The organism is Henriciella barbarensis, assembly GCF_003576345.1.
In the GTDB taxonomy this organism is placed as follows: domain Bacteria; phylum Pseudomonadota; class Alphaproteobacteria; order Caulobacterales; family Hyphomonadaceae; genus Henriciella; species Henriciella barbarensis.
Genome location: NZ_QWGB01000007.1, coordinates 56,692 through 112,077, shown reverse-complemented (window position 1 = coordinate 112,077; position 55,386 = coordinate 56,692). Strand labels below are relative to the sequence as shown.

Genomic DNA, 55,386 nt, shown 5'->3' with positions numbered 1-55,386 from the left:
TTTCAGCAACGGTACGGCAGTTGTCCAAGGTCGCCTTCGCTTCCTGGACGTTCTCGAACTTGTAGGCCGGCTCGCTATGTTCCTTGTGGTTATCCGCGAGGGCTGGAGCACCTGCGAGCAGCGCGGTTGCGCCTGCGGCAAGCGTCGAATTTCGAAGAAGTTTCTTGGATAGGGTCATGGCGTTCTGCCTCCTGAACTTGCGTTCGCCCCGGGCCTCATTGCCCAAAGCTTGGTATGGCAGAACAAACCCTCACAGGCGGGGCGTGTTCCAAAAAATGTAGGTGCTGGCCGTGCCCGGGCTCAAAGTCCCTCAGAGGGAGAAGCTTGTCCCGCAGCCACAGGCCGCTGTTGCGTTCGGATTGTTGATCTTGAACGCTGCGCCGATCAATTCGTTGGAGAAGTCGATCTCTGAGCCGCGCATGAATTCCATGCTCATCTCATCGACCAGGACGCGCGCGCCATCGCGCTCGACGATGACGTCATCATCGTTTTTCGTGTCCTCAAGATCGAACTTGTAGGAAAAGCCCGAACAGCCACCACCTTCGACTGACACGCGAAGGTAGTCCTTGTCGGACTGTTTTGCCAGAATCGCATTAATGCGCCGGGCAGCATTCTCTGAAAGGGTGACGTCGCTCATGACTCACAAGATAGGTAAACCAGCGCTTCCAGAAAAGAGAGCTGTGTTTGCAACACTGTGGGAAAGCTCCCGCGGGCGTTTCCACGAAGAGGCTGAATCGGCCACACGCACGCCGTTTCAGCGCGACCGGGACCGTATTATCCACTCGTCCGGTTTTCGCCGCCTGAAGCAGAAAACGCAGGTTTTCGTGGCTCATGAGGGCGATCATTATCGCACGCGGCTGACCCATTCGCTGGAGGTTGCACAAATTGCGCGGTCCGTTGCGCGCAGGCTTGGCGTCGATGAAGACCTGGCTGAGGCGATGGCGCTGGCCCATGATCTCGGCCATCCGCCATTCGGTCATGCAGGCGAAGACCAGTTGGACGCCTGTATGGAGGCCTTTGAAGGCTTCGACCATAATGCGCAGACCCTGCGCGTCGTGACCCGTCTGGAACAGCGCTATCCCAATTTCGATGGCCTGAACCTGACCTGGGAGATGCTTGAAGGCCTCGTCAAGCATAACGGCCCGCTAATTACCGATGGCACACCTGTTTCAGCGCTGCCGGCTGCATTCCGCGACTTCCCGCAACTGGAGCGGCTGGAGCTGGACCAGTTCGCGGGGCCAGAAGCCCAGATCGCCGCACTGGCCGATGATATTGCCTACAATAATCACGACATCGACGACGGCATCGCTGCAGGCCTTTTCACTATTGATGACATGTTGCACCTGCCGCTGGTCGGAGATGTGTTCCGCTCAGTCCGTATCGAGCATCCTGTGCTCGACACACAGCGCACGGTCTATGAGTCTGTGCGCCGCCTGATTGGCCTCTGGATCGGAGACCTTGTCGCCGAGACGGAGAGACGTGTGGCGCACCATAATCCGCAGTCAGCTGCTGAAGTGCGCGCGATGCCGGAGCCGCTGGTCGCGTTCTCCGATGATTTCGATGCACAGCAGCGGGCGCTGCGGGCCTTCCTGTTTGAACGGATGTACAAGCATTACAAGGTCAACCGGATGCGCAGCCAGGCAAAACGCGTCCTGAAAGAGCTGTTCGAGCTTTTCCTCGCCGAGCCTGACATCCTGCCGCCGCCGCTGAGGCAGGACGCAGAGCAGGCGCCAGAGGCGCGGCGTGCAAGGCTGGTCTGTGACTATATCGCCGGGATGACGGACAATTACGCCATCGACCTGCACCGCAAGGTTTTCAGCATTGAGGGCATTGTCTGAGCCGCTTGCAGGGCAAAGGGCACGCCGATTCAAGGATCGTTAACAAAGCACTGGCAATTTCTTAACCAATAATCAAAGGCGACGAAGGGGCAGGCGTGCGATGAGCCACGGCAGCAACAGATACGACTACGCGTCCTATGAGGATGAATATCGTGGGTTTGAGATACGCGATGACGAGTCCGCGCGCGGACCGCTGATCCTCGCTCTGGCTATCGGTGTCCTGATCGTCTTTGCCGCTGTTGTCTGGAACACCTATCGTCAGGGCGTGCGTGAAGACGACGGTGAGCTGCCAATGGTTGCGGCAGAGGCTGAGCCCTTCAAGACCGTGCCCGAAGACCGCGGCGGCATCCAGATCGAGGATCTGGATCGCAGGCTCTATGACAATATTGACGGATCGACCCGGCCTCCAGAGACGCAGCCGGTTGCAGGCGAACGCGAGCTTGCCATGCTAGCCGGGCCACCAATGGACCTGCGCGGCGGGTCCGGTTCGAGCTCGTCTCAGAGTGCAGCGCCAGCCGAAGTGCAGGCTGATGATCTGCCGCCGCTGGAACAGCCTGCGCCAGCCGCGACGGAAGAACGTCATGACGACCCAGCCATAGACACGGCCCCGCCTGTTGAGCCGGCGCGCGGCGGACGGTTTGCTTTCACCGCGAACGGCCCATTTCTGGTTCAGATCTCAGCCGTTCGTAGCCAGGCGGCCGCTGATGAGGCGTGGAGCCGCGTGCAGAGCCGTTATCCAGACGTGTTTACCGGCGCCGAGAAAGTGGTTGAACGGGCTGACCTCGGCGCGAACGGTATTTTCTTCCGGGTGAGAGCAGGGCGCTTTGATACAAGAAGCGATGCAAGCGAATTCTGCGAATCCTATAAACGGGTTGGTGGAGACTGTATCATCACTCGCGAGACGCCATGACCAACAAGGCTTGTATATTGAGCATTTCGGGGCCGGTTCTTCAAAAGGAAGAATCGGCCCTTTTCGCAGATCAGAAGCCCTGGGGCGTGATCCTCATGGGCCGGTCGTGCCAGACGCGCGACCAGGTGCGCCGCTGCGTTGACGGCATCTGGGAAGCGGTTGGCCGTGAGATCCTCATCTTCATTGATCAGGAGGGCGGGCGCGTGGCGCGCCTCAAATCTCCTGAGTGGCCGCTTTTCCCGCGCGGGGAGCTCTATGGAGAGCTTTATGGCCGCGACAAGGAACTAGGCCTTGAGGCGACATGGCTTGGCCATCGTCTGATGGCCGCCGAACTCACATCAATCGGCATCCACGCAGATTGCGCGCCGGTCTGCGATCTGCCTCAGCCGGGCGCGCATGACGTCATCGGTGACCGCGCTTTTGGCACTGATCCGGATATTGTCGGGGCGATTGCGACAGCCGCGCTGAAAGGCCTTGAGGATGGCGGCGTTGCAGGCGTTATCAAACATATCCCCGGTCATGGTCGGTCCACCGCAGACAGCCATCTTGAGCTGCCGCGCGTCACGGCGGGCGACAATGAGCTTTCGTCAGATTTCGCCGTCTTTACCCATGTCACCCATGCGCCGATGGCCATGACGGCTCATATTTCCTATGATCATTTCGATGAAGGACGTGCTGCAACGGTCTCTCCGATCATGATAAATGAGGTCATCCGGCAGCGAATCGGGTTTGATGGGCTGCTTATGACAGACGATCTTGGCATGCAGGCTCTTGGCGGGACGCTCACCGAGCGCGCCGACGCGTCGATTGCGGCAGGCTGTGACATGCTCCTGCACTGCTCAGGCTTCCTGCATGATGCGGACGCAATCTTTGCCGAAATGCGTGAGGTGGCCGAGGCCGCGCCAGATCTTTCTGGCAAGACGCTTACGCGCGCAGAAGGGGCTGAAGCGGCCGCCCAGCACGAGAAGCCTTTTGATACCGAGGCAGGCTGGGCGCGCTTCAAATCACTTATTCCGAATGTCGGAACGATTAGCGTATGAGTTCGCAGCTCGTCTCCAGCGACCTGATCGACCGCGATGACCTCGAAAACGGGGATTATTTCGCAGTCGATATCGATGGATATGAGGGGCCGCTTCATCTGCTGCTGGATCTGGCGCGTCGCCAGAAAGTAGACCTGCTGAAGGTCTCCATGCTGGAGCTTGCCAACCAGTATATCGGCTTCATTGAGGACGCCCGCGAGAAGCGGATCGACCTTGCGGCTGACTATCTGCTGATGGCCGCATGGCTTGCTTTCATGAAGTCGCGCTTGCTGCTGCCCAAGCCAGAAAAGGCCGCCAATGATGAGATTGACGGCGAGGAGATGGCGGCCCGCCTCGCTTTCCGCCTGAAGCGTCTGGAAGCCATGCGTGAGGCTGGCGAGGAGCTGATGGATCTCGCGCAGCTTGGCCAGGAAGTCTTCCTGCGCGGGGCGCCCGAACAGCCGCGCGTCATCAAACATACGGAATACGACACGTCACTCTGGCACCTCATGCAAGCCTTCGGCGGCATCCGTCAGCGACGCGAAGAAGCTGCCCCGCACAAGGTTGTGCATCAATATGTTCTACCTCTGGAGCATGCGCGCGACTCGCTCAAAAGCTTGAGCAAGCTGATCGATAACTGGGCGAGCCTGGATGAGCTGCGCCAGCGCATGAAGGATGTCGCTGGCGATATTCCACCGCGTTCGGTCACGGCCAGCGTCTTCGCCGCTGCGCTGGAACTGGCGCGCGATGGCGACATTGAAATCAGGCAGGGAGCTCACTTCCAGCCGCTTTACCTGCGCAGCAGCCAGGACAGACAGGAAGGGATGGGCGGATGACCGCGATACCCCGTTTTGAAAATGAGAAGCTGGAAGATGCCCCGGAAGAAATCCGCGATGCGGTGCGCCAGCTTTCCTTTGCCTACAAACGCTCTGAAGAGTTGCTTCAGCGTGAGGCCGACGGCGGCGCAGATGTCATCGCAGATGCGCTGCGCCGGGCCGAGGCAATCCTGTTTGCTGCGGGTGAGCCGCTGAGCGCTGAACAGGTCGCCGAAGTGCTGCCGCAGGGCATCGATGCGGCGACCGTGCTGATGTCGCTGAAGGCGGCCTATGCGCACCGGGGTGTCACCTTGGTTGAGGTTGCGGGCAAATGGCGTTTCCAGACAGCCGAAGACCTCGCGTACCTCTTCGTGGAGGAGCGCCAGGAGCAGAAAAAGCTCTCGCAGGCCGCGCTCGAGACGCTTGCGATCATCTCTTATGGCCAGCCCGTCACGCGCGCCGAGATTGAAGCTGTACGCGGTGTGGCCGTGTCGAAAGGCACGATCGACCAGTTGATGGAGGCTGGCTGGGTCAAGATCAAAGGCCGCCGCCAGACGCCGGGTCGCCCGGTGACCTATGGCACCACCAATGGTTTCCTCGAACACTTCGGGCTCGAGAGCCTGGATATGCTGCCGGGCCGCGCCGAACTTCAGGCGGGCGGCCTGCTATCTGATGTGGTGCCGCCGGACTTTAATCCGGGCGATATCGACATGCCCGCGATTGAGGGCGAAGCCGAAGACCATGGAATTGAGCAGGACGGCGCCTTCGTGACCGACTTCATGGGCAGCGAAGACGACTGATTGCACGTTATTGTGTGATCGTTACCCATTGAGAGTTCTATTGATGGGCGCTACTTGTTCAGAAGAACTTCTGGAGACCTTCAATGGCCCCTAGCTGGATGCAGCTTCTCATCGTGCTGATCGTTGCCCTTCTGCTGTTCGGCGGACGTGGGCGTATTTCATCCATCATGGGTGATATGGCCAAAGGCGTCCGCAGTTTCCGCAAGGGGCTGAATGACGACGAGGAGGCAGACAGCGAGGACAAGGAAAAGTCCGAGTCCAAACAGTCGCGCCACCTCAGTGACGACAAGATGGTGAACGTCACGCCTGAGAAGGATAAGTCGAAAACCTCCAGCTGACAGGCAAGTGAGGCCGGCTAAGCATGCTTCCACAATTTGGTCTCACCGAGTTCATGCTCGTGGCGATTGTTGCATTGATCATCGTCGGTCCGAAGGACCTGCCGCTGATGATGCGCAAGCTTGGCCAGTTTGTCGCCAAGGGCCGCGCCATGGCGCGCGAGTTTCAGTCCGCCTTTGACGATATTGCTCGCCAGGCCGAGCTCGATGAGCTGCGCAAGGAGATCGAGGATCTGCGCCGTGACAATGCGCTGACCGACGCGGTCAACGACATGAAGAAGGCCGAAAGCGACATCAATCGCCGGGTGATGATGGAAAACCCCTGGCCTGAAGCTGGCAAGGAAGGCGGACCGGGCGTCATCTCAGATAACAAGGATGCGTCGACCAAAACGGATGAAAGCGCTGCAGGTGAGAAACCCGCTGGAAACAGCGCCGAGGCCGATATCGAGCCGGACACTCCGGCGACGCCGGACGATGACAAGAAGGCAGCGTCCTCATGAGCAAGGGCATGCGCGCCGACGAGCAGCCGAACTTTACCGATGAGGACGGCGAGATGGAATCCTCCCGCGCGCCGCTTCTCGACCATCTTATAGAGCTTCGCACTCGGTTGATCTGGTCGATCGCGGCGCTGGCCGGGGCCGCGCTTCTCTGCTTCTTCTTCGCGAGGCCGCTTTATAACATTCTGCTCGACCCGCTGGTTAAGGTCGCAGAGCTTGAGCGCGGCGAGACGCGCTTTGAGCTGATCTATACAGCGCCTCTGGAAGTGTTCTTTGTTGAGTTGAAGCTGGCGCTCTTCGCCGGTGTCTTTGTCGCTTTTCCAGTTATGGGCTGGCAGATCTATTCCTTTGTGGCACCTGGCCTCTACAAGCGTGAGAAGGGCGCCGTCCTTCCATTCCTGATCGCCGCGCCTGTCCTGTTCCTGCTCGGTGCTTTGTTCGTCTATTGGGTCATGCTGCCACTCATCTCGAACTTTGCGCTCTCATTCGAACAGCAGGCCGCCGAGGGGCGTGCCGCCATCACGCCGCAGATCAAGGTGTCGGAATACCTCTCACTCGTCATGGCGCTGATGCTGGCTTTCGGTCTCAGCTTCCAGCTACCGGTCGTGCTCAGTCTTCTTGGACGCGCGGGCATCATTGGTAGCGATACGCTGCGCTCTGGCCGCAAATACGCGGTTGTCGGCATTCTGGTCGCCGCCGCCTTCTTCACGCCGCCTGACCTCATCTCTCAGGTCATGCTCGCTGTGCCTGTCTTCTTGCTCTATGAGATCTCAATCATCTGCGTCTCCATGATGGAGAAGAAGGCAGCTGAGGACGAAGCGATAGACACTGGCGATAATTGACGTCTGCTGGTTCAGTTCAGACGGTTCCGCTGACGCGCCAATTAGACTAGACGCTTCGGCAAGAGACAAAGAGCTGCCTGAAGGCCAATCCCATGTTCGATATTCGCGCCATTCGTGAGAACCCCGACCACTTTCGCAAGGCCTGGAACCGGCGGGCGTCCGGCCTTGGCGATAAGGTCGATGACATCCTCGCCCATGACGCTGCCCTGCGTCAGGCACTAACGGACAAGCAGGAAGCCGAAAGCGCACGCAATGCCAATTCCAAGCTGATCGGCAAAGCAAAGGCGAGCGGCGACGAGGCGGAGTTCGAACGCCTGCGCGATGAAGTTGCCGAAGCCAAGAAAACCATCGAAGTTGCCGGTGAGCAGGAAGAAGCCGCCCGCAAGGAACTGGATGAGCTGATCCTTGGCCTGCCGAACCTGCCGCTGGACGAAGTGCCGCAAGGCGCCGACGAGGCAGATAATACCGAGCAGAAAAAGGTCGGCGCGCCGACTGCGCTCGGATTTGCGCCAAAGGACCATGCGGATCTTGGTGAAGCCCTCGGAATGATGGACTTCGAGACGGCCGCAAAGATGTCCGGCGCGCGCTTTGTGGTATTGTCAGCCGGATTGGCGCGGCTTGAGCGGGCGCTCGCCAGCTATATGCTGGACGTCCAGACCGGTGAGCATGGCTATACGGAGACAAGCCCGCCATTCTTGGTTCGCTCCGACGCGCTTCAGGGCACAGGCCAACTTCCAAAATTTGAGATCGATCTTTTTAAAGCCGCACGGTTCGATTTGGAAGGCTTTCAGAAAGACATGAGACAAGCGCAAGAGGCGCAATTGGATGAGTTTCGCGAAATTGGATACCAAAACCTTTCAAGCGAGCAGATCCGTGAACGCACTCTCAACCGTCAACGCGACTGGTTCGAGAAGGCTAATAACGGTGAATACGATGATCCACACTATCTTATCCCAACAGCAGAAGTTCCACTCACCAACCTTGTGCGCGAAACTATCGTTGACGCCGACTACATGCCGCGTCGCTATACCGCCCACACCCCATGCTTCCGTTCGGAAGCTGGCAGTGCAGGGCGTGACACCAAGGGCATGATCCGCCTGCACCAGTTCAACAAGGTTGAGCTTGTCTCTATCGTGAAGGACGAAGCCGAAGGCCTTGAAGAGCTGGAGCGGATGACGCGATGCGCAGAAACCATCCTTGAGCGCCTTGAGCTGCCCTATCGGCGGATGCTGCTTTGTACGGGCGATATGGGCTTCGGCGCACGTAAGACCTACGATCTGGAAGTGTGGCTACCGAGCCAGGAGACCTATCGTGAGATCAGCTCATGCTCCTACTGCGGTGACTTTCAGGGTCGGCGGATGAATGCGCGCTGGCGTCCGGCGCCGAGCGCGGACAATCCGAAGCCGAAGCCTGAATTCGTGCACACGCTGAATGGCTCTGGCCTTGCCGTTGGCCGTACGCTCGTCGCCGTGCTGGAGAACTATCAGCGCGAGGATGGTACGATTGGCGTGCCGGCTGTGCTGCGGCCCTATATGGGTGGGTTAGAGGTGATTGGGTAAGTCACTTCCCGTCTCCCCACCGAAAGGTGGGGCCCATGGCGGCTGGAAGCTGAGATCTCAACCGCCATGGATCCCAGCTTACGCTGGGAAGGCGGAATTAGAACTAAGCGGAATGAACCTCATCCTGAGCTTGTCTAAGGATGTGAAGCGAGCAGGAACGACGAATGAGAATTCTCCTCACCAATGATGACGGGATCCACGCGCCGGGGTTATCGGTGCTGGAGTCGATTGCGAGAGAGCTCTCTGACGATATCTGGATAGCCGCGCCTGAGGTCGAACAGTCTGGCCAGTCGCGCTCTATCACGCTGACCCAGCCTGTACGTACGCGCGAAGTGCGTGAGAATTGTTGGGCTGTGATGGGCACGCCAACCGACTGTGTGCTTCTGGCAGTCCATAATCTGATGCCGGAAAAGCCTGACCTCATTCTGTCCGGCGTCAATCGCGGCCAGAATATCGCTGAGGACACGAGCCTCTCAGGGACGATCGCGGGCGCCATGTTCGGCATGCATCTTGGTGTGCCGTCCATCGCGCTCAGCCAGGCGCAGAGTTTTCGTGAGCGCGGGTCGCTGCCATGGGAAACTTCGAAGAGCTGGGGCGCCAAGGTCATCAAGCCGTTGATAGAAAAGGGCTGGCCAAATGATGTCGTGATGAACATCAACTTCCCGGACCGTGAGCCTGACGATGTCGCTGGCGTTGAGGTCACCCGTCAGGGCTTTCGCGACGAGCAGATCATCCACACGGAACGGCGCGAGGACCTTCGCGGCAATGGCTATTTCTGGATCGGCTTCAAGGGCAGGCTGTCGCGTCCGCCGGAAGGCACTGATCTGAGGGCTATCTATGAGGGCCGTATCTCTGTGACGCCGCTTCATGTGGACCTCACACACAACCGTTATCTAGAGACGCTCAAGTCTGAGTGGAAGCAGTGAGCGCCGATCCGTTCCGCGCCGCCCGCTTCATCCTGCAGCTTCGCCAACAGGGCATACGGGATGATGCTGTCCTGTCCGCGATGGAGACCGTCGACCGGCGAGACTTTGTCGACAAATCGCTGCATAAGCTTGCGGCTGAGGACGCTGTCCTGCCGCTTGGCTGCGGTCAGGTCCTGCCCAAGCCGCTGACCATTGCGCAGCTTCTTACAGCTCTGGAGGTCACTCCCGGCGGCAAGGAGAACGTTTTGCTTGTCGGCGTCGGCAGCGGCTATACGGCCGCGCTGTTGGCGAAACTCGCCGGTAAGGTCTGGGCGGTTGATCGGTACAGAACGCTGGTTGAAGCCGCGCGCAGCAATCTAGATGCGCTGGGCATCCGGAATGTCAGTCTGCGTCAGGCTGACGGATTAGCAGGCTGGCGTGAGCATGCGCCCTACGATCGTATTCTCGCGACCGGTGCGGTCACCAAGATACCCGACGATGTCGTTACGCAGCTTACAGCAGGCGGCAAAGTCGTTGCGCCAGTGGCCGGGGCGGATGGACGCCAGACCCTTCGAGCAGTCACCAAGGAAGGCGCGCGTACCCATTCGCCGCTTGCGGAGCCGTTCCTGCCGCTTGTCGAGGGGCTTGCTGAGGCGCTGTAGCGCCAATCTCAGTCTGCGGGACACTCACCCTGTGATGCGATGCTGACGCCGGCCGATGCTGCCGTGCAGGCATTGCCATATGTCTTGCCATCGCAGCCGCAGACCGGGTCGTATTGCTGCGTGCAGACTTCCGGGCGCGGGGCGCAGATGCCGGAGCCGTCAGCCGTGTTGACGCATTGGCCGGGTCTGTCGGCGCAGTAGAGCCCCTCACCACATTGGATCGCTGCGATACCGCCGCACATTTCACCTTCTGCCCGGGGCGTGTCGGCTGGGCGCGACGCGGGGTCACCATCAACAGGGATTGGCTCTGGCTGGCAGGCAGCAAGCAGGAACAGGCTGGCGGTAAGCAGGGCAAGGCGCATGTCATTTCCTCCGAAACGGTGTGGCTGGAAATGATTGGGCCACGCCTGCAGCCTGATTGCAAGCTGCGGGCGTGGCCCCGAATAATTTCGACTGTCGGGCTGAACTAGCCTTTTGCGCCCTCAGCGAGGAGGCGGAAGATGTTCTGGCCGTGCTCGCCGCCAGCGTTGAAGTGCGTCTGGGTCGACTTGTCGGTGATCTGGTCCCACTTGTCGGCAACGGCTTCGGCGGTGAGGGCATCGCCCTGACCAACGAATGCACCATTGGTTTCGACAATCTCGGCCATGGAGAAAGCGCCTGCGCCAGCGGAAAGAACCATGCCGGTCGGAGCTTCGTCCTTTACAAGGTTCATCACGCCCGGCGTGACATATTCAGGCTTCAGCTGCTTCAGGACTTCCTCAGGCATCAGGCCTTCGGTCATGCGGGTCGCGGCGACCGGGCAGACAGCGTTGATCTTGATGTTGTTCTTCGCGCCTTCGATCTTCAGCGTGTTCATCATGCCGACGAGACCGAGCTTTGCGGCGCCGTAATTGGCCTGACCGAAATTGCCGTAGAGGCCGGTCGAAGAAGTCGTCACGACGATGCGTCCGAAGTTCTGCTCTTTCATGATGTCCCAAGCCGCCTTGATCGGCTTGAAGGAGCCCATGAGGTGGACATCGACGACGAGCTGGATGTCTTCCATCGTCATCTTGGAAAAGGACTTGTCGCGAAGGATACCTGCATTGGCGATCAGGATGTCGATACGGCCCCACTTGTTCATGGCGTCGTCGATCATCTTCTTCACGCCGGCGTCGTCGGTCACGGAAGAGCCGTTCGCGATGGCTTCGCCGCCAAGCGCTTCAATTTCCTTGACGACTTCATCGGCTGCTGCCGAGCTGCCGCCCGATCCGTCCATCGACGCACCGAGATCGTTCACGACGACTTTTGCGCCGCGGCGGGCGAGTTCGAGTGCGTGACAACGGCCGAGACCGCCGCCTGCACCGGTGACGATAGCAACTTTGCCGTCAAAACGAATGTCTGCCATGGGGTATCTCCTGACTGAGGTAAAACTTGACGGTCAGCCTTGCAGCACCCGCTCACGTAAACGTCAAGCATTCGCGCTGGGGAAGTGCTTGCTGGCGCTGGGCTTACATGCTGCAAGTGGCGTCAAATCAGCAAGGAGGACTGACATGCTCGCTTATGTGACACTCGGCTCGAACAATATCGAGAAAGCCCTGGAATTTTATGATGGCTTCATGCCAACGGTTGGCGCGAAGCGCTTTTTCGACAATGGTCGCTTGTATTTTTACGGCACTGGCCCTGGCCAGCCCATGCTCGCGATCGGCGGCCCTTACGACGAGCAGGAAGCAACGTGTGGCAATGGCGTCATGCCGGCGATTGCATGCGCTGACAATGAGACGGTCGACAAGGCTTATGCGAAGGCGATCGAACTTGGCGCGACTCCGGATGGCGAACCCGGCAATCGTATGCCGACCTTTTATGGCGCCTATTTCCGCGATCCTGACGGCCACAAAATCTGCGTCTGCAAACTCGGCTAGGTGCTGGACTTAAGTCACAAACAAAAGCCGCGGGACCATACAGGCGCCCGCGGCTTCTTCATCCAGTTTTCTGGGTCGATTACGCGACCTCGACTTTCTGCTCCAGCTTGTCGTCGTGAAGAAGGCGTTTCACGGCATCATCAATATAGCGAAGCAGTGGTTTGCCATCTGTCTCTGGTTGGCGATTTGCCCAATCGCTATGGGCCTGGCGCAGCTCATTGAGTTTTTCCATCTTCTCGTCGAGCGCAGCCGAGGAATTCATTACGCCGTCGATCTGATCAGTCGTGACCGGACGAGGCTCCATATTGACCTTCTGGTCGCGTAGCGGGGTGAAAGTCTTGCGTTTCATGATCGCTCCTTCAATTGCTTGGCGTTCTACCTCTTAAGCAACGTGCTGGCAGACTCACCGTTCCGATAAAGGTTCTGAGTCCCGGGACTGGTGGATATGGGGCACGCGCGATAAGGCTTGTGAGTCTAAAGGGCATCAGGGAGTTAGCCGGATGGAATGGGGCTGGGACAATGCGCGCGCACTTCTGGGCATCGCGCTTATCTTCGCAATTGGCTGGGGCCTGTCTGAAAAGCGCAGTCAGTTTCCGGTAAGACTGGTGCTTGGCGCCGTCGTCATGCAGTTCGCATTTGCGCTTGTGCTGTTCGGTATCCCGTTCGTGCGAAATCTGCTCTTTAAGGCCAACTTCATCGTCGAAGCGCTTCAGGAAGCCACGCGTAACGGTACAAGTTTCGTCTTTGGTTATGTCGGCGACAACCAGGCGGCCAGCGAGATCATGACCGGCGATGCCCCGCCGCTTTTCTTCTTCCAGATCCTGCCCGTTGTTATCGTTGTAGCGGCACTGTCGGCCATTCTCTGGCACTGGCATATCCTGCGCTGGGTCACGAAGGGCTTTGCCTTCATCTTCCGCAAATTGATGGGCCTTGGCGGTGCAACCTCGCTCGCCGTGTCAGCAAACGTCTTCATGGGTATGACCGAGGCGCCAGTTCTCGTGAAGCCGTACATCAAGGGCATGACCCGGTCCGAAATCTTCATCCTGATGACGGCTGGTTTCGCGACAATCGCCGGCTCAGTGCTGGTCATCTACACGACTTTCCTCGACGGCGTGATGGCGAACCCTCTGGCGCAGCTTCTGACCGCGTCAATCATTGCAGCGCCTGCGGCCGTTGCCATGGCACTTGTCATGGTTCCCGAGACAGTTGATTCCTCCGCCCGCGCGCACGAGCCGGATTTCAAATACAATTCAACCATGGACGCGTTCGCAACAGGCGCTGCCGATGGTCTCCAGATCGTTCTTAACATCGCTACCATGCTGATCGCGGCGCTTGCGCTGCTCTGGCTGGTAAATGCCGGTCTCGGCGCGCTTCCAGCCGTCGGCGGGGAGCCGCTTTCAATTCAGCGCGTGCTCGGCTGGGTCTTTTCGCCGCTGATGTACATGATTGGTGTTCCGTGGAGCGAAGCGCCCCTGTCCGGCTCGCTCATGGGTATCAAGACGGTGCTTACCGAGTTTGTGGCTTTTATCGAGCTAGGCAATGTGCCCGCCGATGCGATGGACCCGCGCACGCGCATTATCACAGCGCACGCGATCTGCGGCTTTGCGAACTTCGGCTCTATTGGCATCCTGATTGGCGGCCTCAACATCATCTGCCCGGAACGCCGCTCCACCTTCCTCGAACTCTCCTGGAAGACGTTGATTGCGGGTACGCTGGCGACATGCCTTTCCGGCGCTGTCGTTGGCGCGCTACCGGTACAACTATTCATTGGTGCAGCAGGCTGACGCAGCGATTGGGGTCGTCAGCCATGGGGCAGCGACCTACACTCTGGAATTCGTATCCTTTCTGAATTCTCGGGTTCTTTCATGCCGTCACGTCTTCTGCTTGCGACAACAGCCAGCCTTGCTCTCGCGTCTTTTGCGGGGGCGCACGCGCAATCAGGCGATGACGGTGCGCGGCTTTCGCCCGTTCTTGTCTTTGGAGACCGGACCGATGAACAGCCAGGTAGTGTCGCAACGGTCGATGAGGACGTCATCGTCACGGTGAATGCCGACCACCCGGCGCAGATCCTGAATGAGTTGCCGGGCGTGAACGTCCAGATGAATTCCGGTCAGGAGCACCTGATCGCACTTCGGTCTCCTGTGCTGACAGGCGGCGCGGGGCAGGGGAGCTTCCTCATCCTGCAAAATGGCGTCCCGACCCGCTCACCCGCATTTGGCAACGTCAATTCGCTGTTCGAAATCCACCATGAAACGGCAGACACAATCGAGATCGTGCGGGGGCCGGGCTCAGCGAAATACGGATCCAACGCAGTGCATGGTCTGATCAATGTGATCCTGGGCGCGCCACAACCCGGCACGTATGCCGATGCGCGTTTCTCCGGATCGACGCTTAACCGCTACAAGGCAGACATTACTGGCAATCTCGACGACACGGCGCGGGTGTCGCTGTCGCTTCATGATGATGCGGGCTGGCGTGACTTCACGGGCGTCGAGCAGCAAAAGCTGTCTGCGCAGTATGCTTTCGACGTGGCTGGGTGGGACGGTCTCGCCTTCGTCAGCGCATCCAACCTTAATCAGGAAACAGGCGGCTTCATTCAGGGGTACAAGGCGTATCGCGATGATGACCTTGCAACGCAGAACCCGAATCCGGAAGCCTATCGCGACGCGCAATGGGCCATGGGCGCTGTTCGCCTGTCTCGTGACGTTGGTCCGGGTGAGCTGACGCTGACGCCATTTTATCGCTGGCAGGAGATGGAGTTTGCGCAGCACTTCCTGCCGAATGGCGGCGTGGAAGAGAATGGGCACGATGCGTTCGGCGTTCAGTCGAAGTATGAGTTCGCAGCCAGTGATGCAGTGACGCTGCGTATTGGCGCTGACGCCGACATTGCTTCGGGCTGGCTGAAAGAAACCCAGCTGGAGCCTTTCGGCTTTTTCCCTAGCGATAGCCGGTTCCCGGTCGGCGTACACTATGACTACACCGTGGACACGACCGTGTTCGCATTCTGGACCGAGGCCGAATGGACCGTTTCGGACGAACTCACCATTCTGGCGGGGCTGCGTGGGGAAACCCACGACTATGACTACGAGACCGATGTGCCGCCTGGGCCGAACGGCCGGTTTCTCGTGCCAGCGAACCGTGAGGACAGTTTTGACCTGCTGACGCCAAAACTTGGCGCGATCTGGTCACCGGTTAACGGTGCGGTCAGCTATTACGCGAACTATTCTCGCGGTGAGCGCGCGCCGCAAGCATCTGACCTCTATCGTCTACAGAGCCAACAAGGCATTGCTGAGGCCGGTGTCGAAACCATGGACAGTTTTGAAGTTGGCGTTCGCGGATCTGCGCTCAATGACGCCGTGATTTTTGACGTCGCAGCGTACTATGCGGAGAAAGAGAACTTCTTCTTTCGCGATTCCGATGGGCTGAACGTGACCGACGGGTCCACACGTCATACCGGCATAGAGGCTCAGGCAAACTGGATGGTGAACGAGGCGTTCACCATTTCGGGCACGGCGAGTTACTCTGAGCACACCTACACCTTTAACCGAATCGTCTCTTCCGGCTCCGAGGTCATTCGCGATGGCAATGAAGTCGATACAGCGCCAAACTGGCTCGGCGATATACGCGTGACATGGCACCCGACCGAGCGGTTCGAGGCTAGCCTCTCGGCCGAGTATATCGGGGAGTACTATGTCGACCCGGGCAATACGCAGACCTATCCGGGGCATACGTCGACGCATGCGCGCGCGTCCTATGCGTTTACCGAGACCCTCGAAGGGTTTGTGATCGTGCGGAACCTGTTCGACGTAAATTATGCTGATCGGGCCGACCTTGCCTTCGGCAACAATCGTTATTTCCCGGGGGAGCCGCTGAACGCGACGTTTGGCGTGAGGAAGCGGTTTAATTAGCCGACTAGTCCTTTTTCCGACCTCCCAGCGAAAGCTGAGACCTATGGCGGCTGGGGGTCCACGTATGTGCCCAGCCGCCATGGACCCCAGCTTTTACTGGGGAGGCGGCGTGTGTGTGCCGATTTGTTGCTCCTAAATCGTTAGATATGTTCGCCACGGAAGGCTTCGCATGCCGCCTATGGCGCGCTACATGTCTCGGTAAACCGAGGAGGAAACCGATGAAGCTTTATCATAGCCCGCAAGCGCCGAACCCCGAACGGGTCACCAATTTCCTGAAAGCCAAGGGCAAGCTCAGTGAGGTGGAGATCGAAGAGATCTCGATCATGAAGCAGGAGCACAAGACTGACGATTACCGGAAGGTGTCGCCCTTTTCTCAAGTGCCGTCGCTTGTTCTGGATGATGGTACGACGCTGACCGAAAGCCGCGCGATTTGCACATACTTCGAAGGCATTTTCCCTGAGCCGAACCTGATGGGCGCCGACCCAAAGGAGAAGGCGCTGATCGAGATGTGGGACCGCCGCGTTGAGCTGATGCTCTTCATCCAGTTCGCGACCTGGTTCCGCAATAGCCATCCGGCCATGGCACCGCTCGAAGTCCCACAATTACCAGAAGTCGGCGCAAAGGCGGAGAAGGGTGCGCGCGCGATGGCAAAGCGTATTAACGCCCACCTTGCGAATAACGACTTTCTCGCCGCCGACCGTTTCTCAATCGCCGATATCACGCTCTACTGCTTCACTGGCTTCGCCGGTGTCATGAAATGGAAGCCGCACGAAGAGTTCGAGAATATCGGCAATTGGCGCGAGCGGACGAAAGCGCAGATCGGTTAGTCCCGCTCGTAGGCAAGATAACCTGTCTCGTCGCCAACCTTGAAAGTCGATGTGAACGGTTTTCCATCGACGATGATCCGGAGGGTGTAATTGCCCTCCGGAAACCGATCGAAGTTGAGAAATGTGTATCCTGGCCAGGCTTCATCGTTGAAGCTGGACTTGCGGAGAAATTCGAGGCCTTCGCGGTACCAGATGCGCTCAAACGACATGCCGTCCGGGACGTTGACCAGATCAAACGTCACCATGAGCGTCGTGATGTTTTCGTCGAATGACTGCGACGTTTCCAGACAGGTAAAGCTCTCCGTGGAGAAGTTTTCTTTCGTGCAGAACTGAATGTTCGCAATGCTGGCCTCAGCATCCCGGTCACTGAAAACGAACATGGCGCCGATGAGCGTCAGCCCGGCAAGCGCAATTGCGGCAGCTGTGGTGACCCATTTGCTGTTGCGTGGCCTTAGAGGAGGGTCGTCAGGTGCGTGAGTGGGAGGTGACGAGGGCTTTTCTGCCGTTGCTTGCCTTTTTCGCGCATCGAGCGATTTGCGGCGTGCGTCGATCAGAGCCTTGAGCCAGAGGGTGCGCTGGTCCGCCGACCGGGTGATCAGGCCGGCAAGGGAGCGAACCTTGTCCAGACGTGGTACCGACGCCCCACTTCGCCAGCTCTGGATTGACCTTTTGTCCACGGACGTCGCCGTTTCAGCGAAGGCAGCCTCCATGGCCTCGTCGCTCCATGGTTCGAAGTGACCGCTAGGGCCGACCGGCCGCCCGATCCCATGATCGCAAATAAACTGGAGGAGCTCGCGGAAGTCGTGATCGTTCGGGGGCTCATGAAATATGTATTCTGCCATGTTGGATCACGCATAGCATGTTCATGTATGGTTGAAACCCTGCAAGAAATTAATTCCAATAAAAACAGTAGTATGTGTGTCCGAACTTCGGCTGAACTTCGGTTCTGGCAGTTGGTGTGTGCGGCAGGATGCTGTCGGTTAGCGTCCGTAGCGAACGCATTCGCCATGACCTGAACTGAACCGAGTTGGAGACACGATGATGAAATCCTCAATCAAAGTGGCGTCGACGCAAAGACCGCTAACGGCCAAGGCAGCGTTTATGCTGGCCTGCATCATGATGATGGAAAACAAGGATAGTGGTGATGACACGACCCAGATCGTTCGCGCCCTTCATGGCGCAATCAGTTGTCCCGATTGGCAGGCGGCCTCCGCTGCATGGGAGTTTCGGGAGAGCCCTGAAGACTGCCTGCAACTGCTGAAAGGCACCATGAACAGAGAACAAAGCAATTGCGCCATCGCCAATCTCACTGAGATCGCTCTGGCTGCGGGGGTTCTTTCAGACGAAAGCCGTATACTTTTGCATCAGATCAATGATGTGCTTGAGCCGATGCCGGGGATGCTTGAACAGGCGATCTTTATCATAGGCAGCAAGAATAATCGGGATGCTCTAACCTCAACCGGGAATGATAGGCTTCATCAAGGCCACTCCGGGTCGGGCGGTCCTCTGGGGGTGTATCACTGACATTTTGCAGGATGAGTCGTTCGTACTAGCCGGTAGCCACAGTCGAGCGTGTCCAGCTTTATCAGATGCCCATAGCGCGCCACCCAGGAGCCATTCTTGAGGTCGCGATCCAGCCGTTCGAGCCCTTCCGACACGTCGCCTATTTTCCAGAAGGATGACATGGCGCGGCGGATACGCGCGTCGAGATAGGCGGCAGGACGTCTCCAGTAAGCGGCGAGGAATCCGTCGGTGCAGTCATAGGGGATCGGAACGGGTTCGACCGTGACGTCGCCTAGCCAATGTGCATACCGTTGCATTGGCGGCATGGCGGCTTCATCTAGGGTAAGCAGCGCCGGGAAATAATCGAATAGTCAGAAGTCCTCATGATTGGCATCGAAGGTGAGGAAGACGACGGGCCCACGCGTTACCCTTCGCATCTCGGCGCAGCCTTTTGCCTGGTCGCTCCAGTGGTGGATCGTCAGCACTGCCATTGAAGCGTCAAAGCTTTCATCCGCGAAGGGTAGAGCCTCTGCGCTTCCTTGAATGGCAGATGCGCCGGTGTCTGGGCGTTGCGCGATCATTTTCGCTGATGGCTCAATAGCTGTCAGGTCGCGTCCTTCGGGCTCGTAGGAACCGCTTCCCGCGCCGACATTCAGGATAGTTCTGGCGTCACCAAGCGCCTCATGGATCTGACGCGCAATCCGCGCGTCGGGCTTGCGAAGCTGGGCGTAGTTGAGGCCGATTGTGTCATAGAGCGCGGTCATGGCCGCGCTCATAGCATCGCTTTACCGATCAGTCTCGCCAGATCAGATCAGCGCCCTCAACGCTCGGCGATGGGTAGGATGCGTCGTGTGCGAAGGGCAGGTCCTTGCCCGAGCGAAGCGATTTGAGGATGGTCGCAAAGTCTGTCTTGAACCGGAAGCCAAGGTCACGCTGAAAAGCAGACGCATCGTACACCCGGCCAATTGAGAGAGGCAGCTTCCAGCCGCGCGTGGCATAGAGGTCAGACGCGTCAGGGAAGTAATTGGCAATCACTTCTGGCGCTGCGGCTTTGAGGGCCGCGCAGTCCTGCTGCAAGAAGGGTGTCGGAGCAGAGACGACATAGACGCCGAAGCCGATGTCCGCGGCTTTATCGAGGGCGACCAGATGAGCGCGGGCCGCGTCTTCGACCGTTAGTCGGCGGTTCAGGAATTCGTTTGCTTTGAGGTTTTCGGGCGGCGGATCGGTCAGCGTGTCGTCGTCTTCAGGGAAGAAACGGGACGTGCGAAGGACAAGACAAGCGAGCCCGGTCTGCTGATGGACCTCGCGGCAGAGGTGTTCGGCGGTGAGCTTGGTGACGCCATAGATGTTACGCGGTGCAAGCGGAGCGTGGCTTTCATCCAGCCATGTTGCGTGATCGCTCAATTCGGAGCGGATCGCTTGCGAAATCATCAGGGAGGTGGTCGAGGTGAAGACGAACCTTTCATGGCCAGCTGCAACAGCCGCCTCAAGCAAGTTCATCGTTCCCGTCACATTAATGTTGATGAAGGCCTGTCTCGGGAAGCGGGCAATGTCCGGCTTGTGCAGGCCGCCAGCATGTATGATTGCCTCGATACCATAGTCAGCAATGACGCGGTTTACGAAAGGCCGATCGGCGATTGTGCCAATCTCGCTGGTGTGCGCTCCCGGCGCAACGTCGAGGCCGGTGACCTTGTGGCCGCTTTCCTCCAGCAGAGGGGCGAGGTGTCGACCCAGCCAGCCAGAAGAACCGGTCAGCAGGACTCGCATGGAAAGCTACTCGGCCGCGACACGCTCGCGCTGCGCCGCGAGCCAGGCGTCGATATCCTGCAGCGCCCGGATGGCCTGAACGCCCTTTTTGGCGCGGCCCTTGGCCTTGCCGCGCAGGCGTCGGCCTTCCTCATCCTTTTTCGGGATGGTCTCTGGGTCTGGATCGGGGAAAAGGCCGAAGTTGATATTCATCGGCTGAAAGCTTTGTTTGCCTTCAAGATGGCCGCCCGTGATGTGGCCGACCAGAGCGCCGAGCGCGGTGGTTGGTGGCGGCGGCTCAAGCTCTAGCCCAAGGCGTTCGGCTGCGGCGAACCGACCAGCCAGCAGGCCCATGGCGGCACTTTCGACATAGCCTTCAACGCCTGTCACCTGACCTGCGAAGCGAAGGCGTGGCATCGACTTCATGCGCAGCTGGCTGTCGAGCAGCTTTGGCGAGTTCAGGAACGTGTTGCGGTGAATGCCGCCGAGGCGTGCGAACTGCGCGTTCTCCAGCCCCGGGATCATCCGGAATATCTCAGCTTGCGCGCCGTATTTCAGCTTGGTCTGGAAGCCAACCATGTTCCAGAGCGTGCCGAGCGCATTGTCCTGGCGCAGCTGGACCACGGCATATGATTTCACGTCCGGATCGTGTGGGTTCGTGAGACCGACCGGCTTCATCGGGCCGAAACGCAGCGTTTCGCGGCCGCGCTCGGCCATGACTTCAATCGGCAGGCAGCCTTCGAAATAAGGCGTGTCTTTTTCCCAGTCCTTGAACTCGGTCTTTTCACCGGCCATCAGTGCGTCGATGAAGGCGTTGTATTGGTCTTCATCCATGGCGCAGTTGATATAGGCAGCTTTCTCGCCGTGCGGGCCGGGCTTGTCGTAACGGCTCTGGCGCCATGCCTTGTCCATGTCGATGCTCTCGAAATAGACGATGGGCGCGATAGCATCGAAGAAGGCGAGGTCTTCCTCGCCCGTATGCGCACGGATGGCTTCGGCGAGCTTGATTGAGGTCAGCGGGCCCGTCGCGATGATGACACTGTCCCAATCTTCTGGCGGAATGTCGTCGATGGCTTCGCGCACGATGGTGATGTTCGGGTGGGCTTCGAGCGTCGCGGTGACATCCTCGGAAAAGCCTTCGCGGTCTACGGCCAGCGCGCTGCCAGCCGGGACGGAGTGCTCGCCACCCTTTGTGATGATCAGGCCATTCGCCCGGCGCATTTCTTCGTGTAGGACACCGACTGCATTCGAGGTGTGATCGTCTGACCGGAACGAATTCGAGCAGACGAGCTCGGCCAGCTTGTCAGTCTGGTGCGCCTCGGTGCCGCGCACGCCTCGCATCTCATGAATGATGACGGGCACGCCCATATTTGCGGCCTGCCAGGCCGCTTCGGACCCGGCCATTCCGCCGCCTATGATGTGGATCGGTTTGATGCTCATGTCCTGCGATGTGCGGGTTCAGGGCCGGAAGGTCAAGCTGACGCGGGCACCATGGCTGGACGTGAGGTCGCGGCATCATAGCTACGGTGCGGTGCCTGCCGGTCGTGGCGGGATGACAACGTTTCCGAAAGGCCTCCCTTGCAGCTCACTGAAGGCTCCGTACGCGCGTCGTTTTCGAAGGTCTGGATCCCCATGATTTCGGGCGTTCTGGCCGTGAAAGCGATTGGCGTGTCAGATGCGTATTTCGTTGGGCAGCTTGGTGAAGAGAAGCTTGCAGCTATTTCCTATACCTTTCCTATCGTCATGACGCTGATCAGTCTTGCGATTGGTCTGAGCGCAGGGGCGTCCTCCGTTCTGTCCCGTATGATTGGCGCCGATGCTTCCATTGAGGACCAGGCGGAACTTACGACGGGCGCGATCGGTATGGCGGTTATCATTTCGGTCGCGCTCTCGCTGTTCGGGTTCGCATTCATTGGGCCGATCCTCAGCCTACTTGGTGCAGAAGGGCAAATTCACCAGGATGCCAGGGCGTTCATGATGATCTGGTTCGCTGGTGTCGTCTTCCTCGTCGTTCCAGTGGCGACAAATGGCCTGCTCCGCGCGACAGGTGATGGTGTTAGCCCCGCTATTCTGATGAGCTCCATCGCGATCCTGAATATTGCGATCAATCCCATCTTTATCTTCGGGCTCGGTCCGGTACCCGAATTCGGGATGCAGGGCGCCGCAGTTGCGACGATCACGGCACGTGCTGTTGCCACGTTCGGCGCGTTCTACCTGCTCTGGCGAAAGGACCTGCTTGCCACATCGGTGAGTGCCTTAAAGCGTGGGCTCGGCCGTTGGCAACAGGTCGCCCGTATTGGTCTGCCAGCCTCGCTCTCGACCTCCGTGAATCCGATAGCGATTTCCATCGCGACGGCTGCAGTGTCGACGCTTGGCTCAGCAGAGGTCGCAGCGTTCGGGCTGGTCACGAAAATCCAGTCTTTCTCCGTTGTTCCGCTGCTGGCGCTTTCTGCCGCCGCTGCACCATTTGTCGGCCAAAATAGCGGCGCAGGAAACACCGATCGTTCACGTGAAAGCCTCTGGTTCTCCGCGCAGGTGTCAGTTATCTGGGCGCTCGCACTCGCCGTCTTTTTCTACTTCGCCGGCGGCTGGCTGGTCTCATTTTTTACGGACTCTGAAGCCACACGCGAAGTTGCCGCGCTCTATCTCGCTATCGTACCGCTTTCCTATGCCGGTTATGGAGTGATCATATCGCTGACCGCCGCACTCAATGGTCTCGGGCGGTCGGTCAGTGGGCTTTTTGTTGGAGCAGGTCGGGCAATCGGGCTTCTGGCAACGGGAGCATGGATAGGTGTCCTGACAGGTGGCTTTCTCGGGCTCGCGATCGCGACTTTCGTAGCGAATGCCGTCTCTGGTTTGATTGGTCTTCTGATCATCCGGCGCCACGCATTAAAGGAAGTTGATGCGCGCCGAGGCACATCGCCTGATTGCTATGAAAGCGATTAGACGCGAGTGAGTGGCGACCGCTGTTGAAACCCAAGGGACCAGGCTGTGACCGATTTTTCTGAAAAGAGCGCTCTGGAACCGGATGACTGGACTGCGTTCAGGCAGCGTGCCCAACAAACGCTGGACCGAGCGCTCGACCGGCTTGAGCAGGCCGGCACGGGCAGGGTCTGGTCACCGGTGCCGGAGAATGTGGACGCGCAGCTCGATAGGGCGCTCGTCGATGCACCTCTAGCGGCAGATAGTGTCGACGCTGCACTTGCATCGCTGCTACCATACGGGGTCGGAAACACACATCCGCGCTTTCTGGGGTGGGTTCATGGCAGTGGAACGCCGTTCGGATTGCTGCCTGCGATTATCGAAGCGTCGATCAACGCAAACTGTGGCGGACGGGATCATGTTGGCCTCAGGGTTGAGCACGCCTTGACCCGATGGGTCGCCGAACAGTTTCGCTTTCCAGAATCGGCGAGTGGTCTGGTCGTCACAGGTACGTCCATGGCGACGGTAGTTGCGATGAAAGTGGCTCGAGACGCCGCGCTTGACTTTGCCTCGAGGGAGGCGGGCATCGATGGCTCGAAGCTCGTCGCCTATACCTCTGCCGAAGCGCATGCATGCAATGCCCGCGCCCTGGACATTCTGGGTCTGGGGACATCGGCGCTCCGCAAAATCCCTGTGAACGACGCGTTCCGTATGGACCTATCAGCTTTGCGGGCAGCCATCGATCAGGATCGGGCAGCAGGTCTTGTTCCGTTCGCCATCATCGGGACAGCCGGTACGGTCAATACGGGGGCCATCGATGAGTTGGACGGTGTCGCGGATGTCGCAGACGAAGAAGGCATATGGTTTCACGTTGACGGTGCGTTTGCGGCGTCGGGAATTTTGAGCGAGGTCGTGGCACCGAGGCTGCGTGGAATAGAGCGCGCGCATTCCATCGCCTTTGACTTTCACAAGTGGCTGCACGTCAATTACGACTCAGGTTTCGTTCTGGTGCGCGATGAAGTGCTTCATCGCCGCGCCTTTTCAACGCGCCCGGAGTACTTGAAGGCCACTGAAAGAGGGCTGGCGGCTGGCAACCCCTGGCCGGTCGAGTATGGACCTGAACTGTCGAGAGGCTTCCGGGCGCTCAAGGTCTGGGCGCATATTGCTGAGTTCGGGCCTGAGCGACTTGGCGCGGCGATATCCGAAAACTGCTACCTCGTCCGAACTCTAGCCGCACTTGTTGACGAAGCGGCTTCTTTCGAGCGCCTGGCGCCTGTAGAAACGTCGATCTGTTGCTTCCGCTATGTGGTGGATGGGCTATCCGAAGCGGAGCTGGACGCGCTGAACGAAGAAATTGTTGTCCGGCTACAGGAAACAGGCGTCGCGGCGCCGTCGACAACGAAGGTGAAAGGTAAGCTCGCCATCCGCGCGAACATCACCAATCACCGTACCCGCGAAGCTGATCTACACGTGCTACTTGATGCCATTAGAGACATCGCCCCTCAGGCGTTGGAACGGATCCGTCACGTATAACCCGGCTATACGCGCAGAGCTGTCTGTAAAAGCTGTCAGCTTTGGCGTTGCCGCTCTTGCAAGAGAGGGTTACCTCAACCCGCATGACATCCAGTTTCAAAACGCCCCCGCAGGAAATTCTCGCGAAACTCATCGACCAATGCCTAGCTGCCGGAGCGACGGCGGCTGATTGCTCTCTTTCCATCTCCGACGGCGTCAGCGTCGATGTTCGCGATGGCAAGCTCGAAAATGTTGAACGTAGTGAGTCGCAGGGCGTGTCTCTTCGAGCCTTGTTCGGTCAGCGGCAGGCCCATGTTTCGGGTTCGGACCTGTCAGAAGACGCGCTGAAGACCATGGCGGAGCGGTGCGTCGCCATGGCCAAGGCTGTGCCGGAAGACAAGTATGCCGGCCTGCCTGACGCGGAACTTCTGGAGACCAATCCTCCAGAGCTTGATCTTGAAGGCGACGGCGAAATTCCGCTCGACCGGCTTGAGGCGGATGCAATCGAGGCAGAGACCGCTGCGCTTGCTGTGAACGGGGTAAAGACAGTTGCAGGTTGCGGTAATGGCTGGAGCCGATCAGAGCGCTGGGTTGCTGCGAGCAACGGATTTTCTTCTTACCTCGCGGGCGGCTCTACAGGCCTCGGGCTGGCTGCCGTAGCAATGCGCGACGACGCAATGGAGCGTGACTACGACAGCTGGAGCGTGCGCAAGATAGCGCACCGCCCGGCACCAGCAGAAATCGGCCGGACGGCTGGCGAGCGCGCTGTTGCGCGGCTGGGCCCGCGCAAGGTGAAGACCCAGAAGGCCGCCGTCATCTATGACAAGCGCGTTTCTTCCAGCCTCATCGGCGCATTCCTCTCAGCCATTTCAGGCCCGTCCGTCGCACGCGGCGTGAGCTTTCTGAAAGATCGCATGGATCAGAAGGTCTTCGGCGACGGCCTCAATATTATCGACGATCCCTTTCTTGAGCTGGCGCTCGGTTGTCGCAACCATGATGGCGAAGGTCTGCCGGTCGCAAAGTCTGCACTGGTAGAGGATGGTGTCCTGACGCGCTGGCTGTTGAATACATCCTCAGCGCGCCAGCTTGGTCTTGCGCCAAACGGCTTTGCAGCTGGCGGCTTTGGCAACCCGCCGGGCGTTGGCACGTCTAACACGCATATCGAGGCGGGGCCAAAAACGCCGGAAACACTGATGGCAGAGGCGGGTAAGGGGTTGCTCGTCACTGACATGTTTGGGCCGTCCATCAATCCAAACACCGGCGACTATTCGGTCGGTGTGGCTGGCTTCTGGTTCGAAGGTGGAGAGATCCAGCATCCGGTTTCCGAAGTAACGATAGCCGGAGATCTGCCAGCCATTTTTGCGCGCCTGGTTCCGGCATCAGACCTTGAGTTCCGTGGCCGCATCAATGCGCCAAGTCTACTGGTCGAGGGTATGTCGATTGCAGGCAACTGAGACGCCTTTCAGCGATGATTTCATGCTTCTGCAGGAAGCCGTGATCGAGGCTGGAAACATGGCGCTGGCGCGGTTTGAGCGCGGTGATACAAAAGCCTGGGAAAAAACGCCGGGCCACCCCGTCACGAATGCAGACCTGGAAGCCGACCGTATAATAAAGCGCCACCTGCTGGGCAGCAGGCCCGATTATGGATGGTTGTCAGAAGAGACGGCGCTTTCTCGGGACACCCATCTTACCGATGTTGTGTGGTGCGTTGATCCGATCGATGGAACGCGTGCTTTCATGGGCGGTGAGCCTTACTGGGCAATTGCTGGCGCCTTGGTGAAGGATGGCCATGCCGTCTGCGGTGTGGTGCATGCACCTGCGCTCGGCGAAACCTATGTGGCCGAGCGCGGCAAAGGGGCCTGGCTCAACGGGCAGCGATTGCTGACCAGCAGTTGTGATGAAGAAACCGGGTGCAAGATGATCGCATCCGAATCGATGCTGACCCATCCGGCATGGCGCGTGCCCTGGCCAGAGATGAGGCTTGCCCGACCAAAGCCTAACGCAACACTGTTGCGTATGTGCTGGGTGGCAACGGGAAAGTGGGATGCAACGCTTGCGCTCTGGCGCAAATCTGACTGGGATCTTGCCGCAGGGGCAGTCATTGTCGAAGAGGCTGGCGGCGTTGCGTCAACCCATCTGGGCGAGCGCTTCAGTTTCAATCGCAGTGAACCGGCCCAACGTAGTCTTATTGCGGCTGGAAAGCGCCTGCATCCTCTGTTAGTGGAGCGCGTCAAAGGCGTCCGATTACCTGACCCGAACTGGACGGTCAGACCATATGACAGGGCGAGCGAAACGGAGCAGACGAAAATGGCTGACATGCCGGATACCAAGCAACTACTTCACCTCGTCATTGGTGGCGAGCTGAAAGACGTTCGCGGCATCGAGTTCGAGGACCTTTCCAAGCTGGACTTTGTCGGGGCCTTCCCGAGTTACAAAGCCGCCTACGACGCGTGGAAGAACGCAGCGCAGCGAACCGTGGATAATGCGGAAATGCGCTACTTTATCCTGCACGCCCACAGGCTGCTCGATCCTGAAACGGGCTCCCACCATCACGTCTGATATGGCGAGCGGCCCAGAACGCACTCACAGCCTGTTCAGGCTGATCAAGGAGCGGTTCAGGCCTCACCTGAAGTGGTTCGTTATCGGTACGGTCTGCGCGGCGGTAACAGCGATTGCGGCTGCGTCATATGGCTATCTTCTGAAGCTTGTCGTCGAGGGCCTAGAAGACCTCGTCGGACCGCAGAGCGCATCAGTGCCGCCCAGTTTGTGGTGGCTGATTGGTATCATCGGGTTTGCGGCGGCCGTTCGCTCCCTGTCGCTTTACGGTATGACGCTGGCCAATAACACTGGCGTGCAACGCGCTATTGTCGACATTCAGGCAGATCAGTTCGCATCACTGACCGAAGGCGACTTTGCGCGTCTGTCAGCAGACAGATCGGGCGGGTTTGTCTCGCGTTTCATCAATGATGTGAATGCAATCAGGGATGCGGGTCTTCGGCTGGCAAACAATCTGACTAAAGGCGTGCTCACAGTCATCGGCGTGCTGATCACCATGTTCATCATGGACTGGAAGCTGACGCTGATCCTGATCCTCGTCTATCCTATCGCCTTCGGGCCTGTGATCAGCCTGGGCAACCGTGTTCGCAAACGATCGAAGCAGGCGCAGAAGCAGATTGGCGAAGTAGCGTCGCTCCTCTCAGAGAGCTTTCAGTCGGCGCGCGTGGTCAAAGCCTATGGTCTGGAAGAGTATCAAAAGGGCAGGGCGAAGCGAGGCTTCGTCGAGCGGTCGCGGCTTTTCCTGAAAGTCCTGACTGACAGGGCCGCCGTGGACCCGATTCTGGAGATCACGGGTGGTCTTGCGCTCGTGGGTATACTGGCGCTGACCGCATGGCGCATTGCGGACGGCGACACCTCATTAGGCAACTTCGTCGGCGTCATTGGTGCAGTCGCCGTTGCGGCGCCAGAAGTGCGCGCGCTCGGCACGCTGAATGCCGTTGCCCAGGAAGGCGGCGCGGCCGCTGACCGTGTTTTTGAAATCATCGACGCCGAACCACAGATCAAGGACCGTGCAGGTGCGCGCATGCTTGAGACTGCCCGCGGCAGCGTTGAGTTTCAGGATGTTCACTTCGCCTATCCTGATGGGTCGCAGGCGTTGAAAGGCCTCAGCTTTTCGGCCAGCCCGGGTGAAACCGTCGCCCTGGTGGGGCCATCTGGCGCTGGAAAATCTACAGTTTTCAACTTGTTGTTGCGACTTTATGAGCCGGTTTCTGGCTCGGTCATGGTCGACGGATCCGACGTGCGCGCCTACACGGGTGCGAGCCTGCGCAGATCCACGGCGCTCGTCGCCCAGGAAGCATTGCTGTTCGACGATACCGTGGCCGCCAACATCGCGCTTGGCCGCATGGGCGCAAGCCGAGAAGAGATCAAGAATGCCGCCCGTGCGGCCAGCGCCCATGATTTCATCCTCGGGCTTCCAAGCGGTTATGAAGCGCCTTGCGGTGAGATGGGGCGCAACCTTTCTGGCGGTCAGCGTCAACGTATCTCTCTCGCCCGTGCAATCATCCGTCAGGCGCCGATCCTGCTGCTGGATGAAGCAACTTCCGCGCTTGATGCCGAGAGCGAGGCAAAAGTGCAGGCGGCACTCGCAGAGTATGCAAAGGACCGTACGACGCTCGTCATCGCTCACAGGCTATCGACCGTTCGTTCGGCCGACCGCATCATTGTGCTCGACGATGGCAAGGTGGCGGAAGAAGGCACCCATCAGGATCTGATCCGCCAGGGTGGTCTCTACAAGCAGCTCGTCGAGCTGCAGCTCAGCTAGCCATAGCTGCGCTGCTGGGGCATCTGCTTGGCGGATGCACTCAGGAATTTCGCTAGCTTTTCGGAACTTTCAGCGCCTTGTACAGCGATGCGGCGCATTGCGATGTAGGTTGGCACGCCGCCGATCCCCATCTCACGAAAAAGGGTTTCTTCTTCGCGGACGGCTTCGGCGTCAGCTCCGGAATCCAGAAGCCCAGCGACGATATCGCGCTCAAGTCCGATGAACTCTCCAATGTCTGCAAGCACGTTATAATCCCCGATATCCCGCGCATGCTCAAAATAGGCAGAAAATAGCGCCTCTTTGGCCTCTACGCCCTTGCCCTGTCCTTGGGCCCAGCGAACAAGGCGATGAGCATCAAAGCTGTTGGGCCGGTGGCGCAACTCGCCGAAATTGAAAGGTATGCCTTCTTCCTCGCCATACTGAACAAGGGCTTCCCGCATGGAAGCCCAGCGATTGTCCTCGGTTTCAGGGCCAAACTTGCTGGCCATATAATCGCGATAATTGACTCCGCCCTGAGGAATGGTCGGGTCCAGTTCGAAAGGACGAAAGACAAGCTCGACATCGACATCTTCAACGAGATTGATGGCGCTACGGATCCGCCGGAGGCCGAGCCAGCACCAGGGGCAAACGAGATCGGAAACCATTTCGATGGTAAGTTTGGTCATCTTTTCCTCCTTGCTGGGTGCGACTGACCCTAGACGATAGCCGACAGCGTATAGCCAGCCACAAGTATCAGCGCTGCCCAGGCGTTCGACTTGAATACCATCAGCGCGTGGTCATCATCCTTGTTCATCTTGTAGACCTGCCAGATGGCGTGGCCAAAGAAGGAGATAACCGCAAGCACGCCAAGCGGCATGCCGCCATTTGCGGCAACCGCGCCGCCAAAGAAAGCGGTGGCTGCGAGGTAGAAGCAGAAGGCCCCCAGTATCGTTTGTTCACCCAGAAGCCGCGCGGTCGATCTCACGCCAATCAACGCATCGTCGTCCCGGTCCTGCATGGCGTAAATGGTATCATAGCCAACGGTCCAGGCCGCAAAGCCCAGGTAGAGAAGGATGCTACCGAAGGAAACATGGGTCGCCATCGCGGCAGCGACGAGCACGCCCCAATTAATGGTGAAACCCAGCCAGACCTGCGGCCACCAGGTCACACGCTTCATGAAAGGGTAAGCAGCAATCAGGGGCAGGGCGAGCAGGGAGACAATCTTCGCATCGGTCGGGATGCATATCCAGGCAATAAAGGCGATAGCGACCTGAATGCCAAGAAATACATAGGCCTGTGTGACCGTAACGTCGCCGGCTGGCAGGGGTCGGTTCGCGGTTCGTGCAACAGCGCTGTCAAAATCCCGGTCGGTGATGTCATTCCAGGTGCAGGCCGCTCCGCGCATGGTGACCGCGCCAACGATAATGAGAACGTCCCACCAGATGTCGATCCAGGCAAAGCCGGTCTCCATCCGCGTATAGGCGAGAGAGGCCAGGGCTGGGAGCATAACGAGCCAGGTCCCGATCGGACGGTCGAGGCGGGCCAACGCCGCGTAAGGGCGTAGCGTATCAGGCAAGGAGGTGAGCCATCCGGGCAGCGCGCTGTCGGCCGGGGCCTTGGCGCCCGTGCTCTCAGCATTCTGGGCTGCTTCCGGGCGCGGAGCTGCTTCCTGCGTTTCAGGTGACGTGCTTGGTGTGGTCGGTTCGTTCATGGGCACGGTATAACCGCAATCGCGCCTCAGGCGATAGACACGGTCTTGCGATTAATGAAGGCCTTGATGCCGTCTGCGGCAAGTTCGCGCCCATAACCCGACGACTTCACACCACCAAAGGGAAGGCGCGGGTCACTCGCCACCTTCGAGTTCACGAATGTGGAGCCGGCATCAAGGTCGCGAATGGCGGTTTCGATCTCTCTTTTCTCTGTCGTGCAAATAGACGAGCCCAAGCCAAAGGGACTGTTATTTGCGCGCTCGATTGCCTGCGACAGGCTGGAGACTTTCCAAAGCGAGGCAACCGGGCCGAACATTTCTTCATGGGCGGCAGGCGCAGCGTCCGGAGCGTCTTCGAGGATTTGCGGGCCGTACCACCAGCCCTTGTCCGGTAGGGGCGATGCCTCAAGTAGCGGCCTTGCGCCAGCAGCGACCGACCTGGCCACCTGTTCGGCGAGGTCGTCGCGAAGTGACTTCATGGCCAGAGGGCCGATATTGGTTTCATCTGCCAAAGGATCGCCAATCTTGAGGGCTTTCATGCCTTCCACGAAGCGGTCTCGAAATTCGTTATAGATGTCTTCATGTGCAAAGAAGCGTTTGGCAGCGATACAGGACTGTCCATTATTCTGTACGCGGGCGTCGATGGCCGTCTCGACCGCGCTTTCAATATCAGCCGAGGGCATGATTATGAAGGCGTCGGTCCCGCCAAGCTCCAGCACGGTTGGCTTGATCTCGTCACCGGAGATCGAGGCGACCGAAGCGCCTGCCGGGCCCGACCCGGTAAGGGTTGCCGCGCGCACGCGCCGATCGCGCAAGACATTCTCGACGCCATCTGATCCGATCAGCAGGGTCTGAAAACAACCGTCCGGGAAGCCGGCCTCGCGAAATACATCTTCTATATTGAGAGCGCAGCGCCAGACGTTCGACGCATGCTTCAGAAGGCCGACATTGCCCGCCATGAGCGCCGGCGCTGCAAAACGAAAGACCTGCCAATACGGAAAATTCCAGGGCATGACGGCGAGCACCGGTCCAACGGGGAGATGCCGTACAAATGATTGGCTCGCATCCGTCTTGATCGTCTCATCTTTGAGATAGCTTTCTGCATTCGCTGCATAGTGGCGGCAAACCCAGGCACACTTCTTCAGTTCGCCTTCAGCCTGCGCGAGTGGTTTGCCCATCTCGCGGCTCATGGCTGGGGCCCAGTCCTCGACGCGGCTCTCAAGCACCTGGGCCGCCTTCTCCATCAGCTTGGCGCGGTCGTTAAAACTCGTCAGCCGCCAGTCGGCATACCGTTCATCGGCCTTGGCCAGCGCGGCGTCCACGTCGACCTGACTGTGAGTTTCGAAAGTTTCAATGACTTCTTCGGTGGCGGGATTGATGGAGCTGACACTCATCGCGCGGCCTCGCTGGTTTTGGCTTAACTCTCTGGCAACAGAAGGCTATATGGGCCTCATGAGTTCCGTTCCCAGACTGTTCATCGATGCGGCCTTGTCTTCAGGAGAAAAGGTGGCGCTCAACGACAACCAGGCAAACTATATCCTGCGTGTTATGCGGCTGGGTGAGGGTGCGCCAGTGCGAGTCTTCAATGGGCAGGATGGTGAGTGGATTGCCGCTGTGGTTCGAGAGAGCGGCAAGCGCGCGTCCATTCTGCCAGAAAGACAGTCGCGGCCACAGGTGGAAACGCCGGATCTGACTTTGTTCTTCGCTCCGCTTAAAAAGGCCCGCACCGATTTTGTCGTCGAGAAAGCGTGCGAGCTTGGTGTAAGGCGCATCCAGCCTGTGATGACAGAACGTACTCAGTCCAGCCGGGTGCGCCGTGACAGGTTGCAATCAGTGGTGATCGAGGCGGCTGAGCAGACCGAGCGAATGGACGTGCCCGAAGTGTTTGATGACGTGCCGCTGATCAGCGCTCTGGAAGACTGGCCGGCAGGTAAGCCGCTTTATTATTGTGATGAGGCGGGCGATGCGAGGCCCATGCGCGAGGTGCTGTCAGAGGCAAGCGACACGCCAGCAGGAATTCTCATCGGTCCGGAGGGCGGCTTCTCTACAAAAGAACGCGACTGGCTCCGAAAAATCCTGCATATTCAACCGGTAACACTGGGTCCGCGGATTCTTCGTGCTGAGACAGCGGTGGTTGCTGCGCTCACACTATGGCAATCTTGTGTTGGCGACTGGCAGGAACATCCCTATCTGCCAGAAACCGAAAACGGCTAGAGGGGCCGGTATGACAACGCCTACATCCGACATCGACGAGAACGCTCCGCGTATCGAGTCAAAAACCGAGCTCGTCGAATGGATAGAGCAGGGCAGCGTGCCTAAAGCCGACTGGCGAATCGGCACTGAGCACGAGAAGTTCGGATTCATCCGCGAAGGTCTGAAACCGCTTCCCTATGATGGCGACGTATCGATCCGCGCCATGCTCGAAGGTCTTTCTGACAAGTTCGGCTGGGAACCGATTTCCGAATCGGGACTGCTCATCGGCCTCAAGAAAGATGGCGCGAGCGTCAGCCTTGAGCCGGGTGGGCAATTCGAGCTTTCCGGCGCGCCATTAGAGCACATTCATCAAACCTGCAATGAAGTCGGCGACCACCTCAAGGAAGTTCGCGAAATTGCTGACCCGCTTGGCGTCGGCTTTCTTGGGATGGGGTCGTCGCCGCTGTGGACGATGGCGGATACTCCCATGATGCCGAAGGGCCGCTACGCGATTATGCGGGACTATATGCTGAAGGTCGGGCGTCTTGGGCGGGAGATGATGTTCCGAACCTGTACGGTGCAGGTGAACCTCGATTTCGCGTCTGAGGCCGACATGGTGAAGAAGATGCGCGTATCGCTGGCGCTTCAGCCGCTCGGTACGGCTCTTTTCGCAAACTCACCTTTTACAGAAGGCCGCCCGAACGGGTTCCTATCTTACCGCTCACATATCTGGACCGACACGGATCCGGACCGGTCCGGCATGCTGCCTTTCATGTTCGAAGATGGTGCTGGTTTTGAAAGGTATGTGGAGTACGCGCTTGACGTGCCGATGTATTTTGTGCGCCGCGGCGGCAAGTATCTCGACGCGTCCGGCAAAAGCTTCCGCGATTTCATGAACGGGGAGCTGGACCTGCTACCCGGTGAAAAGCCAGCCATCGACGACTTCGTCGATCATCTTTCGACGATTTTTCCGGAAGTGCGTTTGAAGCGCTTTCTTGAGATGCGCGGATCCGATTCTGGGCCGTGGAGCCGTCTATGTGCATTCTCAGGTTTCTGGACCGGCATTCTGTACGAGCAGAGCTCGCTGGATGCGGCTTGGGATCTCGTTAAGGATTGGACTGCGGCAGAGCGTGAAGCCATGCGTCAGTCAGTCCGTGTGCTCGGTCTTCGCACACCGATCCCCGGCGGCGGCACGCTTCAGGACCTTGCGAAGCAAGTGCTGGCGATCAGCCGGAACGGTCTCAAGGCGCGGGCGAGATACAATAGCTCCGGTGACGACGAGACTGGTTTCATTGCGGAGTTGGATGAAATTGCCGAAAGCGGGCTGACACCAGCAGATAGGCTTCTCGAACTCTATCGTGGTGAATGGGGCAGGCGGGTCGAACCAGCCTTCGAAACGCTGGCTTACTAGCGGGCCTTTGCGTCTTTCTGATTACAAATGGCACATCTTTGCTTGAGCCCGACAAAGCAGCGTGATCAAAGTGTGCGCTGATGAAGCGTGATATCACGCGCAGAGAGGTTGAGGGTCTAGCTGATGTTTTCTGTTCTGTTATCGCTTTTGGCGGTGCCGCCGCTCGGTTTCACGATGTGGCAGCTCAGGAAACATCCCAAGGGCCTCTACATCTTGTTCTTCGCAGAGATGTGGGAGCGTTTTTCCTATTACGGGATGCGCGCGCTTCTCATCTTTTATCTCACCTGGCACTTTCTGTTCGAGAGCAGCTTTTCGCTGACCCTCTATGGTGCCTATGTGGCGCTGGTCTATCTCGGGCCGCTTTTAGGTGGCTGGCTTGCCGACAAATATATTGGCTTCAGGAAAGCCGTGACGTTTGGCGCGATCCTGCTTGTGGCGGGTCATGGCCTGATGGGGCTTCATGGCCCTGCAGCGACCGAAACGCTAAACGTGGACGGCACTGTCTACGAGCTGGAGCGTCCGGAATACAGCGAAGCGCGCGACCGTTTCATCGTCATTGACGGCGAAGAGATCGCGATCGACAGCTTCGTTCAGCCTGAAGAAGGCTCCACCACACGCACCGTCACATTCACGCAAGGCGGCGAAGAAACAGTTCTTGTGGGGACCCTCGAACAGGAGCGCAATCCGCTCTTCGCGACCATCCTGTTTGCTGCGCTTGCCCTTATCGTCGCGGGCGTCGGCTTCCTGAAGCCCAACATCTCCACATGTGTCGGCGCGCTTTATGACCAAGGCGATCGCCGGCGCGATTCTGGCTTCACGCTCTATTATATGGGCATCAATCTCGGCTCCTTCCTTGCCGGCATCTTCTGTGCGCTTGCGGCGGCAACGCTTGGTTGGTGGGCAGGCTTCGGACTTGCGGCCCTCGGCATGCTCGCCGGTCTCCTCGTATTTGTATGGGGGCAGGGCTGGCTGGAAGGCCGCGCAGATCCGCCAGAAGGTGTCGATCTGAAAACGCCGGTCTTTGCAGGCCTGAACCGCGAATGGCTGGTTTATGCGGCAGGCCTCGGCTTTGCGCTGGCAGCCTTCTTCCTTCTGCAAATCGCGAGTATCATGACGCTCGCCATGCACGGCGTTTTTGCGGTCGTGACGCTTGGCATCATCGTATACATGCTGACGAAGCTCGAAGCCGACACGCGTAATGCAATGATCGGACTTCTCATCCTCACCGTGTCGTCAGTGCTGTTCTGGGCGCTCTTCGACCAGGGACCGACATCACTGAACCTCTTCGCAGCAGCGCACGTCGACAATCAGGTCGGAGGCGAGCCTTTCCCGGCACCGGTCCTTCAGTCGGCCAACCCGCTCTACATCATGTATTTCGCACCGCTGATCGCGGTCCTCTGGACCTGGCTCGGCAATCGCGGAATTGAGCCGAACAGTTTCATCAAGTTCGGCCTCGCCATGGTCCAGATCGGTGCAGGTTTCTTCGTGCTCAATCTGGGTATCCAGACCGCTGTGCCGGACGCCGACGGCGCGCTCCGGATCTCGGTCCTGTTCATCATGTTGATGTACCTGCTTCACACGACGGGTGAGATCTTCCTGTCGCCAGTGGGCCTCTCGGCTGTGACCAAGCTATCGGCCAAGCAGATTGTCGGCTTCATGATGGGCTACTGGTTCCTCGCTTCGTCCTACGCGAACGTGATCGCAGCGGGGATCGCTCAAGCAACGCAAGTGCCTGAAGGCGCACCAGCTGAAGAAAGCCTGGCGGCATATAACGCGGTCTACCTTCAGCTCGGCGGTGCGGCCGTCGGTCTAGGTGTTGTCCTGATCGTGCTCAGCCCATGGCTTCGCAATCTCACCAAACATGCAGAGCGCAGTCACGGCCCCGGCGATAAGGAACGCCGCGCCGAAGTGGACCCGTCCGGTGTCTCAATGGACCGGACGCAAAGCTAGGCGACAAAACAAACCAATTTCTTAGATTTCCCCGCGAGACCCAGTCTTGCGGGGAAATTTTTTTTATTTCGATCTTCCTGCATCTTGCTAGCTCAACCCCAGGGTCATAACCTTTAAGGGGAGTTGGAGGGCGTTGGGATGATAAGAGGTGCTTTGTTAGCAATGACCGTCGTTGCTAATGCCCAAAGTGACGCTGATAGGGACGCGCAGCCTATATCGCCACCAGTGCCAAGCTATCCACCTATGGCTCAGATGCTCGGGATGGAAGGCTATTGCGAGGTCAGGTTCTCCGTCGACGAAAACGGCTACACATTCAGCCTCACAACTTCTTGCACGCAGCCGATCTTTTGCTACCAGTCCAAAAGGGCAGTTTCACTTTCTCGGTTCGAACCCAAGCGGGTTGGCGGGCGTTCCGTGCTACGGTTCGACGTAGTTTATCCACTGGTGTACATGCTGGGAGACGAGCACGATGGAGTTGATACGAGCGGTCTCAGCCCTTGCGACGAGCGCGCTGTTTCCTAACCCGCGCCGCCGACGGTAAGCGCATCGACCTTCAGTGTCGGCTGACCGACGCCAACCGGGACGGTCTGTCCAGCCTTTCCGCAAGTGCCGACACCGTCATCCATCGCGAAGTCATTGCCGATCATCGACACTTTGTTGAGCGCCGTCGGACCGTGACCGATCAGGGTCGCGTTCTTCACGGGTGCGATAACCTCGCCATTCTCGACGAGATAGGCCTCGGTACACTGGAACACGAAATTGCCTGACGTGATGTCGACCTGGCCGCCGCCAAAGTCGACGGCCCATATCCCGCGCTTGATTGATTTTACGATCTCTTCGGGATCATCCTTGCCGCCGAGCATAACCGTATTGGTCATGCGCGGCATGATGCCAGCGTCATAGCTTTCGCGCCGTCCATTGCCTGTCGGTGCCATGCCCATCAGACGAGCATTCTGGCGGTCTTGCATGTATCCTTTCAGGATGCCGTCCTCAATGAGAACGTTGCGCTGGGTGGGCGTGCCTTCATCATCGAAGGATAGTGACCCGCGCCGGGCGTCGAGCGTGCCGTCATCGACGACGGTGACGCCCTTGGCGGCGACCTGCTGGCCGATCTTGCCGGAATAGACGCTGGTCTGCTTGCGATTGAAGTCGCCTTCAAGCCCGTGGCCAACTGCCTCGTGAAGAAGGACGGCAGGCCAGCCTGGTCCAAGCACCACTTCCATCTCGCCAGCTGGGGCCGGGATGGAATCGAGATTGATCTCAGCCTTGCGAAGCGCCCGCTCAGCCATGGCCTGCCAGCGCTCTGGTTTGATCCATTCTTCGTATTCGGCGCGGCCGCCTGCACCGGATGTGGCCGATTCGCGCCGGCCATTCTTTTCCAGCGTGACAGCGATGTTCAGCCGGACGAGAGGGCGGACGTCGTGGAAAGTTTCGCCTGCCGGGCGCAGGATATCGATCTCTTCATGGCTTCCAGCCAGTGACACCGACACCTGGACGACGCGCGGATCCTTGGCGCGGACCCATGCATCGATTTCGGCCAATAGTCCGGTTTTGATGGTGAAGCCCGGTGCTTCGGTCGGATCAATCGGCGCGTAGAGCTTTCTGTTCGTCGGGACGGGGCCCGCCGCAAGTGAGCCTGAATAGCCGCGCTTCGCGGCAGAAGCTGTCTGCGCTGCCCGGCGGATCGCGTCCAGAGTGAGTTCGCCAGCGTGCGCATTGCCGCTTGCCTCGCCGGCAACGACCCGAAGGCCAAAGCCTTGCGACGTATCGAAAGCGGCCGACTTCAGCCGGCCATCATCGAACATGAAGCTTTCAGAGCGCGCGCGCTGAACGTAGATGTCGCCATCGTCAGCCCCCTCGCAGGCTTCGGCCAGGATACGGGTCGCTTCGGAGCGGTCGAACGGGAGATCTGTTTCTAGCATGAGATGACAATGGCCATTCGTCGCTTCACCCGCAAGCGGGCAGACAGCACTTACTGCTCCTGAACTTCAAAACGGCTCAATTGGCGTTCTGCGAGGTCCCAACCCGGTTTGAGCTCCAGTGATCGCTGGAAGTCATAATAGGCTCCGGGCACATCACCCGTGTTCTCACGCGCGATACCGCGGTTGTAATAAGCCGCGAACAAGTCGTTCGTATTAAGTTCGATTGCCCGGTTCAGCGAGACAAGAGCGTCGGAAAAGTTCCGCTGGTAGATATGGGCCGCACCCTCATTCAGGTAGGCGGCGCCGAGATCGGGCAGGATCGAGGTTGCATTAGTGTAGTCGCTCAGTGCTTGCTCGTATTCACCCTCGCGCATGCGCAGAACGCCGCGGTTCACGTAAGTTGCCGCGCGATTTTCCCGCGTCAGCGTCTCTTCGCGCAAGGCGCGTGAACAGGTCTGCTCAGCGAGCCGAAAGACGTAGTTGCCGCTCTGGGCCTCATCGTAGCAATCTCGCGCTAGTCCGCCGCCAACGACAAAGACTTGCGCGCTTGCGCTCGCTGCCGCGAACATTGCAACCGTGCCAGTCAGAAAGATACGTAACATGCCGGATACCTCCCTATGGATCACACACAATATAGACCTGCGCGCAAACAAAGCGAAGCTGCTGCGACATATTTGAATTTGCTGAAGGGGCGGGTGGACGCGGCTTCTACCGACGGCTATTGCAAGGCTCAAATAATTACCAAGGAGTCGGGTTGTGCGTTTTCTCGTCGCTCTTCTTTCGATCCTTCCTTTCAGCGCTGCAGCATACGCCGCTGTGCCTGAGGAAGGCGGATTAAATCTTCAAGCTTCCGCAACGCGAATCATGGAGCGTCTGCACTGGTTTCACAATTACCTGCTGGTGATCATCACGCTGATCACCCTGTTTGTGCTGGCGCTGATCGTGTGGGTTGCCATAAAGTACAACAAGCGTGCGAACCCGGTTGCCCGGAAGTTTAGCCACAACACACCGATCGAGATCGTCTGGACGGTTGTTCCTGTGCTGATCCTCGTTGCGATTGCGGGGCCTTCCTTCTCGAACCTGTTCTATCAGGAAAATCAGCCTGACCTCGAAGTCATTGCTACCGCTGAGGACGATAATCCCAATATCTATCCAGATGCCGCGGCTCAAGGCTGGATCACGGTCAAGGCGCAGGGCAACCAGTGGAACTGGACATACTCGTTCCCGGATGAACTGGACGATGGTGGCTATCCGGTCGAGTTCGTTTCGAACCCGCTTCAGCGTGGCCTGTCTTCGGATCAAGACACTGAGGCTGCTCGCGGACCGCGCAATCTCTCGACCGATTATCCACTCGTGCTGCCCGTCAATCGCTACATCCGCTATCAGACAGCCGCTTCGGACGTTATCCACTCCTGGACCGTCCCGGCGTTTGGCGTGAAGACTGACGCAGTGCCAGGGCGCCTCAATGAGGGCTGGTTCCTGGTTGAGGAAGAAGGCACCTATTACGGCCAGTGTTCCGAGCTCTGTGGCAAGGATCACGCCTACATGCCGATCGAGGTTCGTGTTGTTGATCAGGAGACATACGACACTTGGATCTCGACCCTTCGCTCTGGTGATTTTGATGGCGCATTCGGTGCGCTCGACCAGGCTCAAGTTGCAAGCAATTCCGACCGGACAGGTGCTGAGACGCGCCTTGCCCGCGCCGAGTAGAACCCAAGAGGATTTCTGACATGGCAATGGATCAAGTTTCGACCGTCCATGACGATCATGCCCACGACCACAAGCCGGGCTTCTTTACCCGCTGGTTCCTGTCCACGAACCACAAGGACATTGGCACCCTGTACCTCGTCTTTGCGATCATCGCGGGCATTGTAGGGTATACCCTGTCTGGCATTATCCGTCTGGAGCTGGCTCAGCCGGGCATTGGTCCGCTCACCAGCCTGATGGAGTTCTTCGGCTACTCTGGCGACCAGGCCATTGAGCACGCCAAGCATTTCTACAACGTCGTGATTACCTATCACGGTCTCATCATGATCTTCTTCATGGTGATGCCAGCGCTCATCGGCGGCTTTGGTAACTGGTTTGTTCCTCTCATGATTGGTGCGCCTGATATGGCGTTCCCACGCATGAATAATATCTCGTTCTGGCTCACCGTGGCAGCTTTCATCATGGCGTGTATTTCCATGCTGATTCCAGGCACCGGCCAGTTCCTCGGCTTTGGTGGTGGCTGGGTGCTTTATCCGCCGCTGTCCAGCGCAACCGGCCACCCTGGTCCTTCGATGGATCTCCTGATCCTGTCGCTGCACACTGCCGGTATCGCGTCCATTCTGGGTGCCATCAATTTTATCGTGACCATCCTGAACATGCGCGCGCCGGGTATGACCCTGCACAAAATGCCATTGTTTGCCTGGTCCATGCTTGTCACGGCGGTCCTGCTGCTGCTTGCTCTGCCTGTTCTGGCTGGCGCGCTGACCATGCTTCTGACCGACCGTAACTTCGGTTCGCAGTTCTTCGACCCGTCCGGGGGCGGCGACCCTATCATGTTCCAGCACCTGTTCTGGTTCTTCGGTCACCCGGAAGTGTACATCATGATCCTGCCGGCCTTCGGCATCATCAGTCACATCGTGTCGACCTTCTCGAACAAACCCGTCTTTGGCTATCTCGGCATGGCGTACGCCATGGTGTCGATTGGCGCGATCGGCTTCATCGTGTGGGCTCACCACATGTATACCGTCGGTATGCCTGCTGACATGAAGGCCTACTTCGTGGCGGCAACCATGGTCATCGCGGTGCCGACCGGCATCAAGATCTTCTCGTGGATCGCGACCATGTGGGGCGGTTCGATCGACTTCGCTGTGCCTATGGTGTGGGCTATTGGCTTCATCTTCTTGTTCACCGTTGGTGGTGTGACGGGTGTGGTGCTCGCAAATGCCGGCATCGACCACATCCTTCACGACACCTATTATGTGGTGGCACACTTCCACTATGTGCTTTCGCTCGGCGCGGTGTTCGGTCTCTTCGCTGGCTGGTACTACTGGTTCGAAAAGATGTTTGGCGTGAAGTACAACAAGACGATTGGTTACGCGCACTTCTGGACAATGTTCGTGGGATCGAACCTTCTCTTCTTCCCGCAGCACTTCCTCGGTCTGAACGGTATGCCGCGTCGCTACATCGACTACGCCGATGCCTTCTCTACCTGGCACTTCTGGTCTTCCATGGGCTACGCGGTGACGTTGGTTGCAACGCTGATCTTCTTTGTCGGCGTAATCGAAGCCGCCGTCCGTCGCCGCAAGGGTGTTGGCAATCCGTGGGGCGAGGGTGCTACAACCCTGGAATGGACGCTTCCTTCGCCGCCACCATTCCACCAGTTCAACGAGCTGCCCGAAGTGAAGCCGCAAGAGCACCACTAAAGGGCCGTCGAACAACTGAAACAAAGCGGCCCTTCGCGTTCAGTGTCGCGAGGGGCCGTTTCCATCTTTATGGAGCAGGCAAATCCGATGTCGCATGTCGAAACAGCTGATATGACCTCTGAGGCGCCTCGTTACGCGACTGCGGGTGACTATGTGCAGCTCATGAAGCCGCGCATCATGATGCTTGTTGTGTTTACAGGACTTGCGGGCCTCGTCAGCGCAGTGGGCGTGACCGGTGTTTCGATCAATCCGCTCATGGCGGCGATCGCCACGCTAGCGATCGCGCTCGGCTCGGGCGCTGCTGGCGCCATCAATATGTGGTACGACGCTGACATCGATGCGATCATGAAGCGGACATCCACCCGCCCGATCCCGTCGGGCGCCGTGCCGCGCGAAGAGGCAATTGCACTCGGCCTCGTCATGAGCGGTGTCTCAGTTTTGCTGATGTGGCTCGCTTCAAATGCAGTCGCGGCGGCGCTTCTCGCGATCTCCATCGCTTATTACGGCTGGTTTTACACGATGCTGCTCAAGCGTCGTACGCCGCAAAACATCGTCATCGGCGGCGCCGCCGGTGCGTTTCCACCTGTTATCGGCTGGGCTGTTGTAACAGGTAGCGCGCCGCTTGACGCGTGGCTTCTCTTTGCGATCATTTTCTTCTGGACGCCGCCTCACTTCTGGGCGCTTAGCTTGCTTGCCCATGGCGAGTACAAGAAAGCTAACGTTCCGATGCTGCCGGTAACCCATGGTGCGGGAACGACCCGCAATCAGATCCTGGTTTATACGCTCCTACTGGCTCCGCTAGCCCTCGCGCCGGTTCTGACAGGACTAGGTGGAGTGATCTATGCGGCCGCGGCAGCGGTCCTTGGTCTCGTTTTCGTCAAACTGGCCGTAGATGTGTGGCGGAGCGATGCTGGTGCAGTGCCGGTGCAGACAGAGGGCGCAAAGGCGGCCAAGCGGCTTTTCGCCTTCTCCATTCTCTATCTTTTCCTGTTGTTTGCAGCACTGATTGTCGAGCATGGATTCGGGGCTTACTTCGTGATGCCGGGGCTTTGATGACCGAAACTCCACGCACCCCACCTCAGCCCGATGAGAGAGCCCGGCAGGCACAGAAGAAACGCAATCTTTGGCTTGCGCTCGCGCTTTTCGGATTCGTTATTCTCGTCGGCGTGACGACGATTGTACGCCTTGCCGATTCAGAGCTCGGCCCCGATGTGGGCTTCTACTGGAGTAATCCTCCTCAAGACAACAGCCGCTCCATGCCGGACCTGCCCGCGGGTGATGAAAGCCAGTCAGAAGAGGGACGTAATAAATGAATAATCGGACACTCGCTCTTGGATTTGGCGCAGCGGCACTTGGAATGCTCGGCCTAGCCTTCGCCTCGAAGCCTCTCTACGACACCTTCTGCCGCGTTACAGGGTTTGGCGGCACCACCCAGGTTGCTGAGGCTGCTCCAGAGGAAGTTCTCGATCGCACCGTCAATGTCCGTTTTGATTCCAATGTGATGAATGCGCCTGTGCAATTCAGAGCGCTGCAGACCAGCATGGATGTTCACCTCGGCGAACACGGTCTTGCCTTCTTCGAAGTGACGAACACGTCCGACCGGGACGTGAGCCTGATGGCTTCGTACAATGTCACGCCGCACCGGGCTGGTATCTACTATAACAAGCTGGAATGCTTCTGTTTCGAGGAGCGTATCGTCGAAGCCGGCGAAACCAAGAAGCTGCCAGTCGTGTATTTCGTCTCTCCGGAGATGGATGCAGACTCCAATCTTGCAGATGTGCGGACAATTACATTGTCCTATACCTTCTATGAGACAGACAATTTTCGAGGTGCGGCGAAATCGGCGGCACTTAACTAGACGGTTGCGACTCCGATAGCCTGCGGGCTAAAAGGCGCGAATAAATTGATGGACGATAGGGATTCCGGGCAATGGCACATGATGAAGTGAAACATGACTATCACCTCGTGAACCCATCTCCCTGGCCGCTGCTGGGGTCGATGGCTATGGTTGTGCTGGCGATCGGCGCTGTCACCTACATGAAGGGCATGTTTGGCATCCCTGAAGGTTCGCCATGGCTCATGCTGATTGGCCTCGGTTTTGTTGGCTATGTGATGTTCGGGTGGTGGCGTGAAGTTATCAAAGAGAGCCGGGCTGGCGACCATACGCCCGTCGTCTCCATTGGTCTGAAATATGGCATGGTGCTTTTCATTGCGTCGGAGATCATGTTCTTCGTCGCGTGGTTCTGGAGTTTTTTCGAGTTTGCCATTTTCCATGGGGCCCGCGTTGGTGATTCTTTCGACGCCGCGAACCCGCTTTACGCTGAAGCGCTACAAGCCGTTGGCGGTCAGTGGCCACCAGCAGGCGTAGAGCTGTTTGATCCCTTCCACCTGCCGCTCATGAACACGCTGGTCCTGCTTCTATCGGGCACGACTGTCACCGCAGCGCACCACGCTCTTCAGCATGGCAACCGCAAGACAGCGATCAATATGCTCGCAATTACGGTTCTGCTTGGTATCTTCTTTACGGGTCTCCAAATCCTCGAATACTCCCATGCCGGCTTTAGTTTCGACGGCACGATCTATGGGTCCGCCTTCTTCATGGCGACCGGCTTCCATGGTGCGCACGTCGTTATCGGCACAATCTTCTTGGCAGTGTGTCTCATTCGTCTGATGACGGGCGGCATGTCTGAGAAGAAGCATCTCGGCTTTGAATTTGCGGCCTGGTATTGGCACTTCGTTGACGTGGTGTGGCTGTTCCTCTTCGCATTCGTCTACGTCATTCCTTACCTGGTGCTCGGCCATTAGGAGGCTGACTTGGTTGAAAGCGTATCACCGATAAGAGCCGGGCTCGCCTGTCGACGCCCGGCTTACGGTGAGGCGATGGCCTGGACGGCGAACTCGTTTGCTCAGCAGTCGAAACGCGCCATTGGAAACTTCAGTTGGTCTGCTTTCGACGGGCCCTGCCTATGACCTTCAGACCGATGCCGCTTCTGACCGTGCTTACCATCGCTAGCCTGGTCATTCTCGTCCTCCTCGGCAACTGGCAGTACGCACGCTACAGCGAGAAGAAAGCGCAGGGCCAGGTCGAAAACGACCCCTTCGAGACGATAAGTGTCGAGGTTGACACGTCGAATACCGGTTTTGCGCAGCAGGTGTATGGGATTGTTGACGGCGAAGCGATCTGGCGGCGCTATGTACCCGGGCGTATTGATGGTGACGGAGCGGTTATCCTGCTTCTGTGGGACGCCGTTGCGGGAACAGATCCTGTGCCGCTCAAGATTTCCGGTCTTGGCGACTTCGTAGGTCGGGCCAATGCGTTTGAACGACCGGCTCAGACAAACGGCCTTGCGGGTTCGAGCAATCCCCAGCGAGATCTCTGGTATGGCTTTAACGCCGCTGCGATGCTGAACAATCTTGGCTATTCGCAGGAGGATGGCAACGTCGTCGAGCCGGACAGGATGCGCGTTGTGCTTGGCGTTGACATTTCACGTTCGCGGACAACTGAAAATCCCTATGCGACGCTTACCGGGCGGGACCCATTGCCGCCTGAACGTCACTTCGGTTATGCGCTCACCTGGTGGGGAATGGCGATTGGCCTCATCGGTGTCTACATCGCCTTCCATCGCTCGCAGGGGCGGCTGAAGTTCGGAGGCAGTTCGTGAAATTCACATCCACTCGTGGTCAGGCAGAACCGGTCGGCTTTGTGGACGCCTGTCTGTCCGGACTGGCGCCCGATGGCGGTCTCTACGTACCAGAAAGCTGGCCTTCTATTGAGCGGGCAACCGCCAATGAGAGCTACGTTTCTGTGGCTTGCCGGGTGATCGCGGCATTCGCCGGCGACGAACTTCCAAAGAAAACTATCGAAGGCATTTGTGAGCGGGCTTATTCAAGCTTTTCTCACAAGAGCGTTGCGCCTCTCGTCCAGTGGGGCGCGAACCGCTTCATCATGGAGCTACATCACGGCCCTACATTGGCGTTCAAGGATGTCGCCATGCAGTTGATCGCCCAGCTGTTTGATGAAGTTCTCTCTGCGCGTGGCCAACGAATGAGTGTCACCTGCGCGACATCGGGCGATACGGGCGGAGCAGCGGCTGCAGCCTTTGCAGGTGCCTCACAGGTCGACCTCTTCATTCTGCACCCATACGAGCGCGTCTCTCCGGTTCAGCGCCTCTTCATGACAACGACCGGCGCCGACAATGTGCACAACATCGCGATCGACGACGACTTTGATGTCTGCCAGGCTTTTGTGAAATCCTTGTTCGCAGACCGTGATTTCGTGAACGAAACGTACCTCTCGGGCGTAAACTCAATCAACTGGGCGCGGATTGCCGCGCAAGCTGTATATTATGCGACAACGCAGGCAGCGCTAGGGGATGACCGCTCGCTTCGGTTCATCGTGCCCAGCGGCAATATGGGGGACGCCCTTGCAGGCTATGTCGCGGCCCGCTGCGGCCTGCTAGCTGGTTTCGAAGCGGTATGCGCCGTCAATGAAAACGACACGCTGCGCGTTCTATTCGAAGAAGGACGGATGCTTCGCCGACCCGCGCTGGCAACGCCAAGCCCAGCTATGGATATTTCGGTGCCGAGCAATTTCGAACGCCTCGTCTATGAAGTAAGTGGGCGCGACCCCGAGCTCGTTCGTGGACTCTATGAAAGCTTTGCCCAGTCGGGATCGGTCGATTTGCCGAATCGTATCTCCGGGCCACTTGGCTGCAGTGGCCTCTCGGCGGCAGCTGTTTCCGATAGCGAGACCCTGGAAGAAATGAACCGGGTTCATGACGAGACAGGTTGGTTGATCTGTCCGCACACCGCGGTTGGCACCAGTGTTGCGCGACGCGAGCCCGTCGGCGGTGATATCGCGGATGTAGTTCTAGCAACCGCGCACCCGGCCAAGTTTCCTGAAACCGTCAAGGAAGCCGTTGGCAGGTCATGCCCATTACCTGATCGCGTTGCCGGTCTTGCGGACCGCGCAGAGCAATTTGAACGTCTCCCATCCGAAGTCTCGGACGTACGCAAGTACATCCTGGAAAATCGCCGGAACTGACGCTCGCCAGCGTACGCGAATGAGGCTAGGTTTCGTTCGATGTTGTCGGCCGATCCTCTCACCTTAGGCGAATGGTCTTGGGATGCGCAGTCCTCGCGCCTCGCAATTCATGTCGATGCGTCTGCCGGATATCAGGAGATAGACGGGGTTTGGACGCTCCAGTCTGTTTCAAAAGTGCTCGCAGGCCTCAGTCACCAAAGGCTACATCAGCTTTTTTCGGGTCAGCCAACAGCGTATGGACCGATTTCCTGTCGCCTGAAGCTATCAACTGGAAAGTCGCTCACATTGACTGGTGATTTCGCGGCTGATGGCTCGGCGTCGGGAGTATTGATGCGCCGCAGCGATGCAGAAGAATGGCTGGCCGACCCCTCCGGCGCTGAGCTCGAAGCCGCTTTCCAGCCGATCGTGTCGCTTCAAACGGGAGAGATAGGGGGCTTCGAAGCGCTCGCGCGGTGGCCACGCGCGGGTATTGGACACCCCTACAGTCCTGAAGATCGAGGCCTTGCAACCTCGATGTTGATGCGGGCCAGCGAAGCGCTGTCGTCATGGATAAGACATAGCGGCCGATGTGACCTCTTTGTGAACGTCAACGTCACAGCTCCCGATCTCGCCGAAGAATCCCTGGTCGCTTTGGTGGGCGACCTGATCGCGGGTCATGACTTCTCTCCTGGACAGTTGAGAATTGAATTGACTGAACAGGCAGCCCTTCGTGATCCGGAAACGGTGCTGCAAACGGTCGAGGCGTTAAAAGAGGCTGGGGCAGGCGTGGTCCTCGACGATTTCGGGACCGGGCACTCATCGTTTGAGTGGCTGGAAGCGCTGCCTGCCGATGGCCTCAAGGTTGATGCCGACTTGATAAAGAAGCTTGAGCGGCAGCGTATGCAGATAATCCTGAAGTCTGTCACTGGTCTCGCGCATGAGCTTGGTCTGGGCACTACGGCAGAAGGTGTCGAGGACCTGGGAACGGTCAGTCTATTGAGATCACTTGGATTCGATTTCGTTCAGGGGTTTGCCTTCTCACGGCCGCTTCCAGCGCTGCAAGCTGGAAAACTCTTGAAAGCCTAGCGGATCAGGCGTTGCCGCCAGCACTGTGCAGCCGAGCCACGTCGATGCCGATGAGCTGTAGCGCCGTTGTCCACTTAGAATCGTGCCCCGGGCCAAAGACGAGGTCCGGAATCGGTTCGCTGACGATCCATGCGTTTTCCGCGATTTCGTTCTCAAGCTGGCCTGCGCCCCAGCCGGAATAACCGAGTGCCATGACGGATTCTCGCGGTGCCTCATCCGACGCGATTGCCACAAGTGCATCGCGCGTCGCGGTCAGGCAGAAATCATGATTGATGGCGAGCGTTGCGCCCTCACAGTGGAAGTCATCTGTGTGAACGACGAAACCACGATCAGTACCAACGGGACCACCATTCAGCACGGCGCTGTCAGGGATTTTGATATCCTGCTCAATGCCGAGCTGCGATAGCAGCTGGGGCAGGGTGAGATCATCAATTGGCTTGTTAAGGACGATGCCCATCGCATATTCAGGTTCGTGCGCGCAGACGAGCACGACTGACCGTGAAAATCGCGAGTCGCCGATAGAGGGCATGGCAATAAGTAGCTTGCCAGTCAGATCGCTCATCATGAACTGGTCACCTTTTCTTGTAAGAAAGCTGGCGCAAGGCTGATGATTTATCAAGGCTCGATTGAAAGCTTGCCCGCACCTGCGTAAGAAGCGGGCAGTTTCGCAAGGAGAAATTCAATGACGATCAAGCAAGGCGACAAACTTCCGGACGCGGTCCTCATGGAAATGACGGGCAATGGTCCAGAACCCCGCAAGACTGATGACATCTTCAAGGGAAAGACCGTCGCACTCTTCGCAGTACCAGGTGCTTTCACGCCAACCTGCTCCGCCAAACATCTACCGGGCTTTGTTGAAAAGTCCGAAGAACTCCACGGCAAAGGCGTCGATGATATTGTCTGCACGTCAGTCAACGACGTCTTCGTGATGAATGCTTGGGGCGACTCAGCGAAAGCAGGTGCTAAAGTCCGTATGCTGGCTGACGGCAACGGTGCCTTCGCGAAAGCCATGGGCCTCGAGATGGACGCCAGCGGCTTCGGCATGGGTGAGCGGTCGAAGCGCTATTCCATGCTGGTCAAGGATGGTGTCGTTGAGCAGCTTAATGTCGAAGATGGCGGCGAGTTCAAGGTATCGTCGGCGGACTACCTTCTCGGCCAGCTCTAGGCAGACTTTTCGGTCAGCAAGTTTGCTGACTCGACCTATAAACGGCGCATGCCCGGGCGGTGTGCGCCGTTTTTCAATTGAGTATTATTGAAAAACGATGAATTCTCCCCGATATTAGTCCTAGGTTAAGGAGGAGAACCTGGATGGAACCATCTGTCATCGTTGTCATCGTTATTGCCGCCGTTGCACTCATTGTGCTGGTTTCGGCCATCAAGGTCGTGCCGCAGGGCTACAATTACACAGTGGAGAATTTCGGGCGGTATACGACCACCTTGTCGCCGGGGCTTCACTTCATCGTGCCATTCTATCAACGCGTCGGCCGCAAGATGAATATGATGGAGAGCGTGCTCGACATTCCAACGCAGGAAGTGATTACCAAGGACAATGCGATGGTGTCCTGCGACGCCGTCGTATTCATTCAGGTGATCAATCCGGTATCTGCGGCTTATGAAGTGAACAACCTGCAGAACGCCATTCAGAATCTGTCGCTGACAAACATTCGCACCGTGGTTGGCTCCATGGATCTCGATCAGGTCCTGTCGAACCGCGACGAGATCAATGCGCGCCTTCTTTCCGTGGTCGATGCTGCGACTAATCCCTGGGGGGTCAAGGTGACGCGAATTGAGATCGCTGACCTGACGCCGCCGGCTGATATTACTGAGGCCATGGCCCGCCAGATGAAGGCGGAGCGTCTGAAGCGCGCGGAAATTCTTACGGCTGAGGGCGACAAGCAGTCGGCTATTCTGAAGGCCGAAGGTGCGAAACAGTCCCAGATTCTGGAAGCTGAGGGCCGCCGCGAGGCTGCGTTCCGCGATGCTGAGGCGCGCGAACGTGAAGCTGAAGCGGAGGCGAAAGCAACTGCCATGGTATCGGAAGCGATTGCCAAGGGCGATGTGAACGCAATCAACTACTTCCTTGGCCAGCAATATGTCATGGCGTTTGAGAAGCTTGCTACGTCACAGAGCAATAAGACCGTCATCATCCCCGCAGAGTTCAGCTCCATACTGGGTACGATTGAAGGCATACGCGGCCTCACCGAAAGCGCAGGAAAGTCGATCGCGTCGAATTCGGGCGGTGCCGTGCCCACTACGCGCCGGCGGGAGGAGTAGTCGTGGCCTCACTCATCGACCTTCTCTGGCCGCTTACCGCATGGCACTGGCTAACCCTCGCGCTTGTTCTGCTCGCCATCGAGACGATGCTCGGCACGTTCGATCTTCTGTGGGTTTCCATAGCTGCCGGCGCGACGGCTTTATTTTCGGCATTCGCCATCATTGGCAGCCATAGCTGGCAGGGGCAGTTTCTGTTCTTTGCGGTCGCCGCTAATGGGCTAGTCGTTCTCGGCAGGACCGTTTTCGCGGACATGCGCTCAAAGATTGCAGAGCATCCAACGTTGAACCGGCTCATGAGCCGTACGATTGGTCAGCGCGCCGCCGTGATTTCAACCTTCGCAAATGGTCAGGGCAGGGTGCGCCTCGGCGACACCGAATGGCCCGCCGAAACGACTGACGGTAGCAATCCTGAAACGGGCGCATCCGTCGTCGTCGATGGTACAGAAGGCAACGGGCTTAAAGTGACGCCTGCCAGTTCCTAGGCACTAAAAAAGATCGCCTTGCGGTGGCTCCTTAGCGGGCTTCGCAGGTGCGGTAGACGGCGCTTTCGGTTTTGGTGCGGCGACCTCGGTCCTTCTGGCCGGCCCGGCATCGCTTTCAGCCACGTTGGCGCCAACAGTGCCGTCATGCAGCGTAATGCTAAGGTGGTCGCCTGCCGATATCGCTTTTGAGGATCGCAAGATTGTGTCTTTGGCGTCTCGAACAACGGCGAAGCCTCTCGCAAGCGTTGCTTGATAAGAGAGTGCTTCCAGCAAATTCGCCCCAGCCGAGAGCCGTTGCTTGCGCGTATCGATCAGACGTTCAAGCGCTGGCCGCGCGCGTTTGGCTGTGTCCAGAAGGCGGCGACGCGCATCACGGGCATCCTTGCTGAGCGGATCGGTGCGAAGACGGCTACCCGTCCGAGCGAGCTCGATATGCTTCGACTTGATCGCACCGGAGAGCCCCCCGCGCAGGCCAGCGTCGAGATAGTCCAGGCTCTGGCGTTTCTGAGCGATGAGGGTTTCGAGCCTGGGAAGGCGCGACGCACGAAGCCGGTCGGCGTCGTGGCGTACCCGACGTGAAAGCGCGCGTGTCAGGCTTTGCGCTCTCTCATCAATCGCCATCATCAAATCGGCGCGAACGGGCACGGCGATCTCGGCCGCGCCAGTAGGTGTCGGTGCGCGCGCATCCGACACGAAATCGATCAGCGTGGTGTCAGTCTCGTGACCCACAGCCGAGATGAGCGGTATCGCGCTTTCGAAAGCTGAACGCACGACATTTTCTTCATTGAAAGGCCAAAGATCCTCGATAGATCCACCGCCGCGCCCGACGATGAGTACATCTGGGCGGTCGCTCTCGGGCATCGCATTAAAGCCGCGAATGCCTGCTTCAATCTGAGCTGCGGCACGGTCGCCCTGCACCAGAGCTGGCCACAAAATGACGCGGACGGGAAAGCGTTCGCGGATGCGGTGAAGAATGTCGCGAATAACGGCGCCAGTCGGGCTGGTTACCACGCCAACTGTTCTCGGCAGGAAGGGCAGGGGCTTCTTGTGCCGGTCGTCGAACAGGCCTGCTGCCGCGAGCTTCTTCTTGCGCTCTTCCAGTAATGCCATGAGTGCACCAGCACCTGCTGGTCGCATGAAATCGGCTATGAGCTGGTAGTTGGACCGGCCCGCATAGATCGACAGCCGTCCCTCTGCGACGACTTCAAGGCCTTCTTCCGGTTTAAATGGAAGGCGCTGGACCGAGCCTTTCCACATCACCGAATTGAGGACGGCTTTGTCATCCTTAATATCAGCGTACATGTGACCAGACCGGGCAATCGTGACGCGTCCGAGTTCGCCTCTGACGCGAACGTGGTCGTAAGTCGTCTCAATTGTGCGTTTGAGCGCTCCAGCAAGTTCAGAGACAGATAGCTCAACGACGTTTGATGGGGGTGGTTCGCTCACGCGGGTTCAGTCCTCGGTAGTTCGGCCGAACTGGCTTTCATTCGCAGCGGCTGGCTGTATTACGGCCTTCAGGGCGCCGGAAATACGGGTCATCATGAATGTACCCGAGCTTTCTGCCGGATCGTCGAAGAACCAGACGCCGCTGATGACGCAGCATTCGGGATCGGTATCGCCTTGGTAGCGAAGCAATTCCAGGCTGCCGTCGGGGCCTGCCGTTTCAATCTTGGTGAAGCGGACATCCAGCCCGCGGCGTTCGCCTATGATCTCGGAAGTACATTCGCCGTCCGGCTCGGGGCTGGTGATGTCGTCCTCGAGAACAGACCCTGTGATGGTGCCATCATCCTCTGAAATCCATGCTGTGAACGGCACTGCATCATCATTCAGGTCATAGGCATAAAAGCCTGTCCAGAGGCCGCTGAGATCATGGCTAGGCGTGCGGGCGGAATAGGGTTTGGTCATCTGTTGAGAACTTGCATTGCGACAGGCGCGGTCATCAAGGGCTGATCTCCAGTCAGCCCACAATTAATTGCCGCAGCAGATAGCCCGGTCACCGCTCTCAGCACAGCAGGCAAGAAGCCTTGATCGATAGGAAAATCGCGTTCATCACCCCTGACATGAAAGTTCTTATTCTTGGTTCTGGCGGACGTGAGCACGCGTTGGTTTGGAAAATCGCGCAATCACCCCTGGTGGACGAGGTATTCTCGGCGCCTGGCAATCCCGGCATGGACAAAGTTGGCCCGTGTTTCGATCTCGATCCAACGGATCTGACGGCCGTGCAGGAACTGGCGCTGCAGATTACGCCTGACCTGATTATTATCGGCCCGGAAGCCCCCCTCGCGGCAGGGGCCTCTGACGCGCTGCGGGCGCGCGGATTTGATGTGTTCGGCCCAAGCCAGCAAGCTGCTCAGCTCGAGAGCTCCAAGGGTTTCGCCAAAGACCTGATGAAGAAATACGGCGTGCCGACTGCAGAGTATGGACGCTTCAGCGACCTGACAGAGGCGCTTGATTATCTTGAGACCATCGAGGGTCCATATGTCATCAAGGCAGATGGGCTGGCATCCGGCAAAGGTGTTGTCATCGTCGAGTCGCAGGACGAAGCCGAGAATACGGTCGAAGAATTCATGACGGGCAAGTTTGGCGATGCCTCCGCCGAGATTGTCATCGAAGAATTCATGACCGGTGAGGAAGCATCCATCTTTGTGATGACCGATGGAGAAGGCGCTATCTATCTGCCTGCCGCGCAAGACCACAAGCGTGTGGGTGACGGCGATGTCGGCCCGAACACAGGCGGTATGGGCGCGTATGCACCGGCACCCATCGTTGATGCGCGGATCATGGAACTGGTCCAGACGCTGATCGTCGAACCGATGCTGTCGGGAATGGCTGATGATGGCATGCCCTACCAAGGCGTGCTTTATGTCGGAATCATGGTGACCGAGAGTGGACCGAAAGTGGTCGAGTTCAATGCGCGTTTCGGCGATCCGGAATGTCAGGCACTCATGGCCGGCCTTCCCGGTGACATCGTGCCCGCACTTCTGGTGTGTTCAACGGGAGGACTCGTCAGCAGCCACGCTTCGCTCTGTGAAATGATGGGACTGTCCGACTTCAGGCCAAGCGCCACTGTGGTGATCGCGGCTGAAGGATACCCGGACAAGCCCGTCAAAGGCACCATTATTAAAGGGGTCGATGGTGCGGATAGGATTGAGGGTGTGACTGTCTTTCACGCTGGTACCGATATCAATGACAAGAATGAGATGGTTGCCGCTGGCGGGCGTGTGCTCGGTGTGACGGCAACCGGCGATAGCCTCAAGGCCGCCATCGACAAGGCGTATGAAGGTGTAGGCGCTATTGATTGGCCCGGCGGCTTTTTCCGGAATGATATCGGGCACCGCGCTTTGAAATAGCGGATTTTCTGCAAGCGCTCAGCAACCGCAAGTTGGTTTTGTCGTTATCTTCATGTTCGCAATAAGGAGATGACAGAATGTCGAACCCGAATATCGAAGTGTTGAATGACGTTACCAAGACCCTGATCGATAGCCAGAAGGGCTATGAGAAGGTTTGTGAAGTCGCCGACGAGAATCACGGTCTTCGAAACAAGTTCAAGACGCTCGCCTATGAGCGGAGTGAACTTGTTACAGCTTTTCAGGCCCGTGTCCGTGACCTCGGCGGTGAGCCGGAAACCGACGGCGGTGCAGCAGGTGCCCTGCATCGGGGCTGGGCGGACTTTACGTCGCTCTTCCTCAGCGATGAGAAGGCAGCTCTCGAAGCGGTGGACGATGGCGAGGACTATCTTGCCGACCGGATTGATTCGAAGCTGGAGAGCTCTGGCCTCGACCCTGAAACCACTGAGCTTCTGAAGCGGGCAAAGAACTCTGCGCGCCAAGGCGAAAAATTCGCTGACGCGCTCACCTGAGCGAAGCAGTAATGCGTTATCAGAATGACGAAGGGGTCGGCCTTGAGCCGGCCCTTTTGCGTTCAAAGGTAAAACTGCCGTTGAGATTACCTTGCGAGACGCTTGTCCGGCGCCCGTGTTTCGGTAGGTTGCCGCCAGACAAGATGATCAGGGAGCAGAGCCATGTCAGAAGCCGACAATGCGCAGGAAATGTTCAGCGGCACGAAGGATGTGGCCGAATCTCACAGGTTTAACGAAGCTAACCTCGCAGCCTGGATGGAAGCGAACGTAGAAGGCTATGAAGGTCCACTGACCGTCAAGCAATTCAAGGGTGGCCAGTCGAACCCGACCTATAAGCTTTTCACGCCTAACAAGGTCTATGTGATGCGGCGCAAGCCACCGGGCAAACTGCTGCCATCAGCGCACGCAGTGGACCGTGAATTCAAGGTGATCAATGCGCTCTATCCAACCGGCTTCCCGGTCGCACGTCCTTATGGCCTCTGCATGGATGAAGACGTTATCGGCACGATCTTCTACGTCATGGATAATGTAGATGGCCGCATTCTGTGGGACCAGACGCTTCCAGACTATGAGCCAGCCCAGCGCCGGGCGATCTACGAGGCGAAGGTGAAGACCTTCGCCGACCTGCACAACACCGATTACAAAAAGGTCGGCCTGCAGGATTTCGGCAAGGAAGGCGACTATTGCGCCCGCCAGATCCATCGCTGGACCAAGCAGTACAAAGCATCTGAGACGATGCACATTCCGGAGATGGAGCAGCTGATCGACTGGTTGCCGAAAAACCTTCCAAAGAACGAAGACGTAACCATCGTCCACGGCGACTATCGACTAGACAATATGGTCCTTCACCCGACGGATCCAAAGGTGACTGCGGTTCTCGATTGGGAGCTCTCGACGCTTGGCGACCCGCTGGCTGATTTCTCCTATCACCTCATGAATTGGGTGATGCCCGGCAATGACGAATCGCGTGGGTCGATCGCGAACATTAAGGACCTGAAGGCTTGGGGCATTCCAACGCTGGAAGAATATGTCGACTTGTATTGCCAGCATACGGGCCGGGACGGCATGCCGGACCTCAATTACTACTTCTCGTACAATGCTTTCCGTCTTGCTGGCATTCTCCAGGGAATCGTTGGCCGCGTGCGCGATGGCACCGCATCAAATGCCAATGCTGCAGCAAATGCCGAGCGTGTTGTGCCGCTTGCAAAGTTCGCGGCAGAGCGCGCGCGCATGGCAGGGATGGAGGGCTAGTCTTCGATGTCGAAGGTGA

At 58.2% G+C, this 55,386-nt stretch carries 59 protein-coding genes (2 of these 59 cut by a window edge); 41 read left to right on the top strand and 18 right to left on the bottom strand.

The window, feature by feature from the left end; genetic code table 11:
* Both D1224_RS11435 and erpA read right to left on the bottom strand, forming a co-directional pair.
* Positions 1-178 carry the start of a lipid-binding SYLF domain-containing protein gene (locus D1224_RS11435; protein WP_119380087.1) on the bottom strand. Its footprint begins 482 nt before the window's first position, so the window shows 178 of its 660 coding nt (coding positions 1-178); its start codon is at positions 176-178; its stop codon lies beyond the left edge, outside the window.
* 132 nt (positions 179-310) lie between these two features.
* Positions 311-637 (bottom strand): iron-sulfur cluster insertion protein ErpA, encoded by a 327-nt coding sequence (erpA, locus tag D1224_RS11430; RefSeq protein WP_119380086.1) that lies wholly within the window; start codon positions 635-637, stop codon positions 311-313.
* On the opposite strand from erpA, the gene D1224_RS11425 reads away from it, so the two are divergent.
* The 11 genes from D1224_RS11425 to D1224_RS11375 all read left to right on the top strand — a co-directional run bounded on the left by D1224_RS11425 (position 636) and on the right by D1224_RS11375 (position 10,182).
* Positions 636-1,838: a deoxyguanosinetriphosphate triphosphohydrolase gene (locus D1224_RS11425; RefSeq protein WP_233350524.1), complete on the top strand. Its 1,203-nt coding sequence runs from the start codon at positions 636-638 to the stop codon at positions 1,836-1,838. The two genes, erpA and D1224_RS11425, sit on opposite strands and share 2 nt — an antisense overlap.
* A 100-nt stretch (positions 1,839-1,938) precedes the next feature.
* Positions 1,939-2,748, top strand: coding sequence for an SPOR domain-containing protein (locus tag D1224_RS11420; protein WP_119380085.1), 810 nt, complete (start codon positions 1,939-1,941; stop codon positions 2,746-2,748).
* Positions 2,745-3,788, top strand: a complete 1,044-nt coding sequence (gene nagZ, locus D1224_RS11415; RefSeq protein ID WP_119380084.1) for a beta-N-acetylhexosaminidase — start codon at positions 2,745-2,747, stop codon at positions 3,786-3,788. The genes D1224_RS11420 and nagZ overlap by 4 nt, the downstream gene beginning before the upstream one ends.
* Positions 3,785-4,603, top strand: a complete 819-nt coding sequence (locus D1224_RS11410; protein WP_119380083.1) for a segregation and condensation protein A — start codon at positions 3,785-3,787, stop codon at positions 4,601-4,603. Before nagZ ends, D1224_RS11410 begins: the two co-directional genes overlap by 4 nt.
* Positions 4,600-5,382: an SMC-Scp complex subunit ScpB gene (gene scpB / locus D1224_RS11405; RefSeq protein WP_119380082.1), complete on the top strand. Its 783-nt coding sequence runs from the start codon at positions 4,600-4,602 to the stop codon at positions 5,380-5,382. The genes D1224_RS11410 and scpB overlap by 4 nt, the downstream gene beginning before the upstream one ends.
* Positions 5,383-5,465: 83 nt before the next feature.
* Positions 5,466-5,720: a twin-arginine translocase TatA/TatE family subunit gene (gene tatA, locus D1224_RS11400; protein ID WP_119380081.1), complete on the top strand. Its 255-nt coding sequence runs from the start codon at positions 5,466-5,468 to the stop codon at positions 5,718-5,720.
* 23 nt (positions 5,721-5,743) lie between these two features.
* Positions 5,744-6,217, top strand: coding sequence for a Sec-independent protein translocase protein TatB (gene tatB / locus D1224_RS11395; protein WP_119380080.1), 474 nt, complete (start codon positions 5,744-5,746; stop codon positions 6,215-6,217).
* Positions 6,214-7,056: a twin-arginine translocase subunit TatC gene (gene tatC / locus D1224_RS11390; protein WP_119380079.1), complete on the top strand. Its 843-nt coding sequence runs from the start codon at positions 6,214-6,216 to the stop codon at positions 7,054-7,056. Before tatB ends, tatC begins: the two co-directional genes overlap by 4 nt.
* Before the next feature lie 92 nt (positions 7,057-7,148).
* Entirely contained in the window at positions 7,149-8,615 is a 1,467-nt protein-coding gene (gene serS, locus D1224_RS11385) for a serine--tRNA ligase (protein ID WP_119380078.1), read from the top strand.
* A 164-nt stretch (positions 8,616-8,779) separates the two neighbouring features.
* Complete coding sequence (gene surE / locus D1224_RS11380) at positions 8,780-9,541, top strand: 5'/3'-nucleotidase SurE (RefSeq protein WP_119380077.1); 762 nt, start codon at positions 8,780-8,782, stop codon at positions 9,539-9,541.
* A complete protein-coding gene (locus tag D1224_RS11375) occupies positions 9,538-10,182 on the top strand; it encodes a protein-L-isoaspartate(D-aspartate) O-methyltransferase (protein ID WP_182482265.1) in 645 nt (214 codons plus the stop codon). Before surE ends, D1224_RS11375 begins: the two co-directional genes overlap by 4 nt.
* 8 nt (positions 10,183-10,190) lie before the next feature.
* Here the strand turns inward: D1224_RS11375 and D1224_RS11370 are convergent, their stop codons facing one another.
* On the bottom strand, positions 10,191-10,544 hold the full coding sequence (locus D1224_RS11370; RefSeq protein WP_119380075.1) for a Kazal-type serine protease inhibitor family protein: 354 nt from the start codon (positions 10,542-10,544) through the stop codon (positions 10,191-10,193).
* 104 nt (positions 10,545-10,648) lie between these two features.
* Positions 10,649-11,566, bottom strand: coding sequence for an SDR family NAD(P)-dependent oxidoreductase (locus tag D1224_RS11365; protein WP_119380074.1), 918 nt, complete (start codon positions 11,564-11,566; stop codon positions 10,649-10,651).
* A gap of 145 nt (positions 11,567-11,711) precedes the next feature.
* Between D1224_RS11365 and D1224_RS11360 the strand changes: the two genes are divergently transcribed.
* On the top strand, positions 11,712-12,080 hold the full coding sequence (locus D1224_RS11360; protein ID WP_119380073.1) for a VOC family protein: 369 nt from the start codon (positions 11,712-11,714) through the stop codon (positions 12,078-12,080).
* Between the two features lie 79 nt (positions 12,081-12,159).
* Here the strand turns inward: D1224_RS11360 and D1224_RS11355 are convergent, their stop codons facing one another.
* A complete protein-coding gene (locus tag D1224_RS11355; protein WP_119380072.1) occupies positions 12,160-12,429 on the bottom strand; it encodes a hypothetical protein in 270 nt (89 codons plus the stop codon).
* 151 nt (positions 12,430-12,580) lie between these two features.
* Here D1224_RS11355 and D1224_RS11350 point away from each other — a divergent pair, with 151 nt between their 5' ends.
* From D1224_RS11350 to D1224_RS11340, 3 genes are all read left to right on the top strand, one after another.
* Positions 12,581-13,864, top strand: coding sequence for a NupC/NupG family nucleoside CNT transporter (locus D1224_RS11350; protein ID WP_119380071.1), 1,284 nt, complete (start codon positions 12,581-12,583; stop codon positions 13,862-13,864).
* Positions 13,865-13,945: 81 nt separating this feature from the next.
* The gene (locus tag D1224_RS11345) at positions 13,946-15,988 is read left to right on the top strand and encodes a TonB-dependent receptor (RefSeq protein ID WP_119380070.1); all 2,043 of its coding nucleotides are present in this window, start codon (positions 13,946-13,948) and stop codon (positions 15,986-15,988) included.
* Between the two features lie 218 nt (positions 15,989-16,206).
* Positions 16,207-16,815 carry a glutathione S-transferase family protein gene (locus D1224_RS11340; RefSeq protein WP_119380069.1) on the top strand — a complete coding sequence of 203 codons (609 nt, stop codon included), beginning with the start codon at positions 16,207-16,209 and terminating at the stop codon, positions 16,813-16,815.
* On the opposite strand, the gene D1224_RS11335 is transcribed toward D1224_RS11340, so the two are convergent.
* On the bottom strand, positions 16,812-17,657 hold the full coding sequence (locus D1224_RS11335; RefSeq protein ID WP_119380068.1) for a hypothetical protein: 846 nt from the start codon (positions 17,655-17,657) through the stop codon (positions 16,812-16,814). The two genes, D1224_RS11340 and D1224_RS11335, sit on opposite strands and share 4 nt — an antisense overlap.
* Before the next feature lie 196 nt (positions 17,658-17,853).
* Between D1224_RS11335 and D1224_RS11330 the strand changes: the two genes are divergently transcribed.
* Complete coding sequence (locus tag D1224_RS11330; RefSeq protein WP_119380067.1) at positions 17,854-18,339, top strand: hypothetical protein; 486 nt, start codon at positions 17,854-17,856, stop codon at positions 18,337-18,339.
* Here the strand turns inward: D1224_RS11330 and D1224_RS16640 are convergent.
* From D1224_RS16640 to trmFO, 4 genes are read right to left on the bottom strand one after another with little or no spacing between them, the layout of a single operon-like run.
* Entirely contained in the window at positions 18,333-18,635 is a 303-nt protein-coding gene (locus D1224_RS16640; protein ID WP_233350523.1) for a hypothetical protein, read from the bottom strand. The genes D1224_RS11330 and D1224_RS16640 overlap by 7 nt on opposite strands.
* Before the next feature lie 54 nt (positions 18,636-18,689).
* Positions 18,690-19,082 carry a class I SAM-dependent methyltransferase gene (locus D1224_RS16635; protein ID WP_233350522.1) on the bottom strand — a complete coding sequence of 131 codons (393 nt, stop codon included), beginning with the start codon at positions 19,080-19,082 and terminating at the stop codon, positions 18,690-18,692.
* 28 nt (positions 19,083-19,110) lie between these two features.
* Positions 19,111-20,085 (bottom strand): NAD-dependent epimerase/dehydratase family protein, encoded by a 975-nt coding sequence (locus tag D1224_RS11320; RefSeq protein WP_119380066.1) that lies wholly within the window; start codon positions 20,083-20,085, stop codon positions 19,111-19,113.
* Positions 20,086-20,091: 6 nt separating this feature from the next.
* On the bottom strand, positions 20,092-21,504 hold the full coding sequence (gene trmFO / locus D1224_RS11315; RefSeq protein WP_119380065.1) for a methylenetetrahydrofolate--tRNA-(uracil(54)-C(5))-methyltransferase (FADH(2)-oxidizing) TrmFO: 1,413 nt from the start codon (positions 21,502-21,504) through the stop codon (positions 20,092-20,094).
* A gap of 138 nt (positions 21,505-21,642) precedes the next feature.
* On the opposite strand from trmFO, the gene D1224_RS11310 reads away from it, so the two are divergent.
* The 5 genes from D1224_RS11310 (at position 21,643) to D1224_RS11290 (ending at position 28,819) form a co-directional block, all read left to right on the top strand.
* A complete protein-coding gene (locus D1224_RS11310) occupies positions 21,643-23,010 on the top strand; it encodes an MATE family efflux transporter (protein ID WP_119380064.1) in 1,368 nt (455 codons plus the stop codon).
* Positions 23,011-23,055: 45 nt separating this feature from the next.
* Positions 23,056-24,519 (top strand): pyridoxal phosphate-dependent decarboxylase family protein, encoded by a 1,464-nt coding sequence (locus D1224_RS11305; RefSeq protein WP_233350521.1) that lies wholly within the window; start codon positions 23,056-23,058, stop codon positions 24,517-24,519.
* 83 nt (positions 24,520-24,602) lie between these two features.
* Entirely contained in the window at positions 24,603-25,952 is a 1,350-nt protein-coding gene (locus D1224_RS11300) for a TldD/PmbA family protein (RefSeq protein ID WP_119380063.1), read from the top strand.
* Positions 25,953-25,974: 22 nt separating this feature from the next.
* Positions 25,975-27,057 carry an inositol monophosphatase family protein gene (locus tag D1224_RS11295; protein WP_233350520.1) on the top strand — a complete coding sequence of 361 codons (1,083 nt, stop codon included), beginning with the start codon at positions 25,975-25,977 and terminating at the stop codon, positions 27,055-27,057.
* A gap of 1 nt (position 27,058) precedes the next feature.
* Positions 27,059-28,819 carry an ABC transporter ATP-binding protein gene (locus tag D1224_RS11290; protein ID WP_119380061.1) on the top strand — a complete coding sequence of 587 codons (1,761 nt, stop codon included), beginning with the start codon at positions 27,059-27,061 and terminating at the stop codon, positions 28,817-28,819.
* On the opposite strand, the gene D1224_RS11285 is transcribed toward D1224_RS11290, so the two are convergent.
* Genes D1224_RS11285 through D1224_RS11275 form a run of 3 tightly spaced genes read right to left on the bottom strand, consistent with a single transcriptional unit; the run spans position 28,816 to position 31,900 of the window.
* Entirely contained in the window at positions 28,816-29,484 is a 669-nt protein-coding gene (locus tag D1224_RS11285; protein WP_119380060.1) for a DsbA family oxidoreductase, read from the bottom strand. The two genes, D1224_RS11290 and D1224_RS11285, sit on opposite strands and share 4 nt — an antisense overlap.
* A gap of 29 nt (positions 29,485-29,513) precedes the next feature.
* Positions 29,514-30,509: a 4-hydroxybenzoate octaprenyltransferase gene (locus tag D1224_RS11280; RefSeq protein WP_119380059.1), complete on the bottom strand. Its 996-nt coding sequence runs from the start codon at positions 30,507-30,509 to the stop codon at positions 29,514-29,516.
* Between the two features lie 26 nt (positions 30,510-30,535).
* Positions 30,536-31,900, bottom strand: a complete 1,365-nt coding sequence (locus tag D1224_RS11275) for an NAD-dependent succinate-semialdehyde dehydrogenase (protein ID WP_119380058.1) — start codon at positions 31,898-31,900, stop codon at positions 30,536-30,538.
* A gap of 58 nt (positions 31,901-31,958) precedes the next feature.
* On the opposite strand from D1224_RS11275, the gene D1224_RS11270 reads away from it, so the two are divergent.
* The 4 genes from D1224_RS11270 to D1224_RS16870 all read left to right on the top strand — a co-directional run bounded on the left by D1224_RS11270 (position 31,959) and on the right by D1224_RS16870 (position 36,582).
* A complete protein-coding gene (locus D1224_RS11270; protein ID WP_182482264.1) occupies positions 31,959-32,720 on the top strand; it encodes a 16S rRNA (uracil(1498)-N(3))-methyltransferase in 762 nt (253 codons plus the stop codon).
* A 10-nt stretch (positions 32,721-32,730) separates the two neighbouring features.
* A complete protein-coding gene (locus D1224_RS11265) occupies positions 32,731-34,110 on the top strand; it encodes a glutamate--cysteine ligase (protein ID WP_119380057.1) in 1,380 nt (459 codons plus the stop codon).
* A 123-nt stretch (positions 34,111-34,233) separates the two neighbouring features.
* Positions 34,234-36,060: a peptide MFS transporter gene (locus D1224_RS11260; RefSeq protein WP_119380056.1), complete on the top strand. Its 1,827-nt coding sequence runs from the start codon at positions 34,234-34,236 to the stop codon at positions 36,058-36,060.
* Between the two features lie 138 nt (positions 36,061-36,198).
* Entirely contained in the window at positions 36,199-36,582 is a 384-nt protein-coding gene (locus D1224_RS16870; RefSeq protein WP_119380055.1) for an energy transducer TonB, read from the top strand.
* On the opposite strand, the gene tldD is transcribed toward D1224_RS16870, so the two are convergent.
* On the bottom strand, positions 36,579-37,982 hold the full coding sequence (tldD, locus tag D1224_RS11250; RefSeq protein WP_119380054.1) for a metalloprotease TldD: 1,404 nt from the start codon (positions 37,980-37,982) through the stop codon (positions 36,579-36,581). The genes D1224_RS16870 and tldD overlap by 4 nt on opposite strands.
* Positions 37,983-38,032: 50 nt before the next feature.
* A complete protein-coding gene (locus D1224_RS11245) occupies positions 38,033-38,584 on the bottom strand; it encodes a tetratricopeptide repeat protein (RefSeq protein ID WP_119380053.1) in 552 nt (183 codons plus the stop codon).
* A gap of 154 nt (positions 38,585-38,738) precedes the next feature.
* Between D1224_RS11245 and coxB the strand changes: the two genes are divergently transcribed.
* The 9 genes from coxB to D1224_RS11200 all read left to right on the top strand — a co-directional run bounded on the left by coxB (position 38,739) and on the right by D1224_RS11200 (position 47,501).
* Positions 38,739-39,692 (top strand): cytochrome c oxidase subunit II, encoded by a 954-nt coding sequence (gene coxB / locus D1224_RS11240; protein ID WP_119380052.1) that lies wholly within the window; start codon positions 38,739-38,741, stop codon positions 39,690-39,692.
* A gap of 20 nt (positions 39,693-39,712) precedes the next feature.
* Positions 39,713-41,392 (top strand): cytochrome c oxidase subunit I, encoded by a 1,680-nt coding sequence (ctaD, locus tag D1224_RS11235; protein ID WP_233350518.1) that lies wholly within the window; start codon positions 39,713-39,715, stop codon positions 41,390-41,392.
* An 87-nt stretch (positions 41,393-41,479) separates the two neighbouring features.
* Entirely contained in the window at positions 41,480-42,445 is a 966-nt protein-coding gene (gene cyoE / locus D1224_RS11230; protein WP_119380051.1) for a heme o synthase, read from the top strand.
* Positions 42,445-42,705, top strand: coding sequence for a hypothetical protein (locus D1224_RS11225; protein WP_119380050.1), 261 nt, complete (start codon positions 42,445-42,447; stop codon positions 42,703-42,705). The genes cyoE and D1224_RS11225 overlap by 1 nt, the downstream gene beginning before the upstream one ends.
* Positions 42,702-43,250, top strand: a complete 549-nt coding sequence (locus D1224_RS11220; RefSeq protein ID WP_119380049.1) for a cytochrome c oxidase assembly protein — start codon at positions 42,702-42,704, stop codon at positions 43,248-43,250. The genes D1224_RS11225 and D1224_RS11220 overlap by 4 nt, the downstream gene beginning before the upstream one ends.
* A 71-nt stretch (positions 43,251-43,321) precedes the next feature.
* A complete protein-coding gene (locus D1224_RS11215) occupies positions 43,322-44,197 on the top strand; it encodes a cytochrome c oxidase subunit 3 (protein WP_119380048.1) in 876 nt (291 codons plus the stop codon).
* Between the two features lie 161 nt (positions 44,198-44,358).
* Positions 44,359-45,054, top strand: coding sequence for an SURF1 family cytochrome oxidase biogenesis protein (locus D1224_RS11210; protein WP_119380047.1), 696 nt, complete (start codon positions 44,359-44,361; stop codon positions 45,052-45,054).
* Complete coding sequence (gene thrC / locus D1224_RS11205) at positions 45,051-46,436, top strand: threonine synthase (RefSeq protein WP_119380046.1); 1,386 nt, start codon at positions 45,051-45,053, stop codon at positions 46,434-46,436. The genes D1224_RS11210 and thrC overlap by 4 nt, the downstream gene beginning before the upstream one ends.
* A gap of 330 nt (positions 46,437-46,766) precedes the next feature.
* The gene (locus D1224_RS11200; protein ID WP_182482262.1) at positions 46,767-47,501 is read left to right on the top strand and encodes an EAL domain-containing protein; all 735 of its coding nucleotides are present in this window, start codon (positions 46,767-46,769) and stop codon (positions 47,499-47,501) included.
* A gap of 4 nt (positions 47,502-47,505) precedes the next feature.
* Here D1224_RS11200 and D1224_RS11195 read toward each other — a convergent pair whose 3' ends face one another.
* Positions 47,506-48,066 carry a YqgE/AlgH family protein gene (locus D1224_RS11195; RefSeq protein ID WP_119380044.1) on the bottom strand — a complete coding sequence of 187 codons (561 nt, stop codon included), beginning with the start codon at positions 48,064-48,066 and terminating at the stop codon, positions 47,506-47,508.
* Positions 48,067-48,183: 117 nt separating this feature from the next.
* Here D1224_RS11195 and D1224_RS11190 point away from each other — a divergent pair, with 117 nt between their 5' ends.
* The 3 genes from D1224_RS11190 (at position 48,184) to D1224_RS11180 (ending at position 50,257) form a co-directional block, all read left to right on the top strand.
* Positions 48,184-48,666 carry a peroxiredoxin gene (locus tag D1224_RS11190; RefSeq protein WP_119380043.1) on the top strand — a complete coding sequence of 161 codons (483 nt, stop codon included), beginning with the start codon at positions 48,184-48,186 and terminating at the stop codon, positions 48,664-48,666.
* A 143-nt stretch (positions 48,667-48,809) separates the two neighbouring features.
* Positions 48,810-49,775: an SPFH domain-containing protein gene (locus D1224_RS11185; RefSeq protein ID WP_119380042.1), complete on the top strand. Its 966-nt coding sequence runs from the start codon at positions 48,810-48,812 to the stop codon at positions 49,773-49,775.
* A 2-nt stretch (positions 49,776-49,777) separates the two neighbouring features.
* Complete coding sequence (locus D1224_RS11180; protein WP_119380041.1) at positions 49,778-50,257, top strand: NfeD family protein; 480 nt, start codon at positions 49,778-49,780, stop codon at positions 50,255-50,257.
* A 3-nt stretch (positions 50,258-50,260) separates the two neighbouring features.
* Here the strand turns inward: D1224_RS11180 and xseA are convergent, their stop codons facing one another.
* Positions 50,261-51,703 (bottom strand): exodeoxyribonuclease VII large subunit, encoded by a 1,443-nt coding sequence (xseA, locus tag D1224_RS11175; RefSeq protein WP_119380040.1) that lies wholly within the window; start codon positions 51,701-51,703, stop codon positions 50,261-50,263.
* Between the two features lie 6 nt (positions 51,704-51,709).
* On the bottom strand, positions 51,710-52,162 hold the full coding sequence (locus D1224_RS11170) for a hypothetical protein (RefSeq protein ID WP_119380039.1): 453 nt from the start codon (positions 52,160-52,162) through the stop codon (positions 51,710-51,712).
* A 155-nt stretch (positions 52,163-52,317) separates the two neighbouring features.
* Between D1224_RS11170 and purD the strand changes: the two genes are divergently transcribed.
* The 4 genes from purD to D1224_RS11150 all read left to right on the top strand — a co-directional run.
* Positions 52,318-53,607: a phosphoribosylamine--glycine ligase gene (gene purD / locus D1224_RS11165; RefSeq protein WP_119380263.1), complete on the top strand. Its 1,290-nt coding sequence runs from the start codon at positions 52,318-52,320 to the stop codon at positions 53,605-53,607.
* Positions 53,608-53,684: 77 nt separating this feature from the next.
* A complete protein-coding gene (locus tag D1224_RS11160; RefSeq protein ID WP_119380038.1) occupies positions 53,685-54,116 on the top strand; it encodes a PA2169 family four-helix-bundle protein in 432 nt (143 codons plus the stop codon).
* A gap of 162 nt (positions 54,117-54,278) precedes the next feature.
* Positions 54,279-55,367 carry a phosphotransferase family protein gene (locus D1224_RS11155; protein WP_119380037.1) on the top strand — a complete coding sequence of 363 codons (1,089 nt, stop codon included), beginning with the start codon at positions 54,279-54,281 and terminating at the stop codon, positions 55,365-55,367.
* 6 nt (positions 55,368-55,373) lie between these two features.
* Positions 55,374-55,386: the start of a hypothetical protein gene (locus D1224_RS11150; RefSeq protein ID WP_119380036.1), read on the top strand. Its footprint extends 890 nt past the window's final position; only the first 13 of its 903 coding nucleotides appear in the window; its start codon is at positions 55,374-55,376; the stop codon falls past the right edge of the window.

What these genes read in the sequence shown, in the direction of transcription:
- D1224_RS11210 (WP_119380047.1), top strand. Translation starts at nt 44,359, where the DNA reads ATGACCTTCAGACCGATGCCGCTTCTGACCGTGCTTACCATCGCTAGC.
- D1224_RS11155 (WP_119380037.1), top strand. Translation starts at nt 54,279, where the DNA reads ATGTCAGAAGCCGACAATGCGCAGGAAATGTTCAGCGGCACGAAGGAT.
- D1224_RS11355 (WP_119380072.1), bottom strand. Translation starts at nt 12,429, where the DNA reads ATGAAACGCAAGACTTTCACCCCGCTACGCGACCAGAAGGTCAATATG.
- D1224_RS11320 (WP_119380066.1), bottom strand. Translation starts at nt 20,085, where the DNA reads ATGCGAGTCCTGCTGACCGGTTCTTCTGGCTGGCTGGGTCGACACCTC.
- D1224_RS11200 (WP_182482262.1), top strand. Translation starts at nt 46,767, where the DNA reads ATGCGCCGCAGCGATGCAGAAGAATGGCTGGCCGACCCCTCCGGCGCT.
- tatB (WP_119380080.1), top strand. Translation starts at nt 5,744, where the DNA reads ATGCTTCCACAATTTGGTCTCACCGAGTTCATGCTCGTGGCGATTGTT.
- D1224_RS11295 (WP_233350520.1), top strand. Translation starts at nt 25,975, where the DNA reads ATGCTTCTGCAGGAAGCCGTGATCGAGGCTGGAAACATGGCGCTGGCG.
- D1224_RS11335 (WP_119380068.1), bottom strand. Translation starts at nt 17,657, where the DNA reads ATGGCAGAATACATATTTCATGAGCCCCCGAACGATCACGACTTCCGC.
- serS (WP_119380078.1), top strand. Translation starts at nt 7,149, where the DNA reads ATGTTCGATATTCGCGCCATTCGTGAGAACCCCGACCACTTTCGCAAG.
- D1224_RS11365 (WP_119380074.1), bottom strand. Translation starts at nt 11,566, where the DNA reads ATGGCAGACATTCGTTTTGACGGCAAAGTTGCTATCGTCACCGGTGCA.
- D1224_RS11260 (WP_119380056.1), top strand. Translation starts at nt 34,234, where the DNA reads ATGTTTTCTGTTCTGTTATCGCTTTTGGCGGTGCCGCCGCTCGGTTTC.
- D1224_RS11340 (WP_119380069.1), top strand. Translation starts at nt 16,207, where the DNA reads ATGAAGCTTTATCATAGCCCGCAAGCGCCGAACCCCGAACGGGTCACC.
- D1224_RS11190 (WP_119380043.1), top strand. Translation starts at nt 48,184, where the DNA reads ATGACGATCAAGCAAGGCGACAAACTTCCGGACGCGGTCCTCATGGAA.
- D1224_RS11245 (WP_119380053.1), bottom strand. Translation starts at nt 38,584, where the DNA reads ATGTTACGTATCTTTCTGACTGGCACGGTTGCAATGTTCGCGGCAGCG.
- D1224_RS11215 (WP_119380048.1), top strand. Translation starts at nt 43,322, where the DNA reads ATGGCACATGATGAAGTGAAACATGACTATCACCTCGTGAACCCATCT.
- nagZ (WP_119380084.1), top strand. Translation starts at nt 2,745, where the DNA reads ATGACCAACAAGGCTTGTATATTGAGCATTTCGGGGCCGGTTCTTCAA.
- D1224_RS11265 (WP_119380057.1), top strand. Translation starts at nt 32,731, where the DNA reads ATGACAACGCCTACATCCGACATCGACGAGAACGCTCCGCGTATCGAG.
- D1224_RS11285 (WP_119380060.1), bottom strand. Translation starts at nt 29,484, where the DNA reads ATGACCAAACTTACCATCGAAATGGTTTCCGATCTCGTTTGCCCCTGG.
- tldD (WP_119380054.1), bottom strand. Translation starts at nt 37,982, where the DNA reads ATGCTAGAAACAGATCTCCCGTTCGACCGCTCCGAAGCGACCCGTATC.
- D1224_RS11275 (WP_119380058.1), bottom strand. Translation starts at nt 31,900, where the DNA reads ATGAGTGTCAGCTCCATCAATCCCGCCACCGAAGAAGTCATTGAAACT.
- D1224_RS11330 (WP_119380067.1), top strand. Translation starts at nt 17,854, where the DNA reads ATGATGAAATCCTCAATCAAAGTGGCGTCGACGCAAAGACCGCTAACG.
- D1224_RS16640 (WP_233350523.1), bottom strand. Translation starts at nt 18,635, where the DNA reads ATGCAACGGTATGCACATTGGCTAGGCGACGTCACGGTCGAACCCGTT.
- D1224_RS11350 (WP_119380071.1), top strand. Translation starts at nt 12,581, where the DNA reads ATGGAATGGGGCTGGGACAATGCGCGCGCACTTCTGGGCATCGCGCTT.
- D1224_RS11195 (WP_119380044.1), bottom strand. Translation starts at nt 48,066, where the DNA reads ATGATGAGCGATCTGACTGGCAAGCTACTTATTGCCATGCCCTCTATC.
- D1224_RS11300 (WP_119380063.1), top strand. Translation starts at nt 24,603, where the DNA reads ATGACATCCAGTTTCAAAACGCCCCCGCAGGAAATTCTCGCGAAACTC.
- D1224_RS11160 (WP_119380038.1), top strand. Translation starts at nt 53,685, where the DNA reads ATGTCGAACCCGAATATCGAAGTGTTGAATGACGTTACCAAGACCCTG.
- D1224_RS11270 (WP_182482264.1), top strand. Translation starts at nt 31,959, where the DNA reads ATGAGTTCCGTTCCCAGACTGTTCATCGATGCGGCCTTGTCTTCAGGA.
- D1224_RS11360 (WP_119380073.1), top strand. Translation starts at nt 11,712, where the DNA reads ATGCTCGCTTATGTGACACTCGGCTCGAACAATATCGAGAAAGCCCTG.
- cyoE (WP_119380051.1), top strand. Translation starts at nt 41,480, where the DNA reads ATGTCGCATGTCGAAACAGCTGATATGACCTCTGAGGCGCCTCGTTAC.
- D1224_RS11420 (WP_119380085.1), top strand. Translation starts at nt 1,939, where the DNA reads ATGAGCCACGGCAGCAACAGATACGACTACGCGTCCTATGAGGATGAA.
- D1224_RS16635 (WP_233350522.1), bottom strand. Translation starts at nt 19,082, where the DNA reads ATGACCGCGCTCTATGACACAATCGGCCTCAACTACGCCCAGCTTCGC.
- ctaD (WP_233350518.1), top strand. Translation starts at nt 39,713, where the DNA reads ATGGCAATGGATCAAGTTTCGACCGTCCATGACGATCATGCCCACGAC.
- D1224_RS11425 (WP_233350524.1), top strand. Translation starts at nt 636, where the DNA reads ATGACTCACAAGATAGGTAAACCAGCGCTTCCAGAAAAGAGAGCTGTG.
- D1224_RS11170 (WP_119380039.1), bottom strand. Translation starts at nt 52,162, where the DNA reads ATGACCAAACCCTATTCCGCCCGCACGCCTAGCCATGATCTCAGCGGC.
- D1224_RS11370 (WP_119380075.1), bottom strand. Translation starts at nt 10,544, where the DNA reads ATGCGCCTTGCCCTGCTTACCGCCAGCCTGTTCCTGCTTGCTGCCTGC.
- D1224_RS11290 (WP_119380061.1), top strand. Translation starts at nt 27,059, where the DNA reads ATGGCGAGCGGCCCAGAACGCACTCACAGCCTGTTCAGGCTGATCAAG.
- D1224_RS11345 (WP_119380070.1), top strand. Translation starts at nt 13,946, where the DNA reads ATGCCGTCACGTCTTCTGCTTGCGACAACAGCCAGCCTTGCTCTCGCG.
- purD (WP_119380263.1), top strand. Translation starts at nt 52,318, where the DNA reads ATGAAAGTTCTTATTCTTGGTTCTGGCGGACGTGAGCACGCGTTGGTT.
- trmFO (WP_119380065.1), bottom strand. Translation starts at nt 21,504, where the DNA reads ATGAGCATCAAACCGATCCACATCATAGGCGGCGGAATGGCCGGGTCC.
- erpA (WP_119380086.1), bottom strand. Translation starts at nt 637, where the DNA reads ATGAGCGACGTCACCCTTTCAGAGAATGCTGCCCGGCGCATTAATGCG.
- D1224_RS11185 (WP_119380042.1), top strand. Translation starts at nt 48,810, where the DNA reads ATGGAACCATCTGTCATCGTTGTCATCGTTATTGCCGCCGTTGCACTC.
- D1224_RS11410 (WP_119380083.1), top strand. Translation starts at nt 3,785, where the DNA reads ATGAGTTCGCAGCTCGTCTCCAGCGACCTGATCGACCGCGATGACCTC.
- scpB (WP_119380082.1), top strand. Translation starts at nt 4,600, where the DNA reads ATGACCGCGATACCCCGTTTTGAAAATGAGAAGCTGGAAGATGCCCCG.
- D1224_RS11280 (WP_119380059.1), bottom strand. Translation starts at nt 30,509, where the DNA reads ATGAACGAACCGACCACACCAAGCACGTCACCTGAAACGCAGGAAGCA.
- surE (WP_119380077.1), top strand. Translation starts at nt 8,780, where the DNA reads ATGAGAATTCTCCTCACCAATGATGACGGGATCCACGCGCCGGGGTTA.
- D1224_RS16870 (WP_119380055.1), top strand. Translation starts at nt 36,199, where the DNA reads ATGATAAGAGGTGCTTTGTTAGCAATGACCGTCGTTGCTAATGCCCAA.
- tatA (WP_119380081.1), top strand. Translation starts at nt 5,466, where the DNA reads ATGGCCCCTAGCTGGATGCAGCTTCTCATCGTGCTGATCGTTGCCCTT.
- tatC (WP_119380079.1), top strand. Translation starts at nt 6,214, where the DNA reads ATGAGCAAGGGCATGCGCGCCGACGAGCAGCCGAACTTTACCGATGAG.
- D1224_RS11220 (WP_119380049.1), top strand. Translation starts at nt 42,702, where the DNA reads ATGAATAATCGGACACTCGCTCTTGGATTTGGCGCAGCGGCACTTGGA.
- D1224_RS11225 (WP_119380050.1), top strand. Translation starts at nt 42,445, where the DNA reads ATGACCGAAACTCCACGCACCCCACCTCAGCCCGATGAGAGAGCCCGG.